We start from the raw sequence: 57,671 nt of genomic DNA on the forward strand, positions 1-57,671 counted from the left end.
CTCTTCACCCAGCACAAGCTGTGCATACTCCAGCGGCTTGTTGTACAGCAGCCAGTCCAGCTCTGCCCGCTGTGCCGGGGTATTGCCGTACTCGTCCTCGATGGCGATGCAGTCGATGGCAACGGCAGAGCTATCAGCGAACTGGGCTTCTACCCGGTTGGTGTCCATGTTGTAGCGGCAGGAAAGCAGTTTGTTCATGGTGAAACTCCTTTTATATAAGGCGGTGTCAGTTCGATTGTCCATATCCCTGCCAAGAATCAAATTGTTGATGTACATTTGATGCTTAGTCTGAACAGGCAAGATTGTAGCTGCCGTGTCGGGCTTGAACCCGACCGATTTCCCGGCTTTGCATAAAAATCCGATGCCTGCTTTAAGGGGCTGATTTTGGCTCTGCACACTTTTGCACACTTTTTGCACACCGGAACGGCTGGATAACGGATGCGAGAGGGGACAACAGGTGCAAAGGATGCAGCAGATGCAAAACACAAATTTACGATAAAGCGATAAAAATAACGAATCTGCGTAATTTTGAAAATTGACGATTGTTGCACGTTGGTTTCTCTTAATCAGTGGGCCCAGGGTTCGAGTCCCTGGAGGTGCACCACAACAACAAAATCCGAACTTTTTTCCAATAGGAGAAGGGTTCGGATTTTTTATGTTCTTTGGAAAACAGAATGAATCCCTTGCTTCCATCGAAAAACGTCCCAGACCTTATCATAAGAAAGCACGACAGACCACTGTAAGAGTGCCGTAAGGCAGAAAGGACACAAACATGAAGTACGATGCAAGAGTTTGCAAATTCAACATGGATACCGGCTGCGTGGAGGTTCTGCTCCGGGATGGGAGAATGAACAGCACCCCATTTGTCCGACAGGATTCAGTCTGACAAATGGGGCATTTTTATATGTCGGAAAAAACGAAAGGCGTATAGCGGACAATGAGACCGATTTTTATAGTGCAAGATGCTTTGCACGATAGTCCCGTGGGCTGATGCCATATACATTTTTGAACGCACGGGAAAAGTGAAGCTGATTGGGATAGCTGACCATGGCGCTGATGGTGCTGATGGGCAGGCGGCTTTCGGTCAGCAGCTGTGCCGCCCGTGCCATGCGGTAGTGCAGCAGGAACCCCTGCGGGCTTTCGCCCATGGTATCCCGGAACACCTTGCTGAAATAGCTGCGGTTCAGTCCGCAGAAGGAGGAGATATCCTCGATGGAGATATCTTCGCTGTAATGCTGCTCTATGAAGGACAGCGCCTCCTTCATATAGAAGTCCCGCAGGCGGCGTGGACTTTGTGCCTGATGGGAGGCAGAGGACTGCACAAGCTGATCCAGAAACAGAAAGCCGTAGCCGATCTGACGCATGGGGCTGTCCTGACTGTGATTTACCAGGAAGAGCATCTGCTCCTGCAGCAGCTGCCCGGCTTTGGCGCTTGCAGGCGAGTACACAGGGTTCTGTCCGCTGATGCCTGCAAGGTTCAGGGCTTCGTGGGCACGCAGACCGTCAAACTCGATCCATGTGTATTCCCACGGATCCTGTTCATCGGCACGGTAGGTGGTGACCTCACCTGGAGCAATCAGAAAACCATGCCCGCCCTCGATGGCGTATTCCTGCTCGTTTGCAAACAGCAACCCTTTGCCGGAGATGACATAGTGGAACAGATAGTGGTTACGGGCATAGGGACCATAGGAGTGCAGAGGCTCTGTCTGCTCCCAGCCATATTGGTATAAGTTGAGATCGACGAATCGCTCATCCTGAAACACATGGAACCTGCATTTTGTTTCCGTTGATACGTTTCTTTTTGTACATTCTTGCATACAAGATGCCTCCTGTCCGCTTTTTCTTATTATATACCAAAATGCGTTATGACTTCAACATAATTCGCAGTATTCCTTCAAATTGAGATATAACAAGTCGCATTTTTGCATTTACGAAACTGCTGGCAGATAGTATAATAATGACACAACAAGAGAAAAGAAATTGTGCAATGTGATGATGCACAAAATTTTCTCGCTGCTTTTGTAAGAGCTGACAAAAGCAAGAAAAATCGACCCGGCCGGTGCGACACAGTACGAAGATCACCCTACGGAACAATGACTTTGGAGGAGAACAAAAATGAAGATCTCTCGCAGACAATTCGTAAAGGCAATGGCAGCAATGAGCGCCGCATCCATGCTGGCAGCCTGCGGCGGCAACAGCGGCAGCGGTTCTTCCGGCGGCAAGAAGGCACTGACCTTCCAGATCTGGGACGTTGCACAGAAGGATGGTATGGAGGCTATGTGTGCGGCCTACACCCAGCAGCACCCGGAGGTCAGCATTGAGGTGCAGGTCACCAGCTGGAACGAATACTGGACCAAGCTGGAGGCTGCAGCCACCAGCAACCAGATGCCGGATATTTTCTGGATGCACACCAATGAAATTCTGAAGTACGCTGACAATGGAATGCTGGCAGATTGCTCCGATATTGTGGAAAAGGACAAGTTCTCGGAGATCTCGCTGTCCAACGCCATGGGCTCCAACGGTACCCTGTATGCAGTCCCCAAGGACAAGGACACGGTCGGTCTGGTGTATAACAAGGAGATGTTCGATGATGCCGGTGTTGCTTACCCGGACGAGAACTGGACTTGGGACGATCTGGTCAGCGCATCCGAGAAGATCTACGCTGCCACCGGCAAGTACGGCTATATGGCATACGCCGACGACCAGCTTGGCTACTGGAACTTTGTGTATCAGGCTGGCGGCTACATCCTGAACGAGGACAAGACTAAGGCGGGCTTTACCCAGCCTGCCACCGAAAAGGCAATGAAGTTCTACATCGGTCTCCAGCAGAACGACTGGTGCCCGGACCAGACCTACTTTGCCGAGACTGCTCCCGGCACTGCATTCTTCTCCGAGAAGGGCGCAATGTTCCTGGAAGGCGACTGGAACATCCTTGCCGAGCTGCAGAACTACCCCGAAATGGTGGGCAAGTGGGATGTGGCTGTTCTGCCCAAGTGCCCCGACCCGGAAAGCGGAGACGGCCGTGCCACCATCTCCAACGGTCTGTGCTACGCGACTGCTGCCAGCAACAAGAATCTGGATACCGTGAAGGATATCCTGAAGTTCTTCGGCAGCGAGGAGGGTCAGCGCATTCAGGGCGAAAGCGGTGCGGCCATCCCTGCCTATCAGGGTCTGGAGGATACCTGGGCAGGCTGCTTTGCAGAGTATCCCATCAACATCCAGTGCTTCATTGAGATGTTTGAGTACAGCATTCAGAGCGTCAACAACGCCTCTCGCCCGGAGTGGAAGAGCAAGGTCAATGATGAGCTGCTGAAGATCTACGCAGGTACCGAGGATATCGAAACCGGCCTGCAGAAGATGCAGGACATCGTGGATCAGGCCAGTGCGGGCTGAAAATGCAGCTTGGGAGGAACCAAATGAAAAGCACATCAAAGCTGGGCCGGGATGGGCGTTTCTGGGGGCTGGTCATGGTAGCTCCCACCATCCTCGGTCTGATGATCCTGAATATTATCCCGTTCTTCCAGACCATCTACATGAGTTTTTCCAAGACGAAAGCCTTTGGAGCCTATCAGTTCTGCGGTCTGGAAAACTACCTTGAAATGTTCCGCAATGCGGAATTCTGGAAGGCAAACTGGAACTCCATCTACTTCTGCATCCTCACTGTGCCGGTGGGCGTTTTTCTGGCACTGATCGTGGCAGTGCTGCTGAACGCGAAGATCAAGGGCAAGACCGCCTTCCGCGCCATCTTCTTCCTGCCCATGGTGGTGGCTCCTGCTGCGGTTGCAATGGTCTGGAAGTGGATCTTCAATGCGGAGTATGGCATTCTGAATCAGGTCCTTGGCACGAACATCCGCTGGCTGACCGACCCCAAGATCGTTCTGGTCACCTGTGCTATCGTTTCCATCTGGAGCTCCATCGGCTACGATGCCGTGCTGCTGCTGTCCGGCATCCAGAACATTTCCCAGTCCCTGTACGAAGCCGCCGAGCTGGACGGTGCATCCAAGATCCGCCAGTTCTTCAGCATTACGCTGCCCATGGTGTCGCCCACCCTGTTTGTGGTGCTCATTATGCGGCTGATGGCTTCCCTGAAGGTCTACGATCTGATCTACATGATGGTGGAGCAGACGAACCCTGCGCTGACCAGTGCACAGAGCCTGATGTACCTGTTCTACCGCGAGAGCTTTGTTGCCGGCAATAAGGGCTACGCATCGGCCATTGTGGTGTGGACCGTGCTGCTGATCGGTCTGGTCACCCTGGTGCAGTTCATCGGTCAGAAGAAGTGGGTCAATTACGAGGTGTAAACTATGAATGCCAGTCTGAAAACCAGAAAGAATGTCGTAACGTTCTTTACCTATCTGGTCTTGATCCTCGGCAGCATCAGCATGATCTTCCCCTTTGTATGGATGGTGCTCACCAGCTTCAAGACGCAGGCCGAGTCTATGGCGATCCCGCCGCAGATCCTGCCCTCCCATTGGAATCTGGACAGCTTTGTCAAGGCATTGCAGAGCCTGCCCTTTACCAACCTCTACATCAATACGGGTCTGCTGATCCTGTTCCGTGTGATCTTTGCGGTGGTGTTCAGCTCCATGGCAGGCTATGCCTTTGCCAAGCTGGAATTTCCCTGCAAAAAGCTGCTGTTCGGTCTGGTGCTGATCCAGATGATGCTGCCGAGCCAGATCTTCATTATTCCGCAGTACCAGATGCTGGCAAAGATGGGGGCCACCAACTCCATCTTCGCGCTGGTGTTCCCCGGTCTGGTCAGCGCCTTCGGCACCTTCTTTTTGCGGCAGGCGTATCTGGGCATCCCCAACGAGATCGCAGAGGCGGCGTATCTGGACGGCTGCAACAAGTGGCAGACCTTTGTCAAGGTCATGCTGCCGCTGACCGGCCCCAGCATGGCGGCACTGGCCATCTTTACGGCGGTGTTCGCTTATGCCGACCTGATGTGGCCGCTGATCTGTAACACCGATCTGAACATGATGACCCTGTCTGCCGGCCTTTCTACCCTGAACGGTCAGTACACCACCAACTTCCCGGTGCTGATGGCAGGCAGCCTGCTGGCCATGATCCCCATGGTGATCCTGTACCTGATCTTCCAAAAGCAGTTTATTCAGGGCATTGCCATGACCGGCGGTAAATAAGCAATTCACATTTCTCCTTCATCATAGCCGACAGGCGGGTAGCCGTTCCCATACGACCGCCTGCCTGTCGGCATTTTTGTTGAAAATAATTCTTTGAGGTGTTGAACCAATGAGCATTCGATTTGATTCTGACTCCCGCATTTTTGTATTGGAGACCGCCCATACCAGCTACCACATGAAGGTGGATGCGCTGGGACATCTGCTGCACCTGTATTATGGTAAAAAAATCGGTGCAGGCGATCTGATGCAGCTGTATCCCCGCACAGACCGGGGATTTTCGCCGGATTACTACGCTTACCGCACCCACCGGGGCGTTTCCCCGGATCTGCTCCCGCAGGAGTATACCGGCTGCAATGTGGGCGATTTCCGTCTGTCCTGCCTGACGGTGGCTGACAGCCGTGGTGCCTTTGGCGCAGACTTTACCTATGTGAGCCACACGGTGGAGGCGGGCAAATATCAGCTGACCGGTCTGCCCTGTGCCCATGCAGAGGAAAACGATGCCGAGACCCTGATCGTCCGAATGCAGGACGAGACCACCGGTCTGACGCTGGAACTGCTGTACGGCGTGTTTGCACAGCAGGATGTCATCACCCGCGCGGCGCGGCTGACAAACCACGGCGATGCCACGCTGCGGCTGGATAAGGCGGCATCTGCCTGTCTGGATCTGCCCTTTGGCAGATGGGATCTGCTGCATTTCCACGGCAGACACGCCATGGAGCGGCAGCTGGAGCGGGAAGCCGTGGGCACCAATATCCAGACCATTTCTTCGGTGCGGGGCAGCTCCAGCCACCACAACAATCCCTTCCTGATCCTCTGCCAGCAGGATGCAACGGAGACCAGCGGTGCCTGCTACGGGGTGATGATGGTCTATTCCGGCAGCTACCAGATGGACGTGGAGCGCTCTCAGACCGGGCTTGTCCGGGTAGTGAGCGGCATTCAGGAGGAACGCTTTGCGTGGAACCTGAAGCCGGGCGAGACCTTTGACACTCCGGAGGTGATCCTTTCCTTTGCGGCAGAGGGTCTGACCCCGCTTTCCCAGCAGTACCACCGCTTTTTGCGGCGCAACATCTGCCGCGGCCCATGGAAGGACAAACGCCGCCCGGTGCTGATCAACAACTGGGAGGCCACCTATTTTGATTTCAACACCGAAAAGATCGTAAAGATCGCTGAAAAAGCGGCTTCTCTCGGCGTGGAGATGATGGTGCTGGACGATGGCTGGTTCGGCACCCGGAATGACGACAATCAGGGTCTGGGCGACTGGATCGTGAACTGCGAAAAGCTGCCCGGCGGACTGGACCCGCTGATCGGGCAAATCAATGCGCTGGGCATGAAATTCGGTCTGTGGATCGAACCGGAAATGGTCAACGAGAACTCCCGGCTGTACCGCGCCCACCCGGACTGGGCACTGACCCTGCCCGGACGTAAGCCCGCCATGGGACGCAACCAGCTGGTGCTGGACCTCTCCCGCTCGGAGGTGGTGGACTATCTGGCAGAGGCGATCGGCAGGCTGCTGCGGGAGCATCACATCGAGTATATCAAGTGGGATATGAACCGCAGCATGAGCGATGTGTACAGCCGTGCTTTCCCTGCCGAGCAGCAGGGCGAGATCATGCACCGCTATATGCTGGGCGTTTATGCGCTGGCAGAGCGGCTGACGCAGGGCTTCCCGGAGGTGCTGTTCGAGGGCTGCGCAGGCGGCGGCGGACGCTTTGATGCCGGAATGCTGTGCTACTACCCCCAGATCTGGTGCAGTGATGATACCGATGCCATTGAGCGGCTGACGATCCAGCACGGCACCTCCTTTGGCTATCCGGTCTGCACCATGGGTGCCCATGTTTCCGCCTGCCCCAACCACCAGACCGGCCGGACTACGCCCATCGACACCCGTGCTGTGGTGGCGATGAGCGGCACCTTTGGCTACGAGCTGGATCTGGGCAAATTGAAGCGCACCGAGTGCACCGCAGTGAAAAACCAGATCAAGCGGTTCAAGCGGCTGAACGACCTGATCCGCACCGGCGATTATTACCGGCTGACCGACCCGGCAGAAAACACATATTTCACGGCATGGCAGTTTGCCGCAGAGGACGGCAGCGAGGCACTGCTGAATCTGGTGGTGACTCATCCGCAGGCAAATCCCTTGCCCATCTACCTGTGCTTCCGTGGGCTGGAAGAAGACGCTGTGTATGAGCTGGATGGCATCGACTATTTCGGCTCCCGGTATGCCCACGACGTAGAGGACGGCATTCACAAGGGGATGCGGTTCAGCGGCAGCACACTGCTGTATGCGGGACTTGTCCTGCCGCAGCTGTTTGGCGATTACCCCAGCGTGCAGCTTCATCTTACACGAAAAGGATAAAAGGATATGAAGGATCAAACTGCATTTTCCACCCGCTTTGCCCGCCATAAGGACGAGCTGGAATGGCTGTTCATGGAACTGTACCACAACCGGGAAGGGCTGGAAGTTCTGGAACAGGAGATGGCAGAAGCCTACAACGCCCGCAGTGCTGAGCTGAAAGCACTGGACAAGGCCCGCTCTGCCGACCCGGATTGGTATAAGCGGGGCAATATGTTCGGCATGACCATGTACACCGACCTCTTTGCCGGGAACCTGAAAGAACTGGCAAAAAAGCTGCCCTACCTGAAAGAACAGAAGCTGACCTATCTGCACCTGATGCCCCTGCTGCAGATGCCCCACCCCCACAACGACGGCGGCTATGCGGTGGAGGATTTTGACACCGTAGACCCTGCCCTTGGCACCAACAAAGACCTGGAAAACCTGACCCGTGAACTGCGCAAGGCCGGCATCAGCCTGTGTCTGGATTTTGTCATGAACCACACCGCCAGCACCCACCGCTGGGCCATGGCGGCAAAGGCAGGCGACCCGTGGTTTCAGGCCTATTACCACCTCTATGATGACCGCACCATCCCCGACCAGTACGAGCAGACCGTGCCGCAGGTGTTCCCCAACACTGCCCCCGGCAACTTTACCTGGTGCGAGGAGATGCACAAGTGGGTGCTGACCACCTTCCACGACTACCAGTGGGACCTGAACTACGCAAACCCGGCAGTGTTCGTAGACATGACCAAGAGCATCCTGCATCTGGCAAATCTGGGTGTAGAAGTGTTCCGCATTGATGCGGTGCCTTATATCTGGAAGCAGCTGGGCACTACCTGCCGCAACCTGCCGCAGGTGCACACCATTGTGCGGATGCTCCGCATGGTATTGGAGGTAGTCTGCCCCGCAGTCATCCTCAAGGGCGAGGTGGTCATGGCACCCAAGGAGCTGGCGGCATACTTCGGCACGCCAGAAAAGCCGGAATGCCACATGCTCTACAACGTGTCCACCATGGTCAACCTGTGGGGTGCCCTTGCCAGCCGGGACACCCGGCTGCTGAAGGCGCAGCTGGATGCCCTCCATGCCCTGCCGGACAACTGCTGGTTCGTGAACTATCTGCGCTGCCACGATGATATTGGCTGGGGTCTGGACGAGGCGGTGGAAAACCGGCTCGGCATCGACCCGCAGAAACATAAGGAATATCTCTACCACTTCTACGAGGGCAATTTCCCCGGCAGCTGGGCAAAGGGCGAACTGTACAACTACGACCCTGCTACCGGCGATGCCCGCAGCTGCGGCACCACTGCCAGCCTGTGCGGCGTGGAGCAGGCACTGGAAAAGGACGATAAAACCGCACTGGACTATGCGGTGAAGCGTGACCTGCTGCTGCACACTGCTGTGGCATTCTTGCAGGGCTTCCCCATGCTGAACTGCGGGGATGAGATCGCCCAGCGCAACGGCTGGGACTACAAAAACGACCCCGACCGTGTGGAGGACAGCCGCAACCTGCACCGCAGCAAATTCAACTGGGAGGATGCAAAGCGGCGCACCCAAAAGGGCACGCTGCAAAACCAGCTGTGGCAGGGCATGGAGCAGCTGCGCCAAATGCGGGCAGACCCCTGCTTTGCCCCGGATGCGTGGGTGACTACATGGGACAGCCACAACCCCGGCGTGCTGGCGCTGGTACGCAAGCGCGGCGAGGAAACGCTGGTGGGACTGTTCAACTTTACCGAGTACCCGGCAGGGGCCAGTCTGGACGCTCTGGGCGGCGAGTATCACACCCCGGAGGGCACTTCCGTCTGGCTGGCGGATGCGGAGCTGAAGCCGTATCAGGCACTGCTGGTGCGCCGCTGAAAGGAGCTGCCATGGATATTGTAACGATTGGTGAAGTTTTGATCGACCTGACCCAGACCGGCAAGGATGAACGCGGCATCCCTCAATTTGCCGCAAACCCCGGCGGTGCCCCGGCAAATCTGGCTGTGGCTGCTGCCCGCCTGGGCGCACAGACCGCCTTTATCGGCAAGGTGGGTGCGGATGCCTTTGGCCGCTACCTGAAAGAGGTTCTGGCAGAGAACAAGGTGGACGTTTCCGGCATGGCGGTGGATGCAGACCACCCCACCACCATGGCAGTCGTGTCAGTGGATGCCACCGGCGAGCGGGATTTCAGCTTCTACCGCAGCGCCAACGCTGACGTGATGCTGAGCAAAGAGGACATTTCGGAGGGTGCTCTGAAAGCTGCCAAAATCGTCCACTTTGGCTCTGTCAGCCTGACCGCTGACCCCTCCCGCACCGCCACGCTGGATGCCGCTGCCCGTGCCAAAAAGCTGGGTGCTGTCATTACTTATGACCCGAATTACCGTGCCAACCTCTGGAAGAACAAAGAGGACGCCATTGCCCAGATGAAAGCACCCCTGCCGCTGGTGGATATCTTGAAAGTGTCCGATGAAGAGCTGCCCCTGCTCACCGGCACCACTGACTGCGAAAGCGGCACGGCACAGCTGGCACAGAACGGCATCCGGCTGATTTTCGTCACCTTGGGTGCAAACGGCGTATTCTACCGCTTTGGGAAGAAAACTGGCCATGTGGCTGGCATCCCCTGCAAGGTAGGCGACACCAACGGCGCAGGCGATACCTTCTTTGGTGCGGCACTTTCCAAGCTTTGCAAGGAGGAGTTGGACACCCTGACGGTGGACAAGCTGGAAAGCATTCTGGCCTTTGCCAACAAGGCGGCAAGCATTACCACCAGCCGCCACGGTGCGATCCCTGCCATGCCTGCATTGGAAGAAATCGAAAAATAACAGAACCGGACACCAACCTGTAGCAAATCATACAGGCTGGTGGCCGGTTTGCGCTATGATATCCAAAGTATAACAGGAAAACCGCAGACAGTACGGATGAAAAGTCGTGAAGCAAGATGAATTTTTTGGATTATCATAAATAGCACGACTTTTTGACCGGCAACACAAATTTTTGCACCCTTATTCCGTGGGATTCCCTCTATAATAAGAGCAGAGATCAAACGGAAAAAGGAGATGTGGATGATGCAAGCAACAAACCTGAAAACGAATCATCTGACCCAGCCTCTCGGCATAGATGCCGGGACGCTGTTTTTATCGTGGCAGTGCGCCGAAGGCGTGCGCCAGACCGCCTACGAAATCGAAGTGACCGCCGGAGCTGAAACGCTGTGGGCAAGCGGAAAGATCTTGAGCAGTGTGATGCACACCGAAACGCCCACCCCTGTGCCGCCCAAGACGCAGGGACAGTGGCGCATCCGGCTGTGGGATGAAAATGACCAGCCCGGTGCGTGGAGCGAAGCGGTCTTTGAAACGGGTCTGCCTTTTGCCGACTGGCAGGGCGTGTGGGTCTGCCCGGAAACGGAAGAACCGGATATCGACTGCACCGATGCAATCAACGCCTTTGCAAAGCCCAACTGGGAGCAGAAGCAGGCTGCGCTGGAAGCCTCCGGCAAAGGCACGGCGCAGCCGTATCAGCCCCACTGCCCGGCAAGCTATCTGCGCAAAACGTTCACCGCCCCGGCAGGAGAAAGCAAGCGGCTGTATATTACCGCCAAGGGTCTGTATACGGCATGGCTGAACGGCAAGCGGGTCGGCGATATGGTGCTTGCTCCCGGCAGCTTTACCGCAGACAAGCACCTTGGGGCACAGACCTACGATGTGACAGTGCTTGTTCATCCCGGCGAGAATGAACTGCTGATCGCGCTGGGCGATGGCTGGTACCGCAGCACTTCCGGCGTGGATGGTGACCGCGACCTGTTCGGCAAGGAACTGGCTGTCCTGTTCCAGCTGGAAGTGGATGGCAAGGCGGTCTGCGTTTCGGATGATGCCATGGAAGCAACCCAGTGCGGCCCTATCCGCCAGAACGATCTGCAGCAGGGCGAAGTGTACGATGCCCGGCTGGAAGGAGAACTGACCGGTTGGCACGGCGTGAGGACTGCGCCCAACACGCTCCCCCTCATTGGCATGAACACCGTGCCCATCCGGGAACAGGAAACCTTCACGGGCAGGTTGTTCCGCACACCCAATGGAGAAACGGTTTTGGATTTCGGGCAGAATATGGCAGGCTATGTAGAAATGAAGCTGACTGCCCACGAAGGTCAGAAGATCCGTCTGCTCTGCGGCGAAACGCTGGACGAGAACGGCAACTTCACCCAGGAGAACTTTCAGGATCGGAACCGCCACAAAGAGGGCGGCACGGAGCAGATGCTGGAACTGATCTGCAAAGAGGGCGAAAACCACTACAAGCCCAGCTTTACCATCATGGGCTTCCGGTACGCAAAGGTGGAAACGGACATCGACCTGACCGGCGCAGAGTTTACCGCCCGTGCCGTCTATTCGCAGATGCCGGTGACCGGCAGTTTTGGGTGCGGCAATGCGGATGTGAGTCAGCTGGTGCAAAACAGTGTGTGGAGCCAGAAGGGCAACTTCTGCGATATCCCCACCGACTGTCCTACCCGTGAGCGTGCCGGCTGGACGGGCGACATGGGGGTGTTCATTGAAACCGGTCTGACCCTGATGGATTGCTACCCGGTGGTGGAAAAATGGCTGGCCGAATGCCGCCTGAACCAGTACCCGGATGGACGCATGGCAAACATTGCTCCGCCCACCAGCCGCCCCGGTTATATGACCCCCATGCTCTGTATGTCGGCGGGCTGGGGCGATGCCGCCATTCTGGTGCCCTACGCTCTTTATCAGCGTACCGGCGACCGCAAGATCCTGGCAGACAACTACGAGATGATGCAGAAGTGGTATGCGTTCCTGCTGGGTCGTGCCCAGCAGACCACCGAGGAGCAACAGACCGGCGAGTACGCCAAATACACTGTTCTGAACGGTCTGGACTACGGCGAATGGTGTGAGCCGGGCATTACCCCCATGCAGGCGATGATGAACCCGCGCAAAAGCGTGGGTACGGCGTATCTGGCTTATTCCGGGCGGCTTCTGGCAGAAATTGCACAGGCGCTGGGCAAGGCAGAGGATGCAGCGCAGTACCGTGACACAGCGGAAAAAGCCCGCCTTGCCTACCGCGCCGCGTTTACGGAAAACGGAAAAATCACGTCCGACCGGCAGTGTGAATATGTCCGTGCCATGGCATTCGGTCTGTTGGATGAAGCTGAGAGCCAAGCCGCTGCGGATACGCTGAACCAGATGGTGCTGGAAAACGGCTGCCATCTGAACACCGGTTTCCTTTCCACGCCCTTCCTCTGTGAGGTGCTGGCAAAGTATGGCCATGTGGACACCGCTTACAAGCTGCTGCTGCAGGATACCGCCCCCAGCTGGCTGTACGAGGTCAAGAAGGGTGCAACGACCGTCTGGGAAACATGGACCGGCATCGACGAAGCCGGACACCCCAGTGAATCCCTGAACCATTACTCCTACGGTGCGATCTGCGGCTGGCTGTTCGGCGGTGTGTGCGGCATCCATCTGGCAGGCCAGACCCTGACTATCGCTCCCACCCCGAACCCTGCACTGGGTTGGGCAAAAGCGGTGTACGATTCCCCGGTGGGGCGCATTGAAAGCGGCTGGCAGTATGCAGGCGATGCTGTGACCTACACCATCACCGTGCCCTGTAATCTGACCGCAGAAGTTACCCTCCCGGATGGCAGAAACCTGACCTTGCAGCCGGGAACCCATACCCTGTAACGCAGAAATATTCCCCGCAAAACACAGCGCCCCGCACCGGAAGGAGTAACCGGTGCGGGGCGTTGCTTTTATGGGGATAATGAAGAAGAAAATGATGAGAAAATGGCAGATCAGAATTTTTGTGCAAGATATTTTGCACTGAGCTGGAAGCTCTTGACAGGGGAATTGTCCACCCAGTTGCGGTGGCTTTCCAGAATGATGGCATCTACACCCGTGGCAAGAGCCTGCGTCATCAGGCTGTCCAGATCCATGTTGCCGGTGCCCAGCTCCATACTGTCGGTTTTCAGAATGGGGGTAATGGCGCTGCCGGTGATGCGGGTGCCCCGGTCGTTGATGTGCCACAGCTTCATGCGCGAGCCAAGCCGCTGCATCCACGCCAAGGCGTTTGCACCGCCCTCGGTGAACCAGTAGCTGTCAAACTCAAAGTTGACGAAGGCCGGATCGGTTTCCTCTAAAAGAATATCGTATGCGCGCTTTTCCGCATTCACGTGGCGCAGCTCGCAGTTGTGGTTGTGGTAGAGCAGGTGGATGCCCTCTTTTTGCAGGGTCTCGCCCGCCTTGTTCAGACGTTTGGCCAGTTCGTGCATCGTGGTTTCATCGCCATAATCAAAGCGGTACATCCCGGTGATGACCACATACTCCGTGCCAAAACTTTTTGCTTCCTCGGCCACTGCATGGGCATCCCGTTCCAGACTGCCAAGGTCGGTGTGCAGGCTGACCACCTTTAGGCCGGCTTCCTGCACCAGCTTGTGCCAGTCCAGATTGCCGCCCTTGCCCACCGGCATTCCAGCGGCTTTGGTCAGCAGCTTTACCGCAAAGCCAATGGGATGGATCATAAATCTACACAGTTCAATGCCATCGTACCCGGCGGCCTTCATGGCGGCAAGGGTCTCTTTGGCCTGCTGTTCGTTGTTCAGTACAGTGCCCAGCATAAATTGCTGCACGGCTTTGATGGGCATGATTTACCCCTCCAGTTTGAATGTCTTGCCCGGCGTGATGCCGTTTTCGTTAAAACTGTCCACGCAGATGTAGTATTCCTGCCCGGCGGTCAGGGTGGAAAGGGTCACTTCGTCTGCATCGTAGACCAACCAGCTCAGATAGAGCTTGTCTGGTGCAACGCCATAGCGGACATTGCAGCCCTGCGCGTTTTCGATGTGCTGCCAGCTGATCTTTGCGTCCAGTGCATCCACACGAATCCCGGCGGCTTCAGCCTGTGGGGGCTTTGCGCCCTCGCTGTTGCCGAACACCCGCAGGCCGCTGATGCGCAGTGCCTGCCCATAGGGCAGTTCGCCGCCGGTCACCCGGACATACCGGGCACGGATGCCGTCGGCATATTCGTAGTAGCCGTTGGAGCACTCCCGGGCAACCGTTTCGCAAATCGTCCAGTCTGCTCCGTTCACACTGGTCTCTACCGTGTAATGGGAGATCTGCGGCCGGGTCTCGATGTGGCGGGTCTTGCGGGTATCGCCGTAGCTGTCGGCTGGGAAGTCCACCACAAGCTTTTCATCTGCCATATTTACCTGAATGGCGCGGATATCACTCTCTTTGCCAAGGTCCACGCAGAGCCATTCGCCCGGCTCTGTACCGGCGGCGCTCCACCAGCTGCGGCAGTCCTCGTTGACGGCCAGTGCCGGGCTGCTGCCCTCGGCAGTGCTGGAAGCCATGACCGGCTTTTTGTAGCTCAGCAGCATCCATTCCGGCTGCTGGCTGGCGGCATCGAATTTGCCAGCCGGGATGCGGTGCGGGTAATCGGCAAAGTTCTGGTTGCAGTAGAGAACCCCGTCTTTGTCGAACCCGGCAGGGAACAGCCCCACCCGGCGCTCAAAGTCATAGTTGACGGAAATGCGCATGGTAGAGGCGTGCCACCAGTTGCCATAGCGGTCGGCAATGGTGCTGCCGTGGCCTGCGCCGGTGATGAATCCGCCGGGCTTTGCGGAAAACGGGTTGGATGCCTGCCGCACAAAGGGACCCAGCGGAGAAGTGGAGGTGTATACACCATCGGCGTAAGTGTTGTACTGGGTGCCGGGGCAGGCGTATTGCAGGTAATAGAGGCCGTCATGCTTTGTCATAAAGGCACCCTCAATGTAGGGTTTGCCCACAGCGTTGAACATGGCAGTCAGGCTTTCGGCACTCAGGCCGGGGATGTTTGCCATCTGCGGCGGCAGATCCAGCTTGCCGGTCTTGGGGTCATAGAACTGCTTCATGGACTGGTACAGCACGCTGGCTTCCCGGTCCACAATGCCGTTGTTGCCGGGGCGTTCGTAGCCCAGTACGGTTTCATTGCCGAAGATCAGCTCCTGCTTTTCACCGATGGGGGTCATGGTGTCCGGGTCCATCTCCACGCCGTAGATGGGCGTAGTATTGGAGCAGCCCCAGTAAAAGTACACCCGGCCATCATCATCGCAGAACAGATCCGGGTCCCAGAAAGCAAAGGGCGCAGAAACCTCGGTAAACGGCTCGGTCAGGGGGTCGGCGGTGCGCAGAATGGGACAGTTGCGCCCCTTGCGGCTGGCGCAGAAGTACAGGAAATCGTCCACCTGCCGCACATCGGGGGCATAATCGTAGATCAGCAGATCTGGGTCTGCATGGAAGTCCCAGTGCAGCAGGTCGTCCGAATACCAGAAGCCTGCCGACATGGAAACAAAGAGGTAGTATTTGCCCTTGAAGGATACCAGCGTGGGGTCTGCACCCTCCCGGAAACCTGCTGTACGGGGGCCTTCCTTCATGTGCTGGTAACGGTAGCCCAGATCAAGGGGGTTACAATAGGTTTGTTTCATCGAATCACTCCTTGGAAATGCCCTGCAATACACGGTTCAGCTGCTTGATGTCCTCTTCCGAAGCGCCGGCCTGCATCAGCATGGATTCAATGGTCATCCGCCGCATGGCACGCTCCATCATCGCCACCAGAGCCGGGTTGTCCTTCACGGCGGCGGCAACATCTCCGCGGGCAGCGGCGGCTTTATCGGAAATCTGCTTCAGAATGGGACCAACTTTCGGGTCTGCCGTGGCGGCAGCCATGTTGTCCTTGACCGACCAGCAGCTTTCGTCCAGCTCGCCGTCAAACCAGTTGGCCACGTTCTTGCGGTTGTCCATGGCGTAATCCGGGTTGGGGGCGTCCACCTTGTTCACCAGGATCACGCTGCTGTGCTCACCGGAGCGTGCCTCAATGCTGTGTTTGCCGGTGATGGGCAGCTGGAAGGTGAACACCTTGTCGCCCTTACGGGTCTCCACCAGCTGACCGTCCTTGTACAGCGAGACCTCCGGCAGATTGGAGTAGACCTTGATCTCAGTCACATCCTCGGCGCGGTCTACATAGCGGCTGCCGCACAGGTGCACGAACGGCTCTTTGCTCCAATAGGCCTTGTAGAGATAGAAGGGGTCTTTTTTGAGCTTGCGGTCAAAGGTGACAAGTCCCTTCTGGTTCTCGCCGTGCTTGCCGCCCTCATCACGGCCATCGGCGGCAAAATCAAACGTATTCCACGCATGGGTCGCCCACAGCCACGGACGAGCGGCGATCATCTTTGCGATATGTTCATGGTAAATGCACTGGTAGCTCTCGGTGTAGTCGCCTTTTTCCGGGTGGCTGCTCTGGTACTGGGGGTTGGCATCTGCGCCGTACTCCGAAAAGCCGATGCAGCGGTCAGGGTAATCGGCGTGGTACTTGTCAAAGAACTCGTCGTTCTGCTCCAATTCGCCCAGATACCAGCCGAAGTAGAGGTTGTAGCTGTTCACATCGGGAATTTCCAGAATGGGACTGGTGGTCTCCAGCATAAACACGTTTGCCATGGTGGTCTTGCGGGTGGGGTCCAGCTTGTGCGCCAGCTCGTTCAGCAGACGGTGGTTTTCCAGCAGATCCTCGTTGACAGCAGAAGCAGCGGTGATCTCGTTGGACAAGCCCCACACGGCAATGCAGGGGTGGTTGTAGTTCTGGACGATCAGCTCTTCCATCTGGGTCAGGGTGTTGGCACGGCCGTTGGGCATGTGCATGGTGATGTAGGGGATCTCTGCCCAGATGACAAGACCCTTTTCATCACACAGGTCGTAGAAATACTGTGCGTGCTGATAGTGTGCCAGCCGGATGGTGTTGGCACCCATTTCCAGAATGATGGAGATATCCTCCTCCATCATTTCGTTGGTCAGGGCAATGCCCGCACCTTTTCGGTCCTGGTGGCGGGAAACACCGCGCAGCGGATATTCCCTGCCATTCAGGATAAAGCCCTTCTGGGGGTCGATCTCAAACTTGCGGCAGCCGAACCGGGCGGAGGTCTCCTCGCCATTGTCCAGCTTGGCAGATACGGTGTAGAGGAAGGGGTCGTCCACGCTATCCCACAGATGGGCGTTGTTCAGCGTGAAAACAACCTTTGCGGTGCCCTTTTCCACCGGGGCGGTGAGGGTCTGACCCTCCAGTGCAAAGGTCACGTTCTGTGCGTCCACCACGGCGGCTTCCACGGTGATCTCAGAGGTCCTGGCAGCGAGGTCGGTGACGATGGGGGTCACCTTCAGTGCCGGTGCGCCATTAGCGGGCAGGGCAAAGTGTTCTGCCGGGACGATATGCAGGGTCACATCCCGGTAAATGCCGCCGTAGAAGGTAAAATCGGCTTTCTGGGGATACACGGTGTCGTTGTCGCTGTTGTCCACGGAAATTGCCAGCAGATTTTCCTCTTTGAGGTGGTCGGTCAGGTCTACCCGGAAGGTGGAGTAGCCGCCCTTGTGCTCAGCCAGCTTTTCACCGTTCAGGTAGACGGCAGCGGTCATAGCTGCGCCGTCCAGCTGCAAAACAGCCTTGCCGCCTGCCGGGATGGTGGGCTTTGCCAGGGCCAGCGTATACCAGCAGGTGCCGCGGTAGTAATCGTTGCCGCCGTCCTGACCGTCCACTGCGTTCCAGGTGTGGGGCAGGGCAATGGCCTCACCCATAACAGCGGTGGGGATGCCGGGGTTCTCCTTGGTAAAATGCCAGTCGCTCTGATTCAACAGGATGGTCTTGCTCATGGTAAAAACTCCTTTATATTTATAAAAGATGGATAGAATCAGCAAAAACCGAAAGAGCGTATGAGCCCTTTCGGTCTTTGCAGGGTGTTACTGCATCTTTTCTGCAATTACTTCATGACGAAGGGCTTCTTTCTTATCCGCGATGCGCTTCTGGACGTTGACCATTTCTTCCTTGGTCAGCGGGCAGCCCAGCATGGCGATCAGGGTGATGACCCAGCCCAGCATGGGCAGACCGAACTTGATGGCAAGGGTCATCCAGAAGATGCCGCTGGTGTAGGAATCCGTGGGCTGGGGCATGGTGGTGGTGTAACCCAGAAGGGCGACCGCACCGGTGGCGATGACAGCAGCCACCGAGGTGATGAGCTTGTCCACCAGACTGTAAGTACCAGAAACGACAGCCGGGATATAGCGGCCGCTGCGGTCCAGCTCGTAGTCAATGGTATCGGCCATGTAAGAAGTGTTGGAGGTGGTAATGCACATCATGGAACCATTCTGCAGCAGAGTCAGCAGGACGTAAACGATCATGTTCCAGCTGCCGATCACACCGATCTGACGAGTGTCGGTAAAGATGAAGAACAGGAACAGCACAGAGGCGATGGCCATGCTGACGCAGGTCCAGGTCACGATGCCCTTCTTGCTGCCATTTTTGCCCACATACTTTGCACCGAAGGCCGCAAAGAAGATGGAAGGCACCATGCTGATCACGCCAAGGGTGGTAGCAAGACCCATGTTGCCGATGAGGATGCCGTTCAGCATCGTGTTGATGATGGCCTGGCTGCCTACCTGCTGTGCCAGCTTATCGGAAGCGTTGGAGGCGATGTAGCACTGCAGGGGCTTGTTGTGCTTGAGCACCTCAAGAATATCCGCAGTTTTCAGCGGCTCGTGTTTTTTGCTGGTGCCCTCGAAGTTTTCGGGCTTATCGTAGGCGGAGATACCGGCGCAGACGATCAGGGTGCCGATACCGGCAATGATCAGCACGATGGTGCAGACCGTGCTGAGGAAGCCCTGATTAAAGGTGCCGCCGCACTTGGGCAGGATGACGGTGTAGATCAGCATGCTCATGCCCATGGGCACGGCGTAGTTCAGTGCAGTGGTCCAGACACCGATGGTGGGACGCTGGCGGGGATCGTTGGTCATAATAGCCGGCAGGGTCTGGGCGGTCATGTTGGTGACGGTATAGCCGATGATGTAAATAATGTAGGTCAAAACGAACACCGGCAAGCCGAAGCCCTTGCTGGAGCACAGGTTGAACATACACAGCAGGCCGACAGCCTCGATCAGGTAGCCGCTGATCAGCAGAATGCGCAGCTTGCCGAAACGGGTGTTGACGCGGTCGTAGACGAACGCCAGCATCGGGTCGGTAAAACCGTCCAGAATGCGAGCCAGCATCAGGATGATGCCCACGGCTGCAGTGGTGATGCCGTAGCCGATGCTGGCAGAATAACTGGCCATACCGATCAGGGAATAGATGCTCATGCCTACAAAAGCGTTGCAGGCGTAACAGATGATCTGCCAGAGCTTTGCACGGCGGTACTGGACGCCGTCTACTTCACTGGCACTGGGTTTCTTTTGGAACATAATGATTTTCCTCCTTTTTGTGTGAACTGAGTTCCGCTTTCTCTGACACCAGAATAACAGAATGCAACAGCCACTGCCGGATGAAAAACGATAGTTAAGGACAAAAATTCGTGCAATAATTTGTGGTACGTGAATTTGCATCCGTCTTCACGATTTATTGTCCCATAGAAAAAAAACAGGTCTGCTACAATAGTCTCAACAAGCAACACGCAGGAAGGGAGAACCATCATGCAGAAATTTGAAAAAGGCTTTTTCATCGGTGCTGCAACAGCAGCCCATCAGGTAGAGGGCAACAATACGAATAGTGACTACTGGGCACAGGAGCAGCTGCCCCATTCCAGCTTTACGGAGCCCAGCGGCATTGCCTGTGACCATTATCAACGGTACGAAGAAGATATCAAGCTCTTGGCCGATGCCGGGCTGAACGCCTACCGCTTTTCTATCGAGTGGGCACGGGTAGAGCCGGAGGAAGGAAAGTTCGATCCGGAAGCTATCGAGCATTACCGCAAGGTGATCGCCTGCTGCAAAGCGCATGGCGTAGAACCCATCGTCACCCTGCTGCACTTCACCAGCCCGAAATGGCTCATCTGCAAGGGCGGCTGGGAAGCCGAAAGCACCGTAGAGGATTTTAAACGTTATGTGACCTATGTGATGGAACAGCTGGGCAGCGAGCTGCGCTATGTCTGCACCATCAACGAGGCCAATATGGGCTTGCAGCTTGCCGCGATCTCCAAGCGGTTCCGTCTGATGGCAGAACGGGCTGCCCAAAATGCCGCATCGACCGGAAAGTCTGCCGAGGGCACGGTGCAGGTGGGCATGAACTTCCAGAAGATGATGGAAAACATGAAGTATGCCGCCATGGAGAATACACAGGCGTTCGGCACACCCCAGCCGCAGATCTTTGTCAGCGAGCGCACCCCGGAAGGCGATCTGCTGGTGATGCGTGCCCATGCAGCCGCACGGGATGCCATCAAAGCCCTCTGCCCGCAGGTCAAGGTGGGCCTGACCCTCTCGCTGCATGACTTGCAGGCACAGCCCGGCGGCGAAGCCTTTGCCGAGGCCGCATGGCGGGAGGAGTTCACCCATTATCTGCCTTATATCAAAGACGATGATTTTCTGGGTGTGCAGAACTATACCCGCACCCTTTATGGCCCGCAGGGGCAGCTGCCGGCACCGGAGGGCGCAGAACTGACCCAGATGGACTACGAGGTCTATCCGCAGGCACTGGAACACGTCATTCGCAAGGTGGCAGAGGAATTCAAGGGTGACCTGATCGTGACCGAAAACGGCATTGCCACCGCCGATGATACCCGCCGTGTGGCGTTTATCCGGCAGGCGCTGGATGGCGTGCAGCACTGCATCGCCGACGGCATCCCGGTGAAGGGATACTTCCATTGGAGCCTGATGGACAACTTTGAGTGGCAGAAGGGCTATGCCATGCAGTTTGGACTGATCGCAGTGAACCGCGAAACGATGGAGCGGACAGCAAAGCCCAGCCTTGGGGTGCTGGGTAGTTACACAGAAAGATAAGCTGCAATAGCAAAAAACAGGCTGCGGAAGATGCTTCTTGCAGCCTGTTTTGGCTCAGCGGGAAAGATGCAGACCATGGACACCATCCGCAACCACGGCGGCGATTACATCAATTTGTTTCTGTGCCAGTTTTGCGTCGGTGTTCAGAAGCCCGGAAAGACCGTTCATTACAAAAATCAGGATCGCACCGACATTTTCATATTGAGAAGGCTCGATGTTATCGCTTTTGATCTGTTCCAGAACGGCATCCCGCAAATGCTGTGTAAAGCGGTTCATCGCGGATGCAGGAACCACACCGAGATAATCGGTCGCCTGCTGGAGAGAAGCAAACATCTCCCGCACAAAAGCCTCCGGCGTATCCAGCAGCTGCTGTGCGCCGCCCATATTGTCGCAGACGAGCTGGACCGTTTGCCGCTCCATTTCGGCGGTGAGGGCATCCAGCGTTTCATAGTGGGAATAAAAGGTCGTTTTGTTGATCTCGGCCCGTTCGGCAATTTCTTTGACCGTGATCTTTTCGATCGGCTTCTCCCGCAGCAGGGCAACAAACGCTTTCTGAATGGCACGCTTCGTTTTTTTGACCCGGATATCCATAGAATTCCTCCATCAATTGATTTCATAAATGGTGCTTAACCAACGCTTTGAACGTGATTCGTTGCTTAAACACCGGATACGCCGGAAACTGCTGATTGCGGCCCCTGCGGCGCAGTGCTATTATAGCACCATGGAGATGGATAAGCAACTACAAGTTGAAAATCTTGTCCGTGAATACGCTGAATCATATGATCTGAGAAAAAGGAGAGTATATAGGATGGATTTTAACAGTGTCAAAGGCAAAGTGGCCATCGTCACCGGCGCAAGCCGTGGCATCGGCCGGGCCATTGCCGAGTGCTTTGGCGAAAACGGCATGAAGGTGGTCTGTGCAGCCCGCAGTGCAGAGCAGGGGCGGGCTGTGGCAGACGGCATCTGCGCCAAGGGCGGCGATGCCATCTTTATCCAGACCGATTGCAGCAAGGCTTCTGCCATCAAAGAACTGGTGGATAAGACGGTGACGCACTACGGCAAGCTGGATGGCGTTGTCAGCAACGCAGGCATCGGCATGGGCGGCACACCGCTGCATGAGTATGAGGTAGAGGATTACGAGAAGATCTTCTCCCTGAACAGCGAGGGTGTCTTTGCCGGGATGAAGTACGGCGCAGAGGCAATCCTCAAGAGCCACAGCGAAGGCGGATTCCTCATCAATGTGGCATCGGTGGCGGGTCTTGTGCCCCAGCGTGGACAGGCGCTGTACAGTGCCACCAAGTTCGGCGTGGTCGGCATGACCCGCGCAGCGGCGCTGGATTACGCAGAATACGGCATTACCGTCAACGCCATCTGTCCCGGCTACACCAGAACCAGCATTTTCGGGGATGCACCGGCTGCGGCCATGGACTTCTTTGCAGCCGACTGCCCGGCAAAGCGGATGGGCGACCCGGAGGAGTGCGCTGCATTGGCACTTTTCCTTGCCAGCGGTCTGGCACGGTACATCACTGGTGCAGCCATCCCGGTGGACGGCGCACTGTCTGCCGGACACCAGAGCATCAGCAGCTGGAAGCACCCGGAAATTTTGACCGGCGGCAAGCTGAACAGCCAGAGCACGATTGCAGCACTGATGGAAAACGAGGCCGCAAAAGCCATCGTGGAGCAGTACCTGCCCGGTTTTGCCGACAACCAGCAGGCAAAAGCTGCCTACGGCATGACATTTGGCAAGATCGGCCCTATGCTTGGGCTGCCGGAAACGGCGCTGAAAGCACTGCTGGATGCGCTGGACAACCTGTGACCGAAGCAGCTCGGAAAGCCTCTTTGACAGGGGCTTTCGTTCTGCCTGCGTGCGGTTGATTTTTGGGAGGAGACCATGAAAAACGAAGCACTTTTCCGTACCGGCTCTGTCTGGAAATCCATCATTTCCATGGCGGTGCCCTCCATTATCATTATCCTTGTCATGGTGCTGTACAACATGGCGGATATGTTTTTTGTGGGCTGTCTGGGCGATACCGCACAGGTGGCGGCGGTCTCCGTTGTGGGACCGGTGTTTTCGATCCTTGCGGCAGTGGCGACCATGCTTGGCGCAGGCAGCAGCGCCATCATTGCACGCTGCTTTGGCGCAGGCGAGATCGAGCAGGGCAAGACCTGCTCCTCGCTCTGCTTCTGGAGCAGCTTTTTTCTGGGCGTTCTGGTCAGCATCGGTCTGCTGGTGAGCAGAGTGCCGCTTCTGGGGGTGCTGGGCTCAAATGCAGAATTTTTTCCCTATGCAGAGCGGTATCTTCAGGTCCTTGCACTGGGTGCGCCGCTTTTTATCCTGTCCAACAGCATGGCGATGCTGGTGCGTGCAGAGGGCGCAGTAAAAGAAGGCCTGATCGGCAATCTTCTGGGCACGCTGGTCAACTGCATTTTTGACCCGCTGTTCATTCTGGTGCTGAACTTCGGCGTCAGCGGTGCGGCTGCTGCCAGTGTGCTGGGCAATCTTGTGGCAACGGGCTGTTATCTGCGCTACATCGTCAAACACGGCACGGTGCTGACCGTTGATTTCCGTCCTGCCCTGAAAAAGCCGCAGATGCTGGGTGAGATGCTGGCCATTGGTCTGCCCAACGGGATCAGCAGCCTGCTGGCAGGGTTTGCCTCCTCCTTCAGCAACCGGCTGCTGGTGACCCACGGCACGGCGGCGGTCGCAGCCATGGCGGCAGCGGGCAAGACGACCATGATCATCAGTATGATCGCCATGGCGATCTGCATGGGGTGCCAGCCGCTTCTGGCGTACAGCTACGGCGCAGGTGACATAAAGCGCCTGAAGCAGCTTTTGAAAGATCTGATCCTCCTGACCGTTGTTTTTGGTGTTCTTGCCGGGGCGGCCAGCTTTGCCGGACGCAATGCCTTGATCGGGATGTTCATCAAGGAAGAAGGGGCGTTCCGTCTGGGGACGCAGTTGGTGGTCTATCTGGTGCTGGGCAGTCCGGTGATCGGTCTGGCCTATCTGGCAACCAGCCTGCTGCAATCCGTAGGCAGGGCAAGTGGTGCGGTGGTGCTCTCTCTTTTGCGGCAGGGGCTGCTGCTGATCCCGCTGCTGTACCTGATGAATGCGCTTTGCGGGGTGCAGGGCATTGCGGCGGCGCACCTGATGGCAGACGTGGGCGCTGCGGTCATCTCCGCAGGCATCCTGCTGCACTGGCTCCGGGCATCGGTAGAAAAAACGGCAGAAGTATGATATACTGTTTCCATCAATGAGCCGGAGGGATTACGCATGGATGTTCTCCAGAATATGATGCTGTTTTCCGAGCTTGTCAAGTGCGGCGGAAATGTATATACATGGTGCTATGATGCACAGGGGAAGCTCTTGCGGAGCAACTGCCCGGACGAGGCATTTCTTGCCAGTGCATTTGAACTGTTCGGCTGCAAACAGCGGATGCTGGAGCATGGGGATCGGGACGACGTACCTGTTACCTTGGGGACGGCATTGGGTCTTTTGTGGGGCGCAGCCTTTGAAAAGGAAGAGGGAAAACTGAAGCGTGTCTGTGTCATCGGGCCGGTGTTCTATCAGGATGTGACAATGCGCGGGATCGAGGAAGGGCTGAAATATTACAGCAAGCTGGAGATCAGTGTGGCATGGACGATCCAGCTTTACAAAGCCCTTGAAAAAGTTCCTACCCTGCAAAACACCATTATGAACCGCTATCTGCTGATGATGCACTACTGCCTGACCGGGCAGCGGCTGGAACTGAGCAGTGTGAACAGCAGTGCAGCACAGGACGAACGGCTGAAAAGCGATGCGATTCCCCATGACCGCCATAAGATCTGGATGGCGGAGCAGGGAATGCTGCAAATGGTCCGCACCGGAGACCTGAATTACAAGCAGGCGCTTTCCAACAGCATGAGCATGAGCGCAGGTGTGCCGGTGCAGAGCAGTGATGTTCTGCGCCAGAGCAAGACCTCCATCATCGTGTTCACCTCGCTGGTGTGCCGTGCCGCCATTGAGGGCGGCCTTTCTCCGGAGGAGGCGTACTCGCTTGGGGACAGCTACATTCAGGCGGCAGAATCCGCAAAATCGTTGGATGAACTGAACCCGCTTGCAATGATGATGTACGATGATTTCATTCGGCGTGTCCACAAACACCGGACAAACCCGAACCTCAGTAGACAGATCCAGAAGTGTGTGGATTATATCGAGATGAATCTGGACAAAAAGATCGTGGCGGAAGATCTTGCCGCCCTGGTGGGCTACACGGAATACTACCTCACCCATAAATTCAAGGAAGAAACGGGTCTGAGCGTCACGAACTATGTGAAGTTTGCAAAGGTCGAACGCGCGAAGGTTCTGCTGAAAAGCACAACGCTCAGCGTCCGGGAAATTTCCGAGCAGCTTGGCTTTGCCACCCGCAATTATTTCAGCGCAGTCTTTCAGCAGGTCACCGGAAAAACACCCATGGAGTTCCGGGAAACATAAAGCAGAACAGGCATCCTGCGATACCATTTGGCGGTATCGGACAGGATGCCTGTTCTGCTAGGATGAAGAAAAATGGGGGAGAAGGGCTCAGTTAAGGAACTTCTCGTTCAGGGTCACGCCAAAGTCGTGGGCAATGGCGCGCAGGTCATCGTCGGTGATGGTCTGCCGGATGATGCCGCCGCCCATGGAGAGCACCTTGACGTAGATCTCAGCACTCTTTTCGATGGTGTGGGCAAGACCAAAGGTGATGTCAAAGTCCGGACCGGAGGCAAACAGACCGTGCTGTGCCCAGACGGCTGCCTGATAGTGCTTCATCAGCTCACTGGTGGCCATGGCGATATCTGCCCCGCCGGGCACCATCCAGGGGCAGACACCCACACCCTCCGGGAACACCACCGGGCACTCGGTGGCGCTCTGCCACAGGGCACGGGTGAAATCCCGGTCGGTCAGGGGCAGGATGTAGGTCAGGGCAATGACGTTGGTGGCGTGGCAGTGGTAGATGACGCGGTTTGCGCCATTGGTGGCAGCCTTGCGGACGCTGTGATTCATAAAGTGGCTGGGGAACTCGCTGGTAGGCTTTGCGCCGCCCTCCAAGCCCAAGACGATGCGCCAGCTGTCGCCTTTATCGTTGATTTCCACAATGCCGATGCTGTGGACAGGGTCCGGCTCCACGTTGCGGAAGAATTTGCCCGAACCGGTGGTGATGAAATACTCGCCAGCCAGATTGTCTGCCTGCACCCCCATGTTCACCCACTCCCGGGGCTGCGGGTCAAAGAAGGGGCGGCACTGGGCCACTTCCTCCTCCTTCATGCGGTAGGTCAGGTTGCCGCCGTTGCGCTCGTGCCAGCCCTCTTGACAAGGAAAAACACAAGGCTCTTTATTATAATAAAGCTATAAGAACATAATAAAGGCAATTATTTGAAATTTTTGAAAAAACGGAAATCATTTTGATGATATGGGACGTTTTAATAGACAGGAAGGGGGTGAACCGTATCCAGACAGAATTATTGCTGCGGAAAGCGCAGAGCGGAGATACGGGTGCGCTGGACACTCTGATTACAGCGTACTATCCACAAATTCTGAACTATTGCCGTTGGCATACAGCGGACGAGCAGCAGGCGCAGGATGCAGCACAGGAAACCTTTTTGAAAGCGGTGCGCTGGCTGGATTCCTGTGGTGGATTTCAGGGGGCATTCCGTCCCTTTCTGTACAAAATCGCAAAAAACATTTGCATCGATCTGAACCGTACTATGGAGCGGTCGGAGATATCGCTGGAAAGCTTGCCGGGCGAACCCGCCTATCAGGAAAGCGGCTTTGCTGCGGCAGAGGAGAAAGCAAACCTGCGAGCGCTGACGGCCCAGCTGGAGCCGGAACAGCGGGAACTGGTATTGCTGCGGTTCGCACAACAGCTTAAATTGCGGGAGATCGCGCAGATCACAGGTCTGCCCCTGCGCACGGTGCAGTCCCGCCTGCGTGCCGCATTGAAAACCTTGAAAATGCAATTGGAAAAGGAGGACTGGAGATGAATCGAGCCTTTGAAAAAGAACTGTCCAGAGCACTGGCGACAGAGCTTGACACAGCCGCACCGAAAACGCTGCTGCGCCGTTGCCGGGCGGAACATGTCGTAAAACAACGGAGTGGTTGGCGCGATTTGCTGCACTGCCAGTTCAAATTACTGGGCTGGAAGGTGTGGGCACTGGAAGCAATGGCGGCACTGGCGTTGTACAGTGTGGGCCGGGAACTTGCCCTGTGGGAGAAGGCATGGACATTACGCAATGCACTGTTTGGTCTGAGCACACTTGCCATGTTGACAGCCCTGCTCGGTCTGCCGTTTTTATACCGGGCAAGTCAATATAAGATGCTTGAACTGGAACAAGCCACATATGCAGGAATCGGTCGTCCACTGGTGATGCGGTTTTTGCTGCTGCTGGCGGGGGAAACGATCCTGCTGGGAGTGCTGGTACTCAATGTGCGGGCAGCCGTGCCATGGAGCATCGGGCAACTGCTGGCGGTGCTGACCGTGCCATTTCTGACTGCAAACAATGAGCTGCTTCTGCTGCTGCGCTGGGTGCGCCCGGAATGGATGATGACCGGGGCTGTACCGCTGTTTGCAGGGCAGCTGTGTTTGTTGCGGTTCGTGCAATTATCGGAACTGCCGAAAGGTCTGCCACTGGCGGCGGGCGTGCTGGTGCTCTGTATGGTGTTGCAGTGCATCCGGCTTGCCGCCCGGTCAGAATATATTGCAGAAGCTTGAAAGGAACAAGTCATGGAACTGAAAATTCAGAATATTACAAAGCGATACCGGGATAAAACGGCGGTGGATGATGTGTCCATCACGCTCACGCCGGGTGTGTGGGGACTGCTGGGGGCGAATGGTGCAGGCAAAACAACCTTAATGCGGATGCTGGCGGGCATTCTGCGGCCCAGCAGTGGCCGGATTTTGTGCGATGGGGTGGAGATCGGGACGCTTGGTGCGGCCTACCGGGAAAAGCTGGGGTATCTGCCGCAGGAATTCGGGTTTTACCCGGAATTCACGGTGCAGGACTATCTGGAATATATGGCGGCACTCAAGGGTCTGCCGCGCACAGAGGCTGCCCGGCAGATCGACGCACTGCTGGAGCGGGTAAGCCTGACTGAGGTGCGCCGCAAAAAGATCATAAAGCTTTCCGGCGGTATGAAGCGCCGGGTAGGCATCGCACAGGCACTGCTCAACGACCCGGAAATTCTGATTTTAGATGAACCTACGGCAGGGCTGGACCCCGGAGAACGGGTGCGCTTCCGCAATCTGCTGTCGGAGTTTGCACAGGAACGGATCGTTCTCATTTCAACGCATATCGTTTCGGATGTGGAATACATTGCAGCTGAAAATGCCGTGATGAAGGCTGGCAAAATCATTGCACAGGACACCACCGAAGGGCTGGTAAAGCAGATCGAAGCCAAGGTCTGGCAGGGGAACATCCCGATGGAACAGCTTGCCCGGTGGGAATACCGGCTGCGGGTAGTGAACCTGCGCAACGAGCCGGACGGAACGGTAACATTGCGGTATCTGGCGGATGCACCGCAGCTGCCGGACAGCGTCCCGGCACAGCCCCGGCTGGAAGATCTGTATCTGTGGCTGTTCCCGGAGGAAATGGAGGAAGCAAAATGAACCTGTATCGTTTGGAATTGAAACGTGTGTGCAAAACCCGTATGACAGCTATTCTGCTGGCCATTGCGCTGGTGCTGGCTGTGGTCATGGCATATCTGCCGGTGACCTTTATCGGCTGGACGGAACTGGATGCCAGCGGAAACGAAGCGCGTTACACGGGTCTGAAAGCAATCCGGAAACGGCAGGAGCAGCAGGTATCCGGTACCATCACGCCGGATGTCATGCAGGAAGCACTGGAAGCCTATCAGCGGGTGTACCGGCAGTATGATGCAAGTTCGATCAACGACATCCCAACCGAAGTGTTTTATAAAGAACTTGCCCGGTATCAGCCTCTTGTGAACAACGCAAAGGAAGCCTTTGCCGACCCGAAAACCGGCATGGCACCGGGCGTGATGGGGCTGACTGCAGAGGATATGCAGAACTTTTACAGCCAGCTCCCCAAACGGCTGAAATCGGTGATCTGGCTGGAACAAAGCGGAAAGCCCGGCTATGAGCAGGCGCAGGCCATTGCACAGAAAAAGTTCGATGCTGTACAAAAACCGTTCACCTATTCATTTGGGGTCAGTTCAGACGCAATGGATTACCAGACCCTGTTGAGCTTGCTGCTCACCCTGCTGTGCGCGGTGATTGCGGCCCCGGTGTTTGCATCGGATGCACAGACCGGGGCGCAGGACATCCAACTGTGCACAAAAAACGGCGGTCTGCGGCTAGCAGCGGCAAAACTAGCGGCGGCGTTCAGTATCACAGGGGCGGCGTATCTGCTCTGCGGCGTGGTGTGGATCCTGGTCACGAATGCTCTATTTGGCTGGGAAAGTACCCAAACTTCCGTGCAATGGCTGTTTTCTGTGACCAGCCTGCTGCCGTATACCGTTGGCCAGATGGAGTGGGTCATGCTGGTGGCAAACTTCCTGATCTTCTTTGCGGAGGTGGCCTTTGTGCTGATGGCATCCGTATGGGCCAAGAACAACCTGACCGCTTTGTCTGTGGCGCTGATCAGTGTGGTGGCACCGCTGATTGTTTATATGGTCGTGCCGGGCTCTTTCGGAGAATGGCTGTCCACCCTGATTCCGGCAGGGGGCATTGGGCTTTCCAATGCATTGCTGTATAAAATGATCAGCTTTGATTTTCTCTATGCAGGCGGGCATGCCTTCTTTCAGGCAGATGTACTGCTGGCATCGGCACCGATCAAGATCGTTCTGCTCATTGGATTGGCAGCATGGGGGTATCTGCGAAAGACCAAGGTGGCTTAAGCTGGCGTATGCGGACTTGATTCTGAATGGTGACCCGGAGGAATATTTGAAGAATGCGGCCGGGAGCCATGGGCTAGAAAGCTAAATGAATGCTGGACATTACCGCTTTTTTTGCGCTGGTGATGTCCGGCATTTTTTAGTGCTGGCTGATCGATTTTAATGGAATCTTTATACTTCTACAATTTTCTTTACGGCTCTTTTATTTATTCCATGCTAATCTTTATGCACACGGATAGGTAAAGGAGCTTTTATGATTCAATATCCTCGTTACAGGCAGCACCGTTTTTCTTCTTTTCAGGTCATTATTGCAGGTTTTGCGGCAGTTGATCTGGTGGGCGCGTTGCTTCTGATGCTCCCGATTGCTACGCAACAGCGGTGCGTTACACCGTTCCATGAGGCGCTGTTTACCTCAACTTCTGCCCTTTGCGTGACCGGCCTTGTGGTTCAGGATACCGGCAGCTACTGGTCGGCTTTTGGGCAGAGCGTGATCCTTCTTCTGATCCAGATCGGAGGATTGGGTGTCATTACGGTGGGGGCTGCCTTTGCGCTGCTTTCCGGGCGAAAAATCTCCCTCAAGCAGCGCAGCACGATGCAGGAAGCTACGGCTGCCCCGCAGATGGGCGGCATCGTGCGGCTGACAGGCTTTATTCTGCGGATCACCGCCCTGTTTGAATTGGTCGGTGCTGCACTGCTGCTGCCGACGTTCTGCGCCGATTATGGTTTGCGCGGGATCTGGTACGCGCTGTTTCATTCCATTTCGGCGTTCTGCAATGCCGGCTTTGACCTGCTGGGAACAGAGGGGGCAAAATTTGTTTCGCTGACACGGTATGCAGGAAATCCATTGCTTACCACAGTGATCGCAGCGCTGATCGTCTTTGGCGGCCTTGGCTTTCTGACATGGGAGGACATTTGTACATATCGCCTTGATTTTCACCGTTATCGGATGCAGAGCAAGGTGATCCTTGTCACAACGGCATTTCTTCTGGTAGTGCCGGCGCTGTACTTTTATTGCTTCGAGTTCACGGCAGGCTCTGCCCGACAGCGCATTTTATTGTCGATGTTCCAATCCGTTACACCCCGTACTGCCGGTTTTAACACCGCTGATCTTGCTGCGATGGGCAGCACTTCACAGGCATTGATGGTGGTTCTGATGCTGTTGGGCGGTTCGCCCGGTTCTACGGCAGGCGGCATGAAAACCACAACATTTGCCGTTCTGCTGGCCAATATGTGGGCGACCTTCCGCCGCAGAGAAGATGCCGAATTTTTCGGGCGGCGCATAGATGGCTCCGCGGTCAAGAATGCTGCTACGATCGCAGGAATGTATTTGACGCTGTTCTTCCTCGGAGCCTTTGTCATTGCTGCGGCCGAGCAGCTGCCGATGTCGGTCTGTCTGTATGAAACTGCTTCGGCTGTGGCAACGGTAGGTCTGACATTGGGCATCACGCCGCAATTGGGCATCCTTTCGCAGGGGGTGCTGATCGCACTGATGTTTTTGGGACGTGTTGGCGGATTGACGTTGATCTATGCGGCATTTGGCAGCAGCCCTGCCCACTCTCGTCTGCCGCAGGAGAAGATCGCAATCGGATAAAGGAGACAGGTATGAAATCGATTCTTTTGATTGGGCTTGGCCGTTTTGGCCGTCATATTGCGCAGGAACTGAATGAGCTGGGTCATCAGGTCATGGCGATCGACAGCAACGAAGACCGTGTGAACGCCGTGCTTTCCTATGTGACAAATGCACAGATCGGTGACAGCACCAGCGAATACTTTCTGCGCTCCCTTGGTGTTGGCAATTTTGATGTGTGTATCGTAACCATCGGCGGCAATTTTCAAAGTTCACTGGAAACAACATCACTGCTCAAGGAACTGGGCGCAAAGCTTGTGGTCTCGCGTGCAGAGCGGGATGTACAAGCCAAGTTTCTGCTGCGCAACGGTGCGGATGAAGTGGTCTATCCGGAAAAGCAGCTGGCAAAGTGGGCAGCGATCCGATACAGTTCCGAACACATTCTCGATTATATCGAGCTGCAGGACGACCACGCCATCATGGAAGTGACCATTCCGCCGGAATGGATGGATCGTACAATCGGTGAGATCAATATCCGAAAAAAGTATAACATCAATATTCTTGCGCTGAAAAAAGACGGAAAGCTCGATATGAACATCACGCCGGATACGCAGCTGTGCCGGGATGAAAGTATGCTGGTTTTGGGAAAATACGCATCGATCCAGAAGTGTTTCCGGCTCTAAAAAGATAGGACAGATCATATGGATGTCGCTTTGTTATTGATGGTTCTTGGAGTCATGTTGAGTGGTTTTTGGGCAGCAGATGCGCTGGATCACATGCGGAAGGAGATCCTTCGACAAGAAGGAAAAAGACGTGGCTGGTGGTCGTGACCATCAAATTGTGCTATACTGTGGGCAAGGCAGGTGATCTTTATGAATCAGAACGACCCACCCACTGAACATATTCTGGCGTGTCTGTCGTCCTCTCCCTCCAATGCAAAGATCGTGCGGACGGCAGCAACGATGGCAAAGGCGTTTGGAGGGACCTTTACAGCTCTGTATGTCCGGACGCCTGACTCGGATCAGATGGGAAAAGAAGACTGTCGGCGTTTGCAGCAGCACATTCGTATGGCAGAGCAGGCAGGTGCCGACATTTCTACGATCTACGGGGATGACATTCCGCAGCAGATCGCAGAGTTTGCCCGCATCTCCGGCATTACAAAAATCGTGCTGGGGCGCTCCAGCGTACATCGCCGCCATTTCTGGAGTGGGCCGTCACTGACTGAAAAATTGACGATGACTGCGCCTAATCTGGATATTTATATCATCCCGGATGCTTCTGCAGAGAACGGCTACGGCTCAGGAAGAAAGCTGTTCATCCGTCCGTTTCTGCCTTCTGTCCGCGATTTACTGATCACCGCAGGCATTTTGAGCTGCATCACGCTCATCGGCTTTCTTTTTTTACAATTGGACTTTGCGCGCTATAACATTATTACGTTTTATATGCTGGGGGTGCTGTTCACCGCATTGTGTACCAACGGTTACACCTGCGGTGTGCTGGGCTCCATTGCCAGTGTTGCGCTATACAATTTTTTCTTGACGGAACCGCGCCTGACATTCCATGCGTATGATCCCGGTTATCAGGTTACATTTGCCCTGATGCTGACCTCTGCAATCATTACCTGCACCCTGACAACACGGTTGAAGGATCATGCAAAAATGTCTGCGCAGGCAGCGTTCCGTACAAAAATACTGTTTGATACAAATCAGCTTTTACAGAGAGCAAAAAGCGAGGAAGAAATCCTCTCTCAGACAGCGTCCCAGTTGATGAAGCTGCTGAACCGGAGCCTGATCGTCTACCCGGAACAAAACGGAGATCTTGGTTCAGAACAGGTTTTTGGGGTTGACGGGAAAACGGTGCAAAACATCTTTTCTGCACCGGAAGAACGGGATGCAGCAAATTGGACATTTGCAAACAAAAAGCGTTCCGGTGCAGGCACGGATAGCTGCCCGGACGCAAAGGGGCTTTATCTTGCACTTCGGACCGGAGGCGGCGTGTTTGGAGTGGTTGGAATCGACCTGTCCGAAAAACCGCTGGATGCCTTTGAAAACAGTGTGCTGCTTTCCATTCTGGGTGAAGGCGCGCTGGCCATCGAAAACCGCAGAAATGCACTGGAAAAAGAGCAAGCTGCATTGCAGGCAAGGAATGAAGAGCTGCGGGCAAACCTGCTGCGCACGATCTCCCATGATCTGCGCACCCCGCTGACCTCCATTTCCGGCAATGCCAGCAATCTGCTTTCCAACGGAGAAACGCTGGATACAGAGACCCGGAACAAGATCTGTACCGATATTTTTGACGATGCACAATGGCTGATCGGTCTGGTGGAAAATCTGCTTTCCATCACCCGCATTGAGGATGGTCGGATGAATCTGCAGATCTCACCGCAGCTGATGGATGAGATGATCGAAGAAGCACTGCATCATGTCAACCGGAAAAGCTGCGAACACACCATCACAACACAGTATGGGGACGAGATCCTCCTGGTCAATGTGGATGCACGGCTGATCATGCAGGTCGTTGTCAATCTGGTGGATAACGCCATCAAATACACCCCCGTGGGCTCGGTCATTCAGATTTCAGCTTACCGGAAAGACCATCAGGTCGTAGTGGAAGTTGCAGATAACGGTCCCGGCATTCCGGATCGCGCAAAAGCACAGGTGTTCGAGATGTTTTATACCGGGCAGAGCCGTATCGCAGACAGCCACCGCAGCCTTGGACTGGGCTTGCCCCTCTGCCGAGCGATCCTGACGGCTCACGGCGGAACATTGACCCTGCGTGACAACATTCCCAATGGCAGTGTCTTTTCCTTTACATTGCCGCAAAGCGAGGTGAATATCCATGAATAAGCCGACCATTCTGGTCGTAGAGGATGATGTTCCTGTACGGTGTCTGATCACAACGACCCTGAAGACTCACGGCTATAAATATCTGACTGCTTCCAATGGGGAAACGGCAATCATGATGACTACCAGCCACAATCCGGACATCATGCTGCTGGATCTTGGACTGCCCGATATAGACGGCATCGAGGTCATCCGCAGTGTCCGCACATGGTCGAACCTGCCCATCATCGTCCTGAGTGCCCGGAGCGAAGATTCTGATAAGATCGAAGCATTGGACAACGGCGCAGACGATTATCTGACAAAGCCGTTTTCCGTGGATGAGCTGCTGGCAAGACTGCGTGTAACGCAGCGCCGATTGAATCTGCTGGCTTCTGACGGCATAAACAGCCCGGTTTTTGTCAATGGTCCTTTAAAGATCGATTTCTCGGCAGGCTGCGTCTGGTTGAGCGAGAATGAATTGCATTTGACCCCCATCGAGTACAAACTGCTGTGTGTGCTGGCGCATAATGTGGGCAAAGTGCTGACGCATACCTCCCTCACGCAGAAAGTATGGGGCAGTACGCAGGAAAATGACATTGCTTCCTTGCGAGTTTACATGGCATCCCTGCGCAAAAAATTGGAACGAAACCCGGATGCGCCGCATCTGATCCAGACCCATGTTGGTGTAGGATACCGGATGCTGCGCGTGGAAAATGATGAAGCATAGTAAAAAAACAGGGCGCGCCCACCCGGACGCACCCTGCCAAAAGCCACAGACGATAGCGATATGTACAACAGGGCGTTCCCCATCGGGAACGCTCTGTTTTTCTTTGCCGGAGAGATGAGCCTGTTCCGCCTGCCATAGGCAAGCTCGCGTTTGCGCAGCGCAGCGGAGCAATGAAAGCCCCAGTGGGGCTTTTAAGCGACCGAACGGTCTTGCGTTAGCAAGATGGAGGGGCCTCTGCCCCGACAAGTGACCGCTGCCCTTCCTCGCTGTTCCAGCAGGCAAGGATGGCCGGGTAGAATGCCCGTGCCAGACGGTCGATGACTTCATCGGGATAGGGGGAAGTGTTTGTGGACTTTTTCTTTTTATTCAAACGCACACTCCTTTGACGATCCGTAGACAGCTTAATGTGATTGTACCGGATGCATCATTCCTTTACGGATCTCGTAAGTTTTATCTGCTACGGCATCATAGTAGGCATTGTGACTGATAACGAGAATTAACTTTTTTTCCTTGAGCTTTAACAAGTAATTGATCAGGCTATGTTCAGTTTTTTCGTCAAGGTTGCTTCCGGGTTCATCCAGCAAGATGCAAGAAGAGTTACCCAAAAGGGTACGTGCTAGATAAATCTTTTGCTTTTCGCCCAGAGAAAGATTCTCAGGCTTGATAGTCACCTGCTTGTCAGCGGGAGGCAGCTGAAGAACAGTTTCAAGTTCTTGATACTGTGTATTGGAAATCTTTCGTCCACAAACAATGTTTTCTCGGACTGTACCTGGAAAAATGAAGTTAGGATAGAAAAGATAACTTGGTTTTGATTTGTCGCAGTTAAATCTTCCGTTTTCGTTGAAACGGAGATGCTTTGCGTCCGGGGCAAACACACCAGAGATTATATTGAACAGAGATGACTTGCCGCAGCCATTCTCTCCATGGATTAGCACCAAACCTTTCCCATGGACAGTAAAGTCGTTCACATGGAAAAGCGACTCACTCTCCGATCGCATCAGGTCGATATTATGAGCCTCGATTTTTGGAGGGGCTACAGTTTCTGTATTCTTTTGCTGATCTGGCATGGCAAGAAAGTCTGCCACACGATCGAAGGATGGCTTCTGGCTGATAATCTGGGCATGAAGTTGAGAAATTTCTGACAGAGGATTGAACAGGTAGGCAATAATCTGAATAGAGAATAACAGCTGACCGATGGTCATGTTTTGCAACACCACTTGGTTTCCACCAATGATTAAAATAAGCAGAGGTGCCAATGTGGTGACAAAAAGAGGGAATTCTTGCACGATCAGCAAAAGAAAGTGTTGACGATTGCGAGCATCAAGATATGACTTCAGAGCCTCATTATAGCGGTTCTGCATATAATTTTCGACCTTGTTTAGAGTAATGCTAACCTTGCCGTTGAGAATCACATCAAATTCCTGAAACCATAAATCTCCAGCTTCCCTCTCCTTGGCTACCAGTCTTTCCAGTTCGCTTTTGTTAAGAAAACTGGGAACCATGTAGAGCGGAATCAAAATGATTGCCGTCAGTGCAACAGATGGGTTGGCATAGAAAAGCAGAAGTCCAATGATGATCATTACTTTAACTAAGTTTGCAGGTACTGTGACCAAATAGCTACTTACAGTATATATCGCACTGACATCGTTAGCCATATTTTGAATACGGGCTTTGTTCTGGCTTTCATAGGCAGGGATACTGCTACTCAAAATCTTTTGCGCCAGATGTTGGCGGTAATTACCCGCCATGCGATCTGCATTCATCTGAGAATTATAGTTGACGAAATAAAACTGGTAAAAATGAATTAAAAAAACACAAACAATAATTCCCAAAATCCACGAGGTTGGCATATGAGTGCCTGAGGTAATCCAGACATCTGTAAGATACAGAGTTAGGCCAGCAGGCAACAAGGCAAGCAAAAAGCCCACCAAGTCAAAAATGATTCGCATAACCAGCTGAGACCAGGTAATGTAGATTCCACGTTTTTCAAGATATTGTTTCATTTGAAGTCTCCTTTCTGTTGTATTCGGCTCTACTCAACGGTTTACTTCTTTTATGTTAAGCCGTGAGTTTTGCGGTGTCTACATCTTATCACAGTAAAAACCGGTTGACCATATCGTCTGGTGTAATAAATAATTTCATAAGACGACAAGTCAACGAGAGAAGTGCTTGCGTGATGACATAAGGCGTACTATAATAATTATAATATTGATTATCTGAGGTACTGAAGAATGCAGAACTATAGGCTTGGTGATTATATCCGCCAGCGACGGCAGGAGTTGAATTTGACGCAGGAGCAAGTCTGTGCAGGCATTTGCGAGCCTGTTACTCTCTCCAGATTTGAAAATGGAAGGCAGACCCCCAGTCGTACAAGGATCAATGCTATTCTACAACGCCTTGGCTTGCCAGATGATCGGTATTATGCACTTGTAACACCAGAGGAGCTGGAAATTGAGGCATTGGAAAAGGAAATCGTGGCATGCAATGCGCTGAAACACGTTAATGAAGGCTTTGATAAAATCAGTCAGCTTGAAAAAATTGTAAAGCCAGATGATCAAATTACACAGCAATTTATTCTCCGATCAAAGGTTCTTCTTGGTGGGCTGGATAAAAGGTATTCAAGTGACGAGCGAATCCAAATGCTTATGCAAGCTATTCAAATGACTATACCAAATTTTCGACTGAGTAAAATTGAAGACTATCTTTACACGTTGGATGAAATGAAGCTAGTCAATCAAATTGGAAATGCTTATTCCTTGGCTGGTGATAATGAAAAAGCAGCCGATATTTTTTATCGGTTGCTTCAGTATATGAGACGCCATCTCCAAGAAATGGTCACATCAAACAGGATGCTTCCTTTGGTTCTCTACAATTTTGCCAGATCTCTGGACTTGTTGGAAAGATATGAAGAAAGCGCAAGAGTTGCAAGAAATGGAAAAGAAGCTTGCATTAAATATGGACATTATCAAGTACTTCACTCTTGCCTGGAAATCGAAGCTGAGTGTGATTTCTTCCTTGGCAAAAAAGAAGAGAGTGCAGAGCGATATCGTGAGGCCTTTTACATTTGCAAAGTTATGAGATACGAGGATGACTTGCAGATTATTCGTAATGAGGCCCAAAAATATCTGGACATTATTTTCTAAATGTTAAGTAATATCGTCCTGTGGTGTAGCGGCATCTGCTGGTGTATTGGGGTCACCGTTTGCTTCGAACGAAGTTCCTGCCCCTGTTTGTGCAGCGGCGTTGACGGAAAGTCGGTATCACATTCGGTCGGCTCATGATATTTTCAAGGTGCGTTTCCCGTAAAAGAAAAATACCGCCTATGCAGCGCAGCGATGACTTTGCCGGGTGAATCGGCGGCAAAATGAATCGGGTGTGTTGCGGGGCGGTTAATCTTTCTGCTGCCTTTATAGGCTGCGGCCTGCTGATCTCTGCAGGTGAGCATGACCAAAATGATCCTCCATATCAAGCAGCCGCTAACAATGTTAATACGTCCTAACATCATCAAAAACCATTGAAAAAGTCCGAAAGCGTGCTACAATACAGAGATAAAGAGCCTGCCCCCGCTCAAGGGGATGGGCGCTCAGATAGGAAACACAGAAACGAGGGGTAAATATGTTTGATACAAAAAAGCTCGCACTGTTTTTGGGTGGTGTAGTGTTCGGCTCTGCCGGCTTCAAGGTGCTGTCCAGCAAGGATGCCAAAAAGGTCTACACCCAGACCACCGCTGCGGTGCTGCGGATGAAGGACTGCACCATGCAGACTGTGAACAAGGTGCAGGAAGAGGCCGGTGACATCCTTGCCGATGCAAAGGCCATCAACGAGAGCCGCGCCGCCGAGGCTGCACAGGAGGTCATCGAGGATACGGCTGAACAGCCCGCAGAGCAGACTGCACAGTGATACAACGCAGCGGAGCCGCCCATGGGCGGCTCTTTTTTACGCAGAGGGGTAAGAAAAGCAATGAAATGTACGATCTTACATGAAGGCAGGGGACGGATGCGGGTGCACGTCTGCGCCGTGCGGATGACCCTGCACCGGGCAGATGTGCTGGAAGCCTACCTGAACGGGCAGGACAACATTCAAAAAGCCACCGTCTACGAGCGCACCGGAGATGTGGTGCTGACCTACCGGGGTGGCCGGAAGGATGCCGTCGCCCTGCTGGCGGCCTACCGCTTTGACAACGAAGAGTTAGAGGTGCTGGTCACTTCCCACGATAGCCGGAAAATCAATCAGGAATATCAGGAGAAGATGGTCAACCTTGTGGCGGGCCGGGTGTTCCGCAAGGTGTTCCTGCCCGCGCCCATCGCGGCGGCATATACGGTGTGGCGCTCCATTGCCTTTGTCTGGAAGGGCATCCGCTGCCTGCTGCACCGCAAGCTGGAAGTTGAGGTGCTGGATGCGCTCAGCATCACCGCCTCCCTCCTGCGGGGGGATTACAGCACCGCAGGGTCGGTGATGTTCCTGCTGACGGTGGGCAGCCTGCTGGAGGAGTGGACGCGGAAAAAGAGCTTGGATGACCTTGCCCGCAGCATGGCGCTGAACGTGGATAAGGTCTGGGTGCGCACCCCGCAGGGCGAGGTACTGGTGCCGCTGACCCGTGTCCACGCCGGGGACGAGGTAGTGGTGCGCTCCGGCAATATGATCCCGCTGGACGGCACGGTGCTGGAAGGCGAAGCCATGGTCAATCAGGCTGCCCTGACCGGCGAATCCATGCCGGTGCGCAAGACCACCGGTGCCACCGTTTACGCCGGAACAGTGGTGGAAGAGGGCGAATGCGTCCTTGTGGCCAAGGCAGAGGGCGGTGCCAACCGCTACGATAAGATCGTGGCCATGATCGAGGAATCGGAAAAGCTCAAGTCCGGCACCGAAAACCGGGCTTTGCAGCTGGCCGACCGTCTGGTGCCGTGGTGTCTTGCCGGTACGGTGGCTACCTATGCCTTTACCCGCAACGTCACCCGGGCCATCTCCATCTTGATGGTGGACTTCTCCTGTGCACTGAAGCTTTCCATGCCGCTGGCGGTGCTCTCTGCCATGCGGGAGTGCGGGGAATATCACATCACCGTAAAGGGCGGCAAGTATCTGGAAGCGCTGGCAAAGGCGGACACCATCGTGTTCGATAAGACCGGCACCCTCACCCGTGCCACCCCACAGGTGGTGCAGGTGGTGCCTTTCTCCGGCTGCGGGGAGCAGGAGGTATTGCAGCTTGCCGCCTGTCTGGAAGAGCATTTCCCCCATTCCATGGCAAACGCCGTCGTCCGTGCTGCCAAGGAGCAGGGAATTTCTCACGAAGAGATGCACTCCGAGGTGGAATATATCGTGGCCCATGGCATTGCCAGCCGGGTAGGGGGCAAGCGGGTGGTCATCGGCAGCGCTCACTTTATTTTCGAGGACGAGGGCTGCACCATCCCGGCAGGGGAACAGGCAAAGTTTGATGGGCTGGACCCGCAGTATTCCCACCTGTATCTGGCCGCATCCGGGGTGCTGGTGGGGGTCATCTGCATCGCAGACCCCCTGCGCCCGGAGGCGGCACAGGTGCTGCGCCAGCTCCAAAAGCTGGGCATCACTCAGACCGTCATGATGACTGGCGACAGTGACCGCACTGCCCGCGCCATTGCGGCGCAGGTGGGGGTAGACCGCTGCTTTGCGGAGGTGCTGCCGGAGGATAAGGCCGCCTTTGTCCGCGATGCCAAAGCCGAGGGACATACAGTTGTGATGATCGGCGACGGCATCAACGATTCGCCCGCTTTGTCGGCGGCAGATATCGGCATCGCCATCCATTCCGGTGCCGCCATCGCCCGGGAGATTGCCGATGTGACCATCCGCGCGGATAGTCTGGAAGAGCTGGTGACCTTAAAAGCCATTGCCAACGCCCTGCAAAAGCGGGTGGGCAGCAATTACCGCTTTGTGCTCAGCTTCAACTCGGCCCTCATTCTCCTGGGTGCTCTGGGCATCCTGCCCCCGGCCACCAGCGCCATGCTGCATAACCTTTCCACCCTTGGCATCAGCCTGCGCAGCATGACAGACCTGCTGGAGCAGAAGCCTTCCCTGTAAAAATGGTACGCCGGAGCGTCCGCAGATGCTCCGGCGTACCGAAATGATAGTTCTTCCCACAGAAAGCAGTGCATCTTCTACAAGAAACTGCTGGATGCTGGGATGACGCAAAGTAAAAACGATTACTTCCCCAGATGCCAGATGTCGCGGTCGTACTCGGCAATGGTGCGGTCGGAGGAGAACATCCCGGCTTTGGCAATGTTCACCAGACACTTGCGCCGCCAGCCCATGGGGTCGCAGGCGTAATCGCTGAGGGCCTGCCCTTTGCGGACGACATAGGCGTTGAAGTCCGGCAGGGTCTGGAACCAGTCCTTGTGGATCAGCTCGTCGTGCAGGCGGGTCAGGTTTTCGGCATGGCCGGCAGCCAGCATCTCCGGGCCGGTGAGGAAGCTGATGGCGCGGCGGATGTTGGCATCGCCCTCCACCCACTGGGCCGGGTCGTAATCGCCCACGGCGTAGCGGTGGATGACCTGATCGGAGGTCTGGCCGAAGATATAAATGTTCTCTTCGCCCACCTGCTGGCTGATCTCCACATTGGCACCGTCCATAGTGCCCAGCGTCAGCGCACCGTTCAGCATGAACTTCATATTGCCGGTGCCAGAGGCCTCCTTGGAGGCAAGGCTGATCTGCTCAGACAGGTCACAGGCAGGAATGAGCTTTTCGGCAGCGGTGACGTTGTAATTTTCCACAAATACCACCTGCAGCCACTTGGACACCTCCGGGTCTGCGGCGATGACCTTGGAGAGGGTCAGCAGGGCATGGATGATGTCCTTGGCAATGGTATAGGCAGGAGCAGCCTTGGCACCAAAGATGCTCACCAGCGGCATGGCAGGCAGGTGCCCTGCCTTGATCTCGTAATACTGATGGATGAGGTACAGCAGATTCAGCTGCTGACGCTTATACTCGTGCAGCCGCTTGGACTGGATATCGAACATGGCATCGGGATTCACTGCCACCTTCTGAGTGCGCAGCAGCCAGTCTGCCAGCGCTGCCTTGTTGGTCTTTTTTACGGCGGTCAGCTCGCCCAGCACGGCTTCGTCGTCGGCGAAGGCCAGCAGCTTCTCCAGCTCGGCAGCGTCCTTGCGGAAGCCGGAACCGATGTGCTTTTCCAGCGTGGCGGTCAGGCGCGGGTCACATTCCAGCAGCCAGCGGCGGAAGGTGATGCCGTTGGTCTTGTTGTTGAACTTTTCCGGGTACAGCTCATAGAAGCCGTGCAGCTCGGAATTTTTCAGGATCTCGGTGTGCAGCGCTGCCACGCCGTTGGTGGAATGGGTGAAGTGGATGTCCATGTGGGCCATGTGCACCCGGTCGTCCTTGTCGATGATGGCAAGGCTCTCGTCCTCGGTGCGGGTGCGGGCCAGTGCGTCCAGCTTTTCAATGATGGGCATCAGCTGGGGTACAACGGCATCCAGATAGGCGCGGGGCCACTTTTCCAGTGCCTCAGCCAGAATGGTGTGGTTGGTGTAGGCGCAGGTCTTGGTAACGATCTTCACAGCTTCCTCAAACTCAATGCCCCGCTGCCCCAGCAGCCGGATCAGCTCCGGGATGACCATGCTGGGATGGGTGTCGTTGATCTGGATGGCGGCGTAGTCGGCCAGATCGTGGTAATTGCAGCCCCGGGCGGCGCACTCTGCCAGAATGAGCTGGGCACCGGCAGAAACCATGAGGTACTGCTGATACACCCGCAGACGGCGGCCTGCCTCATCGGAGTCGTCCGGGTAGAGGAACAGGGTCAGGTTCTTGTCGATGGCGGTCTTGTCAAAGGCAATGCCGTCATGGACGATGCTCTCGTCGATGGTATCCAGATCGAACAGATTCAGGGTGTTGGTGCGCCCCTCGTAACCGGTGACAGCCAGCTTGTACAGCCGGGCAGTGTATTCCTTGCCCGCCAGCTCCACCGGGTAGGTCACATCGGTCTTTTCAGCCCAGCTGTGGGCGGTGAGCCAGGGGTCGGGCTTTTCGTTCTGCACACCATCCTCAAAGGACTGGTGGAACAGGCCAAAGTGATACCGCAGGCCCACGCCGTCGCCGGGCAGGTTCAGCGTTGCCAGCGAATCCAGGAAGCAGGCAGCCAGACGGCCCAGACCACCGTTGCCGAGAGAAGGCTCCGGCTCCACCTCTTCAATGTCCGAAAGGCGCTTTCCGGCAGCGGCCAGTGCATCCCGGGCTTCTTCATACAGCCCCAGATTGATGAGGTTGTTGGACAGCAGCTTGCCGATGAGGAATTCGGCGCTGATATAATACAGCTTGCGTCCGGTGACGGGCTGCACGCGGTCGGCACTCTTCTGCCGCACCAGCTCCAGCAGTGCCAGATACAGCTCCTGATCGGTGCAGTCCGCCAGCAGCTTGCCGGTGATACTCTGTAATGTTTCGGTAAAGCTCATAATGGCTCCTCCTTTGCTACGGAAAACAGGTTTGACATCTATAATGCAAGATATACCAGATAAAACAATCGAAATCTTGCCTTAAAGGTGCAAATTGTGGTACAATCCTATCATCTGGAGGTGAGAAGATGCAAAATCAGGCTTCATTGCAGGAAACCAAGCAGCACGGTGCCGTGCGGTTCCCCTTCAATCTGTATCCCTGCACCATTCCGGGAGATTTTCCGCAGGTGGCACTCCACTGGCAGGAGAGCATGGAGCTGGTCTTTGTCAAGCGGGGCGCGGGGCTGGTGCAGGTGGGTGCGGTGTCCTGCCCGGCCTACCAGGGGGATATCTTTATTTTTACGCCCGGCACTCTCCACGCCCTGCGGCAGGCAGAGGAGCAGCGGATGGAATATGAGAATATCATCTTTGAGCTGGAGCTTCTGGGCGGTGCGGAGGACCTTTGCGCCGAAAAATACCTGCTTCCGCTGCAAAGCGGGCGGCTGCTGCTGCCTGTGCGGCTGACACCCAACGACCTGTGTTATCTGCAAGCCGCCGCCTGCCTGCGGGAGGTGGAGGAAGCCAACCGCGCCAAGCTTCCCGGCTATGAGCTGCTGGTCAAAGGAGCACTGCTGCGCTTCCTCTCCCTGCTCATTGCGCAGGGAAAACAGCAGCTCCCCGTGGAAACTGCCGATAACCAGCGGCTGAAAGCCGTTCTGCAATGGATCTCTGCCCATTATGCCGAGGGGCTTCGGGTCACCGATGCCGCCGGGGTCTGCTCCTTCAGTTCCAGCCACTTCATGCGTTGGTTCCGGCAGATGACAGGGCAGAGCTTTGTTGCCTTTCTGAACGAATACCGGCTGAATGCCGCCGCCGAAGCGCTGCACGCTACGGACGAGACGGTGCTGACGATCGCTTCCCGGTGCGGGTTTGAAAACCTCTCCTATTTTAACCGGGCATTTAAGGCGCATTTTGGCATGACCCCGCGGGAGTACCGGAAAAAATAAGCAAAATGAGGCCGTTCCGCTTCTCTGAGAAAGAGAGGGAACGGCCTCATTGTTTTGATCAGACTTCCGGCGGCGGGCAGCAGCTCTCCCGGGGGATGAGCTTGTGCGGCACAAGGATCTTTGTTGCCAGCAGATTCGGGTTCTCGATGTGGTTGATGGTCTGGCTGGCGGCCTCCATGCCCAGCTGATAGGGGTTCACGTCCACGGTGGTCAGCTGGGGGCTGGTGATGCGGGAGAACAGCGAATTATTGAAGGAAACGATGGAAAGGTCCTTCGGGACGCGCAGCCCCAGTTTGCCGCAGAACTGTTCCAGCACCACGGCCAGAATGTCATCGCTGACCAGCATGGCCGTGGGATGGTCCGGTGCGGTGAGAAGAGACTTCAGCGGCTCCTCGTAAGCGTCGTTCAGGGTGTTGACCTCCACACAGTCCTCCTCCCGGGGGGTGATGCCGTGCTTCAACAGGGACATCTGGTAGCCGCGCCTGCGCTCTGCCGAAAACAGCATGGCGTTGCTGACACCGAAATAGGCAATGCGGCGGTGGCCCATTTCATAGAGGTAATCGGTGGCTTCCTCACCGGCAAGGGCGTTGTCATTGTCGATATAGATGGTCTGATTGGCGGACTGCGCCGCCTTGCCCACGATGACATGGAGCAGCCCTTCGCTGCGCAGGTAGGCTGCCACCGGGCAGTCCTTTTTGGAATAGAGCAGGATAAAGCCATCCGCCTGCGCGTTGGCCACCATGCTCTGGATGGCATCCAGAACTTCGGTATCGTCCTGCCCGGTGATGACCGTGTTCACATACCTCCGCTGGTTGCAGAACTGCCCGATGCCGCGGATGATCTCCAGATGGAAGGCGTTCTCGTAGACATCCCTCTGGGAGGAGGGCAGAATGATGCCGATGGTCTTGGAGAACGCCTCCACCGGTTCGGCCTCAAAGTTCGGCTCATAGCCCAGCTGTGCCATAATGCGGCGCACCCGCTCCTTGGTTTCCCGGCTGATGGAAGGGCTGTCCTTGCAGGTGCGGGACACCGTGGAGGGCGATACCCCCGCCGCTGCTGCCACATCCTTGATGGTAACTGCCATGGTCTGTTCCTCCCTGATGTAATAGGTCTATTGTAAAGCTGTTTGCACGCAATGTCAATGATTTGCGCACGAGTTTGCGCAGATCATGCAACCGCACCCTTTGCGCACCTTCGATGTTTTCAACAAAGAAACTTGCGGGCTGTTGTGCAAAAAGCAGAAAGTATATTTTTGACCTAGAAAACTCTTGTAAAAATTGCAGAGTTGGATTATTCTTGTTGCGTAAAGTTACGCAACAGAAGCGCAACGATTGCGTAAAACGGCGCAAAAGGAAACAAGGAGGAACATTATGGCAACAACACAAGCAGCTCCGGGGAAAAAGGGGCTTATCAACTTTGACTTCTTACAGAAGCTGGGCAAGGTGCTGATGACCGTCATCGCCGTCATGCCCGCTGCCGGCCTGATGATCAGTCTGGGCAAGCTGGTGCAGATGGGCGGCGGTGACATTGCGGCAGTTATGACCATTGGCACCACCATGGAGAACATTGGCTGGGCGGTCATCAACAATCTGCACATCCTGTTTGCCGTGGCCATCGGCGGCAGCTGGGCAAAGGAGCGTGCTGGCGGTGCCTTTGCGGCTGTGCTGGCATTTGCCCTCATCAATGTCATCACCGGCAACATCTTCGGTGTCACCAGCGCCATGCTGGAAGACCCCAACGCCGTGACCCACACCCTGTTCGGGCGGGAGATCGCCGTCAACGGCTACTTCACCTCTGTGCTGGGTGCCCCGGCCCTGAACATGGGCGTGTTCGTGGGCATCATTGCCGGTTTTGTGGGCGGCGTGGCTTACAATAAATACTATAACTTCCGCAAGCTGCCGGATGCACTGGCCTTCTTCAACGGCAAGCGCTTTGTGCCTATGGTGGTCATTGCCTATTCTGTGGTCATTTCCATGGTGCTGGCACTGTTCTGGCCTGTGGTCCAGACCGGCATCAACAACTTCGGCATCTGGATCGCAAACTCTTCCGAGACTTCTCCCGTTCTGGCTCCGTTCATCTATGGCACGCTGGAGCGTCTGCTGCTGCCCTTTGGCCTGCACCACATGCTGACCATCCCCATGAACTACACTTCCTTCGGCGGCACCTACACCATTGCAACCGGTGTCAATGCGGGCAGCCAGGTGTTTGGCCAGGACCCGCTGTGGCTGGCATGGGCCAACGACCTCATCAACTTCAAGAAAGCCGGTGACATGGCCGCTTACAACAACCTGCTGACCACCGTTACCCCCGCCCGCTTCAAGGTGGGCCAGATGATCGGCGCAACCGGTCTGCTGCTGGGCATCGCGCTGGCCATGTTCCGCCGTGTGGATGCCGACAAGCGCGCAAAGTATAAGTCCATGTTCATCTCCACCGCGCTGGCTGTGTTCCTGACCGGTGTGACCGAGCCGCTGGAATTTATGTTCATGTTCTGCGCCATGCCGCTGTACATCGTGTACGCACTGCTGCAGGGCTGTGCCTTTGCCATGGCAGGCATCATCCATCTGCGCCTGCACTCTTTCGGCAATCTGGAATTCATCACCCGTATCCCCATGTCCCTGCAGGCCGGTCTGGGCGGCGACATCATCAACTTTATGCTCTGCGTGGCGGCGTTCTTTGTCATCGGCTATTTCGTGGCCTACTTTATGATCGGCAAGCTCAAGCTGGCAACGCCGGGCCGTCTGGGCAACTACACCGATGACAACGCAGACGATGCTGCAGCCGACACCAAGGCCGAGAAGAAAGCAGATAAAAAATCCGATAACGGCCAGGCCGAGCGCATCATCGCCCTGCTGGGCGGCCGGGAGAACATCGTGCTGGTGGATGCCTGCATGACCCGTCTGCGTGTTACCGTGAAGGACCCCGCCAAGGTGGCCGACCTTGCCGCATGGAAGGCCGAGGGCGCTCTGAGCCTGCTGGTGAAGGGCGACGGCATTCAGGCTGTGTATGGCCCCAAGGCAGACGTTCTGAAATCTGACATCAATGATATTCTGTAAAAAACTATGAAACTGCTGACTTTGAATACCCACAGCCTCATCGAGCCGGACTATGAGGCAAAGCGGGAGATCTTTGTGGACTTTATCGCCAGGGAGCAGCCGGAGGTGTTCGCCCTGCAGGAGGTGAACCAGACCTCCGCCGCTCCGCTGCTGGGAGAGGCTCCGGCGGGATATTATCCCTGCTCCGGCAATACAGTGCTGCTGAAAGCGGACAACCACGCCGCAGCCGTAGCCAGGATGCTGGAAGAACGGGGCGTGCAGTACCATTGGAGCTGGCTCCCGGCAAAAATCGGCTACGACAAGTACGATGAGGGCATGGCGGTGTTCAGCCGTGCACCCATCACCGCCGCTGAAAACCTGCTGCTGAGCAAGTCCGATGATTACAGCTGCTGGAAGACCCGCCGCACCCTGGGCATCTGCGCAGGAGATGTCTGGTATTACACAGTGCATCTGGGCTGGTGGAAGGACGAAGTGGAACCTTTTGCCGCCCAGTGGGAAACGCTGTCCCGGGCGGCAGGCGCAAAAAAGACCGCCTTTCTGCTGGGGGACTTCAACAGCGAGGCCGACGTGCGGGGCGAGGGCTACGACCTTGTGCTCCGCAGCGGCTGGCAGGACACCTACCGTCTGGCACAGCAGCGGGACGAGGGCTACACCGTCGTGCAGGCCATTGATGGCTGGCGGGATGCCCCGGATGCGGCGGCAAAAAAGCGCATCGACCAGATCTGGTGCTCCAAAACGGTACCTGTAAAGAGCAGCCGGGTGGTGTTCAACGGCTTGCGGGAGCCGCAGGTATCCGACCACGCGGGTGTTCTGATCGAGTTATAAAGGAAGAAGGAAATGAAGATGCAGAGAAGTGCAGGCATTTTGCTGCCCATCAGCAGTCTGCCGTCCCCTTACGGCATCGGCTGCTTTTCGCAGGAAGCATACGACTTTGTGGACTGGCTCAAGGAAGCCGGGCAGACCTACTGGCAGATCCTGCCGCTGGGTGTGACAAGCTACGGCGACAGCCCCTATCAGAGCTTTTCCGCCTTTGCGGGCAATCCGTATTTCATCAGCCTGGACGCACTGGTGGAGGAAGGGGTGCTGACTGCCGCCGAGTGCAAAAAGGCAAACTTTGGCCGCAAGGCAGATGACATTGATTACAGCCTCCTGTATGCCGAGCGGGGCCGCCTGCTGCGGCTGGCCTACTCCCGCAGCGACATCGGCCACAACGAAGCGTTTGCAGCCTTCTGCGAGAAAAACAAGTGGTGGCTGGATGATTTTGCTCTGTTCATGGCGGTGAAGGGCCGTTTTGAGGGCAAGCCGTGGATCGAGTGGGCCGAGGATATCCGTCTGCGCTGGCAGCCCGCTATGGACTACTACCGCCGGGAGCTGTATTTTGAGGTGGAGTACCACAAATATCTCCAGTTCAAGTTCGATCAGCAGTGGCGCAGGCTGAAGGCCTACGCCAACAGCAAGGGCATCCGGATCATTGGGGATATCCCCATCTATGTGGCGCTGGATTCGGCGGACGCATGGGCAAACCCGGGTCTGTTCCAACTGGACAAGGACAACATTCCCACGGCGGTGGCGGGTGTTCCCCCGGATGGCTTTTCGCCCACCGGCCAGCTCTGGGGCAATCCGCTCTACCGCTGGGAAGCCCACCGCGCAACCGGCTATCAGTGGTGGATCACCCGCCTGTGGTACTGCTTTGAGCTGTATGATGTGGTGCGCATCGACCACTTCCGCGGCTTCGATGAGTATTTTTCCATCCCCTACGGCAGCGAGACTGCCGCGCCGGGCCACTGGGAAAAAGGCCCCGGCATCGAGCTGTTTCATGCTGTGGAGCAGGCACTGGGCAAACGGGAGATCATTGCGGAGGATCTTGGCTACATGAGCGACACCGTGCGTCAGCTGGTGCGGGACAGCGGCTTCCCGGGCATGAAGGTGCTGGAATTTGCCTTTGACTCCCGGGATACCGGCAGCGCCAGCGACTACCTGCCCCACAACTACCCGGTGAACAGCGTAGCCTATACCGGTACCCACGACAACGAAACGCTGGTATCGTGGTACCAGACCATCACCGGTGCGGAGCGCGCCATGGTGCGGGATTATCTGTTCGACTACGCCACCCCGGAGGAGCAGCTCTATAAAAGCATGATCGCACTGATCCTGCGCAGCGCAGCGGCGACCTGCATCATTCCCATGCAGGACTGGCTGGGGCTGGACAACTCCGCCCGCATCAATCAGCCCTCCACCGTGGGCCAGAACTGGCGCTGGCGGCTGAAAAAGTCCCAGCTGACCCGAAAACTCCAAAAAGAGATCTGCCAGCTGACCACCCGTTACGGGCGGAAGAACTGGGCGTAACTGTATTAAAACCATAAAACCCCATGTCCGGGCCGTTTCACACAACGGTCTGGGCATGGCTCCATCATTGTAAAGGTCATCAAGCAGTACAATTCCGCTCCCGTGGGTGACTATCTCAACTGATTGCTCCCTGACGAAAAGGCCGCTTCCGTTCAAAAACGGAGGCGGCCTTTTGCGTCTGGAAAATTTACCACTGGTTAAAATGTACCCGGTCATCCTCATAGCGGCTCTTACGCGGGGCAGTTAGGTCTGCTTCCGGGTAGCCAAGGGCGATGATGGAGTGGGGCACAATGGTATCCGGCAGACCGAAGAGCTTTTGCTGGGCCACCACCCGGTCCATCTGAGGCCAGGTGCCCAGCCAGACTGCGCCAAGCCCCAGCTCCTGTGCAGCAAGGCAGATGTTCTGGGCGGCAATGGCTCCGTCAATGACCCAGTAGTCCTTTGCAAAGCGGAACGCACGGTCAAGGTCGCCGCAGACGAGGATACCGGCGGCGGCTTTCCGCAGCGGCTCAGCAGGGCGGCCGTTGGCATCGGCCATCAGCGCCAGCTTTTCCGGGTCGGTCACCACCACGAAGGCCCAGTCCCGTGCATTGACGCAGCTGGGGCCGCTCATGGCCGCTTCCAGCAGCTGGTGCAGGGTTTCGCTTTTGATGGGCTTGTCGGTGAATTCCCGGCAGCTGCGCCGGGTGAGAATGGCATCCAGAGTGTTCATAGATCAGTGCCTCCTGTTTTGATTTGCCCCAGTATAGCACAGTGATCATTCCTCGGCTTCTGCCTTTGCAGTTTCAAGGAAGGCCCGGATCTTATCCACCTGGATCTGTGCCACGGCCCGGCCGGTCTCGTAGACGCGGCGCAGCTGGTCGGGGTCACGCTCCATGGCACCGATCTCCAGCGGGATGGGCGGGCGGATAACGTAATCCTTGCCGGACTGCTCCAGCATGGAGATGTAGCTCAGGGTTTCGTTGTAGCGCTCGTGGCGGTCGGCCACAGCCTCCACAAAGGCAGGATAGCGCAGATACCGTGCCCGGATGGCGGGCAGCATGGGGTTCTTCTTTTTCACAAACCCCTTGGGCTGGGTCAGGACGATGAGGTTCCGCTTGTAGCCAATGGACTCAAAGAAGCGGATGGGGATGGAATCGGCAACGCCGCCGTCCAGCAGGCCGTAATGGCCGATCCTGACGATCTTTGCGGCCAGCGGCATGGAAGCCGAGGCTTCCATCCAGAGCACATCCTCCGCATCACCGGTGCGGCACTTATGATAGATGGGGTCGCCGGTGCGGACATCGGTGCAGACCACAAAGTAATCCATGGGGGATTCCCGGAAAGCCTTGTCATCGAACGGGTCGAGCTTTTCGGGCACCTCGTGGTAGCAGAAATTCTCACTGTACAGGTTGCCGGTGCGCAGCAGATTGCGGAAGCTGGCATAGCGTTTGTCCTTGCAATAGGTGGTGTTGTAGCGGATGGTCCGCCCGATCTGGTGGGATTTGTAGTTGCAGCCGAACACTGCTCCCGCCGAAACACCTACCATACCGTCTACCGTGATGCCCTGCTCCATCAGAACATCCAGAACACCGGCGGTGAACATGCCCCGCATGGCACCGCCTTCCAGGATCAATCCGGTCTTCATACGCGTGATACTCCTTCTCCTCACAGTGCATCCCGCCCGAACAGACGGCAGGATGCAGAAAACGGGCACCTTTCCCTGTGCCCGGAGCGCCCCGGAAATCCACCCGGAGCCGTTGCTTCCAGTATACTCAGATTTTGCTGAAAAACAAGAGAGAAAATGCCAAAAGACCTTGAAAACAGGGGGGCAAATCCGGTATACTAGGTAAAATCAAAATGCTGTACCAAAGCTTGGAGGAAGAGACGGATATGAAACTGCTGGAAGAACGCATTCAGAAAGACGGGATCGTGCGCGAGGGCAATGTGCTGAAGGTGGACAGCTTCATCAACCACCAGATGGACATCCCCCTGTTCCGCGAGATGGCAAAGGAGTGGAAGCGCCTGTTTGCAGGCAAGCCCGTCAACAAGGTGCTGACCATTGAGGCCAGCGGCATCGGCATTGCCGCCGTGGTTGCCAGCGAGTTCAATGTGCCTGTGGTGTTTGCCAAAAAGTCCATGAGCATCAACCTGGATTACGACAACTATGAGACCAAGATCCAGTCCTTCACCCACAAGAAGATCTATAATGTCATCGTCTCCAAAAAGTTCCTCACCGCAGAGGATCATGTCCTGATCATCGATGACTTCCTGGCAAACGGCTGTGCCCTGATGGGCCTGCTGGATCTGGCCAAGGAGGCCGGAGCCACGGTCGAGGGCATTGGCATTGCCGTGGAAAAGGGCTTCCAGCAGGGCGGCGAGCTCATCCGCAGCAAGGGCATCCAGCTGGAGAGCCTTGCCATTGTGGAATCCATGAACAGCGAGACCGGCGAGATCAAGTTCCGCGAGCAGCCGCACCAGAACTGAAAACAAGCACTTCAAGACCGCTTCGGCGGTCTTTTTTGCTGCCCGTTTTCAGGCCCCGTCAAAACTGTCGCCGTCAGCGGGGAGGTCGGCGGCGGTCTCTGCTGTGGAGGCAGCCGGGGCTTCCGTGGTGCGGGGCACGCCCCTGTACACCAGCGTCTGCTCCAGCACTTCGGCACAGACCGGGGCCGACAGGCTGCCGCCTGCGGTCGTCCAGCTGTGGGGTTCGTCCAGGCAGACCAGGCAGAGAAACTGCGGATCGTCGATGGGAGCCACCGCCACAAAGCTGGCAATGCGGGCTTTTTCGTCGGCGCTGTCCAGCTTCTGGCTGGTGCCGCTTTTTCCGCCTACCCGGTAGCCCGGGATCTGGGCGTTCCGCCCGCCGCCGTGGAGCACCACGGCTTCCATCATCTCCCGCATGGTCTGGCTGGTCTCTGCCTTGAGCACCTGCCGTTTGCAGACAGGGGAGAGCTGCTCAATGGTACTGCCGTCCGGGGCCAGGATCTCCGAGACGACGTAAGGCTGCATCAGCTTTCCCCCGTTGACCACGGCGCAGACTGCCGCCGCCATTTCCAGATAGGAGATCTTGCTGCTCTGCCCAAAGGCACAGGAGGCCAGCTCCACCGGGCCCATCCGGTCGGCGGTATAGTACAGGCTCTTTTTCGGCTCGGCGGGCAGGTCGATGCCGGTGGGCTCCCGCAGGCCGAAGGCGGCAAAATAATCGCAGAAGGCCTCTCTGCCCAGCCGGGCCCCGATCTGGATGAAGCTCTGGTTGCAGGAATTTTCCAGCGCCTGGGTCACGCTCTGGGCTCCGTGGCGCTTGTGGTTGGCACAGTGGAAGCGGGTGCCTGCCACCGAGATGGATTCCCCGCAGTAAAAGCTGGAATGCTTTGTGATGGCTCCGGCATCCAGCGCCGCCGCGCAGGTGATGAGCTTGAACACGCTGCCCGGCTCGTACAGGTCGCTGACGGCCTTGTTCCGCCACTGGGTCTGCTGGGCCAGCTGTAAAGCGGCCTTGCGCGCATCACCGGTCAGGGCTTCCACGGTGTTCCGGGCGGCGGTGTCGGCAATGACGCGGGGCTCGTTTGGGTCATAGGAGGGCGTGGTGGACATGGCCAGCACGGCCCCGGTGTTCACATCCATGACGATCCCCACGGCCCGCGCCGCCACATGGTGCTCCTGCACAGCGTAGGACAGCGCATTTTCAAGGTAGTGCTGGATACAGCTGTCGATGGTGAGCCGCAGGCCGTCCCCCTCGGTGGGAAAACGCTCGGTCTCGTAGCTCTGCTCCAGTGTGTAGCCCCAGGCGTTGACAGCTGTGAGCACCACGCCGTTTTCCCCGGTGAGCAGATCATCATATTTCAGTTCCAGCCCGGCCACCCCTGCGTTGTCCACATTGGTGAACCCCAGCACCGAAGCCAGAAACGCGCCCTGCGGATACCAGCGCTTGCTGTCCTGATTGATGCGGATGCCGGTGATGCTGTTTTCCTCGCAAAAGTCCCGCACGGCATCGGCTGCGGCACGGTCCACCCGGTAGCGGAGGAGGCAGTCGTTGGAGCGGCGGTCGCTGAATTTTTCCAGCAGGGCCGCTTCGTCCAGTGCTAAGATCTCCGCAAGGCCGTGGGCGGCAAGGGTGATTTTCTCTTCCGGCATCTCTCGGGGCGAGGCCCGCAGGGTCCAGCAGCTGCTGTTGGCGGCCAGCAAAAGGCCGTCGGCGCTGTAAATGCGCCCCCGGTCCGCTGGGACCACGGTATCCCGCAGCTGCTGGCCCTGTGCACGGTCGGCATAGAAGCCGTCGGTGCGCACCTGCAGGAAAAAGAGCCGCACGGCCAGCCCCAGGCAGACGGCACAGAACAGCACCGCCACGGCCCGTGCCCGGCGGCGGAATCCCCGCTCGGGCAGGGTGCGGAGAAATCTGGGCATGATGTCACCCCCTTTAACGGGCTCACCCTCTCCGTCATCGCTGACGCGATGCCACCTCTCCCGAAGGGAGAGGCCTTGGCATTCGATACAAAGTTTATGATTTTGTCAAAAGCTCCCCCTTTGGGGGAGCTGGCGCAAAGCGCCTGAGAGGGTGAGCTAGTGTACAAGATATGCACAACGTCACGATAATATCCGTATAGCCAACAGCAGCATGGCGTACAATAGTAAAACTGGGGGTGACGACATGAAACTGACTGCCTTGGCAGGCGGGCGGCACAAGGCACCGCTGCGGCCGCTGCCGGCCATGGACCTGCCGTTTCTGGTGCTGGTACTCACGCTGGTGGGGTTCGGGCTGGTGATGCTGGGCAGTGCATCGGGGGCGGTGGCCCTTTACCGGCGGGGCGATGCCTTTGCCTACCTGCGCCCCCAGCTGCTCTACGCCGCCATGGGCATTGCGGGGCTGTGGCTGGCCAGCCGGGTGGACTATCACATCTTCCACAAATTGGCCTGGCCGCTGCTGGGGATCTCGCTGGTGCTGCTTGCGGTGGTGCTTTTTATGCCGGAATACAACGGCTGCAAACGGTGGCTGGTGCTGCCGGGGGTGGGCACCCTGCAGCCAAGCGAGATCGCAAAATTTGCGGTGGTGCTGGTGTTTTCGCACATCATCTCGCTGAACCATGACAGGATGCGCAGCTTTGCGGTGGGGGTGCTGCCCTTTGCGCTGGTGCTGGGGGTGGTGGCAGCGCTGATGCTGCTGGAGCCCCATCTTTCAGGCACCTTGCTGATCCTGGGCATCGGAGCTGTGCTGATGTTCGTGGGCGGCACAGGTCTGCGGTGGTTCGTGCTGGCGGGCCTGGGCGGGGCGGCCGCCATCGGGGCGGCGGTGGTCGTTATGCCGGACCTTGTGCCCTACGCCGCCGACCGCCTGCGCTCCTGGAAGGACCCCTTTGCCGACCCGCTGGGGGACGGCCACCAGACCATCCAGAGCCTGTACGCCATCGGCTCCGGCGGAGCCACCGGGCTGGGGCTGGGGAACAGCCGCCAGAAGCATCTGTTTGTGCCCGAACCCCAGAACGACTTCATCTTCTCCATCGTCTGCGAGGAACTGGGCTTTGTGGGGGCCTGCGCCGTGGTGCTGCTGTTCGTGCTGCTGCTCTGGCGGGGCATTACCATTGCCGCCCATGCTCCCGACCGTTTTGGGGCGCTGCTGGTGGTGGGCTTTACCGTGCAGGTGGCCCTGCAGGCTGTCCTCAATGTGGCCGTGGTCACCAATACCATCCCCAACACCGGCATCAGCCTGCCCTTTTTCTCCTCCGGAGGAACGAGCCTGATGATGTTGTTGGGAGAGATGGGTATTGTCCTATCCGTATCAAGAGGTGAGACCTGACGGAATAGAAAACATAAAGTTGAATTGCCAAAGGCTCTCCCTTTGGGAGAGCTGGCGCGAAGCGCCTGAGAGGGCGAGGATGCTATAAATTACAAAACAAACTTGTCCGCCTCACACTCCGGCCCTGTTTTGCATACGGTGGGGTATCTTTTGCGGAATGGGGGCACGGACATGGAGGAACGGATCGTGGTGACAGGGGGCCGCCCGCTGAACGGAAGCGTAAAAATTCCGGCAGCGAAAAACAGCGTTCTGCCGCTTTTTGCGGCATCGATGCTCTGCACGGGAGAGGTGCGGCTCCAGGCTGTGCCCCGCCTTGCGGATGTGGAACACTGCATGGCGCTTTTGCGGGGCGTGGGCTGTGCCGCCCGGTGGGAGGGCAGTGACGCAGTGCTCTCCGGTCCGCCTGCCAACAGCACTATGCCGGGGCAAACAGCGGGACAAATGCGGGCCTCCATCCTGTTCTGCGCGCCGCTGCTGGCAAGGCTGGGCCGCGCCGAGACCAGCCTGCCCGGCGGGTGCCGCATCGGGGCCCGGCCCATCGACCTGCATCTGGCGGGGCTGGCAAAAATGGGGGCGGTGGAGCTGGAAGCAGGGGAAGGGCGGCTGGTGCTGACGGCTCCCTCCGGCCTGCACGGGGCCGAGATCACCCTGCGCTTCCCCAGCGTGGGAGCCACCGAGACGCTTCTGCTGGCCGCTGCATGTGCCAAGGGCAGGACCATTCTGCGGGGGGCGGCCCGGGAACCGGAGATCGCCGACCTGGCCGCTTTTCTGAACCGGTGCGGCGGCTGCATCGAGGGGGCAGGCAGCTCCACGATCCGCATCGAAGGGCGGCGGGGGCTTTCCGGGTGCTGTTTTTCGCCCCTGCCCGACCGTATTTTTGCTTCCACGCTGGCCTGCGGCTGTGCGGCGGCGGGCGGCCGGGTGGAACTGACCGGCTGTGCCCCTGTACTCTATGCACCGGTGCTGGAAATTCTGGGACAAATGGGGTGCCGGGTGGAACCGGCAGGGGATACGGTGCGAATTTCCCGCTTTGGGCGGCTGCACGGGGCAGGCCGGGTGTTCACCGGGGCCTATCCGGCCCTTGCCACCGATGCTGCCCCGCTGCTGGCGGCGGCAATGCTCTGTGCCGACAGCGAAAGCAGCATCGAGGACGTAATCTTTGAGCGCCGGTTCGGCTGTGCCGAGGGTTTTTGCCGCCTGGGCGCACAGGCCGAAGCGGCAGGCAGGGTGCTGACCATTGCGCCGGGCGGCCTTTTGCGCGGTACAGAGGTGGAGGCCCCCGACCTGCGGGGCGGGGCGGCACTGGTGCTGGCGGGGCTTGCGGCCCGGGGAACCACGGTCATCACCCACCCGGCGCATATCGACCGGGGATATGCCGGATTTACAGAGATTTTGGCCGGTTTAGGGGCGCAAATTCGGAGGGAATCGGCCCCGGGAAACGGGACGGTGAAAAAAACCTCTGCAAAAAAACAAATTTGTCTTGCAATCGGGGCAAAAAGATGATACGATACAGTTATATAAGTATAGTATCGAACTCTTCTTGTGCGAAAAGCGCAGGTTTACGATAACATATCCGATGGAGGACAAAAGTTATGGCACTCATGCTCGACGAAGAAATGGATGAAAATGTTACGACGATCAAGGTCATTGGCGTGGGCGGCGGCGGCGGCAACGCAGTCAACCGCATGGTCAGCGACGGTCTGCAGGGCGTAGAATTTATTGCAATGAACACCGACCAGCAGGCGCTGGCCAAGAACCATGCTGCCACCAAGGTGCAGCTGGGCTCCAAGCTCACCAAGGGCCGCGGCGCGGGCGCTGATCCCGAGATCGGCCAGCGTGCTGCAGAGGAAAGCAAGGACGAGA

General features: G+C 56.4%; 44 protein-coding genes and 3 pseudogenes (2 of these 47 running past the window's edge). 32 read left to right on the forward strand and 15 right to left on the reverse strand.

The annotated features are described in order from the left end of the window. On the reverse strand, positions 1-198 hold the 5' portion of the coding sequence (locus ACKXGA_RS12665) for a DUF6061 family protein (protein ID WP_117476339.1). Its footprint begins 51 nt before the window's first position; only the first 198 of its 249 coding nucleotides appear in the window; the start codon lies at positions 196-198; its stop codon lies beyond the left edge, outside the window. 574 nt (positions 199-772) lie between these two features. Between ACKXGA_RS12665 and ACKXGA_RS12670 the strand changes: the two are divergent. Next, positions 773-847, forward strand: a pseudogene (locus tag ACKXGA_RS12670) (DUF6061 family protein); the annotation flags it as partial. A 103-nt stretch (positions 848-950) separates the two neighbouring features. Here the strand turns inward: ACKXGA_RS12670 and ACKXGA_RS12675 are convergent. Further along, entirely contained in the window at positions 951-1,817 is an 867-nt protein-coding gene (locus ACKXGA_RS12675) for an AraC family transcriptional regulator (RefSeq protein ID WP_423729620.1), read from the reverse strand. A 298-nt stretch (positions 1,818-2,115) separates the two neighbouring features. Between ACKXGA_RS12675 and ACKXGA_RS12680 the strand changes: the two genes are divergently transcribed. The 7 genes from ACKXGA_RS12680 to ACKXGA_RS12710 all read left to right on the forward strand — a co-directional run bounded on the left by ACKXGA_RS12680 (position 2,116) and on the right by ACKXGA_RS12710 (position 13,133). Beyond that, on the forward strand, positions 2,116-3,393 hold the full coding sequence (locus ACKXGA_RS12680; protein ID WP_423729621.1) for an ABC transporter substrate-binding protein: 1,278 nt from the start codon (positions 2,116-2,118) through the stop codon (positions 3,391-3,393). 23 nt (positions 3,394-3,416) lie between these two features. Continuing rightward, positions 3,417-4,301, forward strand: coding sequence for a carbohydrate ABC transporter permease (locus ACKXGA_RS12685; protein WP_117534935.1), 885 nt, complete (start codon positions 3,417-3,419; stop codon positions 4,299-4,301). Positions 4,302-4,304: 3 nt separating this feature from the next. Beyond that, positions 4,305-5,141 carry a carbohydrate ABC transporter permease gene (locus ACKXGA_RS12690; RefSeq protein WP_373098845.1) on the forward strand — a complete coding sequence of 279 codons (837 nt, stop codon included), beginning with the start codon at positions 4,305-4,307 and terminating at the stop codon, positions 5,139-5,141. 109 nt (positions 5,142-5,250) lie between these two features. After that, entirely contained in the window at positions 5,251-7,497 is a 2,247-nt protein-coding gene (locus ACKXGA_RS12695) for an alpha-galactosidase (RefSeq protein WP_423729622.1), read from the forward strand. Between the two features lie 6 nt (positions 7,498-7,503). Beyond that, entirely contained in the window at positions 7,504-9,330 is a 1,827-nt protein-coding gene (locus tag ACKXGA_RS12700; RefSeq protein WP_423729623.1) for an alpha-amylase family protein, read from the forward strand. Between the two features lie 11 nt (positions 9,331-9,341). Continuing rightward, positions 9,342-10,274, forward strand: a complete 933-nt coding sequence (locus tag ACKXGA_RS12705; protein ID WP_423729624.1) for a carbohydrate kinase family protein — start codon at positions 9,342-9,344, stop codon at positions 10,272-10,274. A gap of 240 nt (positions 10,275-10,514) precedes the next feature. After that, the gene (locus ACKXGA_RS12710) at positions 10,515-13,133 is read left to right on the forward strand and encodes a family 78 glycoside hydrolase catalytic domain (RefSeq protein ID WP_423729625.1); all 2,619 of its coding nucleotides are present in this window, start codon (positions 10,515-10,517) and stop codon (positions 13,131-13,133) included. 110 nt (positions 13,134-13,243) lie between these two features. Here the strand turns inward: ACKXGA_RS12710 and ACKXGA_RS12715 are convergent, their stop codons facing one another. From ACKXGA_RS12715 to ACKXGA_RS12730, 4 genes are all read right to left on the reverse strand, one after another. Then, positions 13,244-14,092, reverse strand: coding sequence for a sugar phosphate isomerase/epimerase family protein (locus ACKXGA_RS12715; protein ID WP_423729626.1), 849 nt, complete (start codon positions 14,090-14,092; stop codon positions 13,244-13,246). Between the two features lie 3 nt (positions 14,093-14,095). Next, positions 14,096-15,910: a family 43 glycosylhydrolase gene (locus ACKXGA_RS12720; protein WP_423729627.1), complete on the reverse strand. Its 1,815-nt coding sequence runs from the start codon at positions 15,908-15,910 to the stop codon at positions 14,096-14,098. Positions 15,911-15,914: 4 nt separating this feature from the next. Further along, positions 15,915-18,122, reverse strand: coding sequence for a glycoside hydrolase family 2 protein (locus ACKXGA_RS12725; protein ID WP_423729628.1), 2,208 nt, complete (start codon positions 18,120-18,122; stop codon positions 15,915-15,917). 87 nt (positions 18,123-18,209) lie between these two features. Then, complete coding sequence (locus ACKXGA_RS12730) at positions 18,210-19,700, reverse strand: MFS transporter (RefSeq protein ID WP_423729629.1); 1,491 nt, start codon at positions 19,698-19,700, stop codon at positions 18,210-18,212. Positions 19,701-19,928: 228 nt separating this feature from the next. Here ACKXGA_RS12730 and ACKXGA_RS12735 point away from each other — a divergent pair, with 228 nt between their 5' ends. Continuing rightward, a complete protein-coding gene (locus tag ACKXGA_RS12735; protein WP_423729630.1) occupies positions 19,929-21,230 on the forward strand; it encodes a glycoside hydrolase family 1 protein in 1,302 nt (433 codons plus the stop codon). Positions 21,231-21,284: 54 nt separating this feature from the next. Here ACKXGA_RS12735 and ACKXGA_RS12740 read toward each other — a convergent pair whose 3' ends face one another. Then, complete coding sequence (locus ACKXGA_RS12740) at positions 21,285-21,821, reverse strand: TetR/AcrR family transcriptional regulator (RefSeq protein ID WP_423729631.1); 537 nt, start codon at positions 21,819-21,821, stop codon at positions 21,285-21,287. Between the two features lie 217 nt (positions 21,822-22,038). Between ACKXGA_RS12740 and ACKXGA_RS12745 the strand changes: the two genes are divergently transcribed. From ACKXGA_RS12745 to ACKXGA_RS12755, 3 genes are all read left to right on the forward strand, one after another. Continuing rightward, entirely contained in the window at positions 22,039-23,046 is a 1,008-nt protein-coding gene (locus ACKXGA_RS12745) for an SDR family NAD(P)-dependent oxidoreductase (RefSeq protein ID WP_117534945.1), read from the forward strand. A gap of 75 nt (positions 23,047-23,121) precedes the next feature. Further along, a complete protein-coding gene (locus tag ACKXGA_RS12750) occupies positions 23,122-24,468 on the forward strand; it encodes an MATE family efflux transporter (protein WP_423729632.1) in 1,347 nt (448 codons plus the stop codon). A gap of 36 nt (positions 24,469-24,504) precedes the next feature. Continuing rightward, the gene (locus ACKXGA_RS12755) at positions 24,505-25,704 is read left to right on the forward strand and encodes a helix-turn-helix domain-containing protein (protein WP_423729633.1); all 1,200 of its coding nucleotides are present in this window, start codon (positions 24,505-24,507) and stop codon (positions 25,702-25,704) included. 87 nt (positions 25,705-25,791) lie between these two features. Here the strand turns inward: ACKXGA_RS12755 and rhaD are convergent. Beyond that, positions 25,792-26,547 (reverse strand): annotated as a pseudogene (gene rhaD, locus ACKXGA_RS12760) (rhamnulose-1-phosphate aldolase); the annotation flags it as partial. Positions 26,548-26,687: 140 nt separating this feature from the next. Between rhaD and ACKXGA_RS12765 the strand changes: the two are divergent. From ACKXGA_RS12765 to ACKXGA_RS12805, 9 genes and pseudogenes are all read left to right on the forward strand, one after another. Continuing rightward, positions 26,688-27,230 carry an RNA polymerase sigma factor gene (locus ACKXGA_RS12765; RefSeq protein WP_349152335.1) on the forward strand — a complete coding sequence of 181 codons (543 nt, stop codon included), beginning with the start codon at positions 26,688-26,690 and terminating at the stop codon, positions 27,228-27,230. Next, positions 27,227-27,958, forward strand: coding sequence for a hypothetical protein (locus tag ACKXGA_RS12770; RefSeq protein ID WP_423729634.1), 732 nt, complete (start codon positions 27,227-27,229; stop codon positions 27,956-27,958). Before ACKXGA_RS12765 ends, ACKXGA_RS12770 begins: the two co-directional genes overlap by 4 nt. A gap of 12 nt (positions 27,959-27,970) precedes the next feature. Continuing rightward, positions 27,971-28,852 (forward strand): ABC transporter ATP-binding protein, encoded by an 882-nt coding sequence (locus ACKXGA_RS12775; RefSeq protein WP_112090847.1) that lies wholly within the window; start codon positions 27,971-27,973, stop codon positions 28,850-28,852. Beyond that, positions 28,849-30,102, forward strand: coding sequence for a hypothetical protein (locus tag ACKXGA_RS12780; protein WP_423729635.1), 1,254 nt, complete (start codon positions 28,849-28,851; stop codon positions 30,100-30,102). The genes ACKXGA_RS12775 and ACKXGA_RS12780 overlap by 4 nt, the downstream gene beginning before the upstream one ends. Before the next feature lies 1 nt (position 30,103). Continuing rightward, a pseudogene (locus ACKXGA_RS12785) lies at positions 30,104-30,187 on the forward strand (DUF6061 family protein); the annotation flags it as partial. 165 nt (positions 30,188-30,352) lie between these two features. Then, entirely contained in the window at positions 30,353-31,690 is a 1,338-nt protein-coding gene (locus ACKXGA_RS12790; protein WP_423729636.1) for a TrkH family potassium uptake protein, read from the forward strand. An 11-nt stretch (positions 31,691-31,701) separates the two neighbouring features. Continuing rightward, entirely contained in the window at positions 31,702-32,349 is a 648-nt protein-coding gene (locus tag ACKXGA_RS12795) for a potassium channel family protein (RefSeq protein ID WP_015565003.1), read from the forward strand. Positions 32,350-32,628: 279 nt separating this feature from the next. Continuing rightward, on the forward strand, positions 32,629-34,512 hold the full coding sequence (locus ACKXGA_RS12800; RefSeq protein ID WP_423730408.1) for a DUF4118 domain-containing protein: 1,884 nt from the start codon (positions 32,629-32,631) through the stop codon (positions 34,510-34,512). Then, complete coding sequence (locus ACKXGA_RS12805) at positions 34,505-35,215, forward strand: response regulator (RefSeq protein WP_423729637.1); 711 nt, start codon at positions 34,505-34,507, stop codon at positions 35,213-35,215. Before ACKXGA_RS12800 ends, ACKXGA_RS12805 begins: the two co-directional genes overlap by 8 nt. 214 nt (positions 35,216-35,429) lie before the next feature. On the opposite strand, the gene ACKXGA_RS12810 is transcribed toward ACKXGA_RS12805, so the two are convergent. Together ACKXGA_RS12810 and ACKXGA_RS12815 are read right to left on the reverse strand one after the other, a co-directional pair. After that, complete coding sequence (locus ACKXGA_RS12810) at positions 35,430-35,585, reverse strand: hypothetical protein (RefSeq protein WP_243136805.1); 156 nt, start codon at positions 35,583-35,585, stop codon at positions 35,430-35,432. 31 nt (positions 35,586-35,616) lie between these two features. Next, entirely contained in the window at positions 35,617-37,218 is a 1,602-nt protein-coding gene (locus ACKXGA_RS12815) for an ATP-binding cassette domain-containing protein (protein ID WP_423729638.1), read from the reverse strand. A 228-nt stretch (positions 37,219-37,446) separates the two neighbouring features. On the opposite strand from ACKXGA_RS12815, the gene ACKXGA_RS12820 reads away from it, so the two are divergent. From ACKXGA_RS12820 to ACKXGA_RS12830, 3 genes are all read left to right on the forward strand, one after another. After that, positions 37,447-38,358 carry a helix-turn-helix domain-containing protein gene (locus ACKXGA_RS12820; RefSeq protein WP_400256720.1) on the forward strand — a complete coding sequence of 304 codons (912 nt, stop codon included), beginning with the start codon at positions 37,447-37,449 and terminating at the stop codon, positions 38,356-38,358. A gap of 472 nt (positions 38,359-38,830) precedes the next feature. Beyond that, positions 38,831-39,115: a DUF6110 family protein gene (locus ACKXGA_RS12825; RefSeq protein WP_005935684.1), complete on the forward strand. Its 285-nt coding sequence runs from the start codon at positions 38,831-38,833 to the stop codon at positions 39,113-39,115. A gap of 60 nt (positions 39,116-39,175) precedes the next feature. Continuing rightward, the gene (locus tag ACKXGA_RS12830) at positions 39,176-41,266 is read left to right on the forward strand and encodes a heavy metal translocating P-type ATPase (RefSeq protein WP_423729639.1); all 2,091 of its coding nucleotides are present in this window, start codon (positions 39,176-39,178) and stop codon (positions 41,264-41,266) included. 122 nt (positions 41,267-41,388) lie between these two features. On the opposite strand, the gene ACKXGA_RS12835 is transcribed toward ACKXGA_RS12830, so the two are convergent. After that, on the reverse strand, positions 41,389-43,650 hold the full coding sequence (locus ACKXGA_RS12835) for a glycogen/starch/alpha-glucan phosphorylase (RefSeq protein ID WP_423729640.1): 2,262 nt from the start codon (positions 43,648-43,650) through the stop codon (positions 41,389-41,391). A 128-nt stretch (positions 43,651-43,778) separates the two neighbouring features. Between ACKXGA_RS12835 and ACKXGA_RS12840 the strand changes: the two genes are divergently transcribed. Then, positions 43,779-44,636: an AraC family transcriptional regulator gene (locus tag ACKXGA_RS12840; RefSeq protein WP_423729641.1), complete on the forward strand. Its 858-nt coding sequence runs from the start codon at positions 43,779-43,781 to the stop codon at positions 44,634-44,636. Positions 44,637-44,694: 58 nt separating this feature from the next. On the opposite strand, the gene ACKXGA_RS12845 is transcribed toward ACKXGA_RS12840, so the two are convergent. Further along, complete coding sequence (locus tag ACKXGA_RS12845) at positions 44,695-45,720, reverse strand: LacI family DNA-binding transcriptional regulator (RefSeq protein ID WP_423729642.1); 1,026 nt, start codon at positions 45,718-45,720, stop codon at positions 44,695-44,697. A gap of 286 nt (positions 45,721-46,006) precedes the next feature. On the opposite strand from ACKXGA_RS12845, the gene ACKXGA_RS12850 reads away from it, so the two are divergent. Genes ACKXGA_RS12850 through malQ form a run of 3 tightly spaced genes read left to right on the forward strand, consistent with a single transcriptional unit; the run spans position 46,007 to position 50,035 of the window. Further along, positions 46,007-47,689 (forward strand): PTS transporter subunit IIBC, encoded by a 1,683-nt coding sequence (locus ACKXGA_RS12850; RefSeq protein WP_423729643.1) that lies wholly within the window; start codon positions 46,007-46,009, stop codon positions 47,687-47,689. A 6-nt stretch (positions 47,690-47,695) separates the two neighbouring features. Beyond that, the gene (locus ACKXGA_RS12855) at positions 47,696-48,514 is read left to right on the forward strand and encodes an endonuclease/exonuclease/phosphatase family protein (RefSeq protein WP_423729644.1); all 819 of its coding nucleotides are present in this window, start codon (positions 47,696-47,698) and stop codon (positions 48,512-48,514) included. Between the two features lie 18 nt (positions 48,515-48,532). Continuing rightward, positions 48,533-50,035: a 4-alpha-glucanotransferase gene (gene malQ / locus ACKXGA_RS12860; RefSeq protein ID WP_423730409.1), complete on the forward strand. Its 1,503-nt coding sequence runs from the start codon at positions 48,533-48,535 to the stop codon at positions 50,033-50,035. Between the two features lie 187 nt (positions 50,036-50,222). Here the strand turns inward: malQ and ACKXGA_RS12865 are convergent, their stop codons facing one another. Next, the gene (locus ACKXGA_RS12865; protein WP_423729645.1) at positions 50,223-50,747 is read right to left on the reverse strand and encodes a nitroreductase family protein; all 525 of its coding nucleotides are present in this window, start codon (positions 50,745-50,747) and stop codon (positions 50,223-50,225) included. 45 nt (positions 50,748-50,792) lie between these two features. Further along, positions 50,793-51,662 carry a patatin-like phospholipase family protein gene (locus tag ACKXGA_RS12870; RefSeq protein ID WP_423729646.1) on the reverse strand — a complete coding sequence of 290 codons (870 nt, stop codon included), beginning with the start codon at positions 51,660-51,662 and terminating at the stop codon, positions 50,793-50,795. A gap of 245 nt (positions 51,663-51,907) precedes the next feature. Here ACKXGA_RS12870 and ACKXGA_RS12875 point away from each other — a divergent pair, with 245 nt between their 5' ends. Further along, a complete protein-coding gene (locus ACKXGA_RS12875; RefSeq protein ID WP_097770812.1) occupies positions 51,908-52,501 on the forward strand; it encodes a xanthine phosphoribosyltransferase in 594 nt (197 codons plus the stop codon). 48 nt (positions 52,502-52,549) lie between these two features. Here the strand turns inward: ACKXGA_RS12875 and ACKXGA_RS12880 are convergent, their stop codons facing one another. Further along, a complete protein-coding gene (locus ACKXGA_RS12880) occupies positions 52,550-54,421 on the reverse strand; it encodes a peptidoglycan D,D-transpeptidase FtsI family protein (protein ID WP_423729647.1) in 1,872 nt (623 codons plus the stop codon). A gap of 244 nt (positions 54,422-54,665) precedes the next feature. On the opposite strand from ACKXGA_RS12880, the gene ACKXGA_RS12885 reads away from it, so the two are divergent. The 3 genes from ACKXGA_RS12885 to ftsZ all read left to right on the forward strand — a co-directional run. Continuing rightward, positions 54,666-55,808, forward strand: a complete 1,143-nt coding sequence (locus ACKXGA_RS12885; RefSeq protein ID WP_423729648.1) for an FtsW/RodA/SpoVE family cell cycle protein — start codon at positions 54,666-54,668, stop codon at positions 55,806-55,808. A 171-nt stretch (positions 55,809-55,979) separates the two neighbouring features. Further along, positions 55,980-57,311 (forward strand): UDP-N-acetylglucosamine 1-carboxyvinyltransferase, encoded by a 1,332-nt coding sequence (locus ACKXGA_RS12890; RefSeq protein ID WP_423729649.1) that lies wholly within the window; start codon positions 55,980-55,982, stop codon positions 57,309-57,311. An 89-nt stretch (positions 57,312-57,400) separates the two neighbouring features. Then, positions 57,401-57,671: the 5' end (the start) of a cell division protein FtsZ gene (gene ftsZ, locus ACKXGA_RS12895; RefSeq protein WP_005935636.1), read on the forward strand. Its footprint extends 902 nt past the window's final position; 271 of the gene's 1,173 nt are visible here — the first part of the coding sequence; the start codon lies at positions 57,401-57,403; its stop codon lies beyond the right edge, outside the window.

The organism is Faecalibacterium hominis (ex Afrizal et al. 2022) (assembly GCF_049545105.1).
GTDB classification, from domain to species: domain Bacteria; phylum Bacillota; class Clostridia; order Oscillospirales; family Ruminococcaceae; genus Faecalibacterium; species Faecalibacterium duncaniae.

Bases quoted from the DNA above. Each gene is read 5' to 3' on its own strand.
- ACKXGA_RS12675 (WP_423729620.1), bottom strand. From the start codon at position 1,817: ATGCAAGAATGTACAAAAAGAAACGTATCAACGGAAACAAAATGCAGG.
- ACKXGA_RS12680 (WP_423729621.1), top strand. From the start codon at position 2,116: ATGAAGATCTCTCGCAGACAATTCGTAAAGGCAATGGCAGCAATGAGC.
- ACKXGA_RS12685 (WP_117534935.1), top strand. From the start codon at position 3,417: ATGAAAAGCACATCAAAGCTGGGCCGGGATGGGCGTTTCTGGGGGCTG.
- ACKXGA_RS12690 (WP_373098845.1), top strand. From the start codon at position 4,305: ATGAATGCCAGTCTGAAAACCAGAAAGAATGTCGTAACGTTCTTTACC.
- ACKXGA_RS12695 (WP_423729622.1), top strand. From the start codon at position 5,251: ATGAGCATTCGATTTGATTCTGACTCCCGCATTTTTGTATTGGAGACC.
- ACKXGA_RS12700 (WP_423729623.1), top strand. From the start codon at position 7,504: ATGAAGGATCAAACTGCATTTTCCACCCGCTTTGCCCGCCATAAGGAC.
- ACKXGA_RS12705 (WP_423729624.1), top strand. From the start codon at position 9,342: ATGGATATTGTAACGATTGGTGAAGTTTTGATCGACCTGACCCAGACC.
- ACKXGA_RS12710 (WP_423729625.1), top strand. From the start codon at position 10,515: ATGATGCAAGCAACAAACCTGAAAACGAATCATCTGACCCAGCCTCTC.
- ACKXGA_RS12715 (WP_423729626.1), bottom strand. From the start codon at position 14,092: ATGCCCATCAAAGCCGTGCAGCAATTTATGCTGGGCACTGTACTGAAC.
- ACKXGA_RS12720 (WP_423729627.1), bottom strand. From the start codon at position 15,910: ATGAAACAAACCTATTGTAACCCCCTTGATCTGGGCTACCGTTACCAG.
- ACKXGA_RS12725 (WP_423729628.1), bottom strand. From the start codon at position 18,122: ATGAGCAAGACCATCCTGTTGAATCAGAGCGACTGGCATTTTACCAAG.
- ACKXGA_RS12730 (WP_423729629.1), bottom strand. From the start codon at position 19,700: ATGTTCCAAAAGAAACCCAGTGCCAGTGAAGTAGACGGCGTCCAGTAC.
- ACKXGA_RS12735 (WP_423729630.1), top strand. From the start codon at position 19,929: ATGCAGAAATTTGAAAAAGGCTTTTTCATCGGTGCTGCAACAGCAGCC.
- ACKXGA_RS12740 (WP_423729631.1), bottom strand. From the start codon at position 21,821: ATGGATATCCGGGTCAAAAAAACGAAGCGTGCCATTCAGAAAGCGTTT.
- ACKXGA_RS12745 (WP_117534945.1), top strand. From the start codon at position 22,039: ATGGATTTTAACAGTGTCAAAGGCAAAGTGGCCATCGTCACCGGCGCA.
- ACKXGA_RS12750 (WP_423729632.1), top strand. From the start codon at position 23,122: ATGAAAAACGAAGCACTTTTCCGTACCGGCTCTGTCTGGAAATCCATC.
- ACKXGA_RS12755 (WP_423729633.1), top strand. From the start codon at position 24,505: ATGGATGTTCTCCAGAATATGATGCTGTTTTCCGAGCTTGTCAAGTGC.
- ACKXGA_RS12770 (WP_423729634.1), top strand. From the start codon at position 27,227: ATGAATCGAGCCTTTGAAAAAGAACTGTCCAGAGCACTGGCGACAGAG.
- ACKXGA_RS12775 (WP_112090847.1), top strand. From the start codon at position 27,971: ATGGAACTGAAAATTCAGAATATTACAAAGCGATACCGGGATAAAACG.
- ACKXGA_RS12780 (WP_423729635.1), top strand. From the start codon at position 28,849: ATGAACCTGTATCGTTTGGAATTGAAACGTGTGTGCAAAACCCGTATG.
- ACKXGA_RS12790 (WP_423729636.1), top strand. From the start codon at position 30,353: ATGATTCAATATCCTCGTTACAGGCAGCACCGTTTTTCTTCTTTTCAG.
- ACKXGA_RS12795 (WP_015565003.1), top strand. From the start codon at position 31,702: ATGAAATCGATTCTTTTGATTGGGCTTGGCCGTTTTGGCCGTCATATT.
- ACKXGA_RS12800 (WP_423730408.1), top strand. From the start codon at position 32,629: ATGGCAAAGGCGTTTGGAGGGACCTTTACAGCTCTGTATGTCCGGACG.
- ACKXGA_RS12805 (WP_423729637.1), top strand. From the start codon at position 34,505: ATGAATAAGCCGACCATTCTGGTCGTAGAGGATGATGTTCCTGTACGG.
- ACKXGA_RS12815 (WP_423729638.1), bottom strand. From the start codon at position 37,218: ATGAAACAATATCTTGAAAAACGTGGAATCTACATTACCTGGTCTCAG.
- ACKXGA_RS12820 (WP_400256720.1), top strand. From the start codon at position 37,447: ATGCAGAACTATAGGCTTGGTGATTATATCCGCCAGCGACGGCAGGAG.
- ACKXGA_RS12825 (WP_005935684.1), top strand. From the start codon at position 38,831: ATGTTTGATACAAAAAAGCTCGCACTGTTTTTGGGTGGTGTAGTGTTC.
- ACKXGA_RS12830 (WP_423729639.1), top strand. From the start codon at position 39,176: ATGAAATGTACGATCTTACATGAAGGCAGGGGACGGATGCGGGTGCAC.
- ACKXGA_RS12835 (WP_423729640.1), bottom strand. From the start codon at position 43,650: ATGAGCTTTACCGAAACATTACAGAGTATCACCGGCAAGCTGCTGGCG.
- ACKXGA_RS12840 (WP_423729641.1), top strand. From the start codon at position 43,779: ATGCAAAATCAGGCTTCATTGCAGGAAACCAAGCAGCACGGTGCCGTG.
- ACKXGA_RS12845 (WP_423729642.1), bottom strand. From the start codon at position 45,720: ATGGCAGTTACCATCAAGGATGTGGCAGCAGCGGCGGGGGTATCGCCC.
- ACKXGA_RS12850 (WP_423729643.1), top strand. From the start codon at position 46,007: ATGGCAACAACACAAGCAGCTCCGGGGAAAAAGGGGCTTATCAACTTT.
- ACKXGA_RS12855 (WP_423729644.1), top strand. From the start codon at position 47,696: ATGAAACTGCTGACTTTGAATACCCACAGCCTCATCGAGCCGGACTAT.
- malQ (WP_423730409.1), top strand. From the start codon at position 48,533: ATGCAGAGAAGTGCAGGCATTTTGCTGCCCATCAGCAGTCTGCCGTCC.
- ACKXGA_RS12865 (WP_423729645.1), bottom strand. From the start codon at position 50,747: ATGAACACTCTGGATGCCATTCTCACCCGGCGCAGCTGCCGGGAATTC.
- ACKXGA_RS12870 (WP_423729646.1), bottom strand. From the start codon at position 51,662: ATGAAGACCGGATTGATCCTGGAAGGCGGTGCCATGCGGGGCATGTTC.
- ACKXGA_RS12875 (WP_097770812.1), top strand. From the start codon at position 51,908: ATGAAACTGCTGGAAGAACGCATTCAGAAAGACGGGATCGTGCGCGAG.
- ACKXGA_RS12880 (WP_423729647.1), bottom strand. From the start codon at position 54,421: ATGCCCAGATTTCTCCGCACCCTGCCCGAGCGGGGATTCCGCCGCCGG.
- ACKXGA_RS12885 (WP_423729648.1), top strand. From the start codon at position 54,666: ATGAAACTGACTGCCTTGGCAGGCGGGCGGCACAAGGCACCGCTGCGG.
- ACKXGA_RS12890 (WP_423729649.1), top strand. From the start codon at position 55,980: ATGGAGGAACGGATCGTGGTGACAGGGGGCCGCCCGCTGAACGGAAGC.